This is a genomic window from Candidatus Pelagibacter communis (assembly GCF_001180205.1).
Classification (GTDB): domain Bacteria; phylum Pseudomonadota; class Alphaproteobacteria; order Pelagibacterales; family Pelagibacteraceae; genus Pelagibacter; species Pelagibacter ubique_O.
Genome location: NZ_CVSU01000045.1, coordinates 1 through 45,645, shown reverse-complemented (window position 1 = coordinate 45,645; position 45,645 = coordinate 1). Strand labels below are relative to the sequence as shown.

The window sequence follows — 45,645 nt, the reverse complement described above, 5'->3', positions numbered from 1 at the left end:
ACAATCGAGGAAGCGATTGAAGCATCCACTGCATTTCCACCTATTTTGAGTATTTTTAATGCTTCCTCTGTAGCTAAAGGATGTGAAGTTGCAGCCATTGCATTTGAAGAGCGTGCATCTTTATCTTTTGTTGACTGATTATTCATAGTACAGATTAATTCTCAAAAATTTATAAATGATTACTAAAGTAAATAAAAGCATTATCATATTTTGTGTTTTCGCTTTTGGATTTTTACTATCTAATCTGGTTAGATCTATAACTGCAACTTTAACTCCTGTTCTAACCTCCGAGTTTGATCTAACTGCAGGAAATTTGGGATTATTGGCAGGGGGCTACTTTATTGGTTTTTCGATAATGCAAATACCTGTAGGGCTTTTATTAGATAAAATTGGTCCAAAAAAGGTAATTGGTTGTTTTTTAATGATAGCATTGATTGGAACAATATCATTTGCACTCGCAAAAAGTTTTACTGGATTATTTATATCCAGAGTATTTATTGGTGTAGGGGTTAGTGCTTGCATGATGGGACCCCTTACTGGATATAGAGTATGGTTTGCAGAGAAATACCAACAGAGAGCAAATTCTTGGATGTTGATGGTAGCAAATATTGGATTTGTGTCGTCAACTTTACCGGTTCAAATACTATTACCGTATATTGGATGGAGATGGATCTTTATTTTAATAGCTATACTCATTTTATTAAGCATAATATTAATTTTTTTGTTTATTCCTAATTGGGACCGAAAAGAAAATACCCCAATAAAATCTGAGAAAGAGTCATTAAGACAAATATGGAAAAATAAATTTTTTATAAGCATGATTCCTCTGGCATTTATTAATTATGGAGGTATTCAAGCAATTCAAACTTTATGGGCTGGTCCATGGATGTTAAATATTTCAGGTTACACACCCCTTCAAAGTGCTACTGGTTTATTTTGGATAAATATTACTATGTTAATTTCATATTTTATTTGGGGATATATTTTACCAAAAATTTCAGAATACGGTATTAGCAGTATTAAAATAATTAAATTGGGCCTGCCAATTAGTTACTTTTCGTTATTCCTTATTATTTATCTTGGTAATAATGCAGGAGCATTTTTATTTACTTTATACATAATGACATCAATTGTTATTTCTTTAACTCAGCCAGCAATTGCGCTAAACTTTTCAAAAAATCTAGCCGGCAAATCTCTTACTTCATTCAATGTATTTCTTTTTTCTGGAACTTTTTTTGTTCAGTGGGGCATAGGATTAGTTATTGATTTATGTAATAATAAAGGATTTGATATCTTAAGTAGTTATAGAATTTCATTTTCACTTTTTTTGTTTCTATGTGTATTAAGTTATATTTTCTTTATCTATTTAAATAAAAATGAAAATTAATACAAAAATGACATTAACCAATATATTTTTATTTATATTTGCAATATATAATTTAATTTGTATTTTTCTTTTCTTTTATCAAAGAAATTTAATGTACCATCCTGATGAGAATAATTATTTCGGAGATAATTTAGAGGTTAAAATTGAAAAAGTAAGTATACAAACAACAGACAATATTAATCTTTTAGGCTGGTTTCATAATAAAAATTTAAAAAGTTATAAAACAATAGTTTATTTTCATGGAAATGCAGGGACACTTGAAAACAGAATCCATAAATTAAATCATTTTAAAGACATGGATGTTAATTTTTTAATTATTGCATGGAGGGGGTTTAGTGGAAATAAAGGAAAACCAAGTGAGGAAGGTCTTTATATAGATGGTGCTAGTGCAATAAACTGGCTAAAAGAAAAAGGTCTGAAAGAAGAAGATATAATTATTTATGGAGAGTCATTAGGAACTGGAATTGCTACTGAAATTACTCAGAATAAAAATTTTGCAGGATTAATCTTAGAAACGCCCTTCACATCAATGATTGAGGCTGCAAAAAATTTTTATCCATATATTCCAGTAGGTTTAATTTTAAAAGATAAGTATGAAAATAATGAAAAAATTAAAAATATTAATATTCCAGTATTAGTAATGCATGGCGAGGCTGACCAAATAGTTCCATTTTGGATGGGTAAAAAAATTTTTAATTTAGCAAGTGAACCTAAATATTCATATTTTACAAAATATGACGATCATATGATGGAATATGATGATAAACTTGTATTAGCTCTCAAATCGTTTATTGATAGTTTAAATTAAGCCATAATCTAAACAAAGATAATTCAAATTTTTTTTTTAAGTTAATTTATGAAAAATTTTTTCTTATTTTTTATTGTTCTTTTTTCTTTAAATAATTTATCAAATGCCAAAGAAAATTTAGCATCTGTAGACAGCCTTTTTCATATTGATCAAATGAATTCACACGATGAAAATTTTGCATTATATTTTAAAACCCGTGAAAAAGCTGTATTAGCTCGAGGAGAAAATTCAAATTATATTAATGATTTTCCAAAAGATCTTTATATTTATAACTATAAAACGAAAGAGTCCTTGCCATTGATTTCTTATGAATGGTTTCCCAAAACTGCAAAATATTATTTACAGGAATATGATTTTCCAGTTTTTCCAGATGACTTTGCATATTATCTTTTAAAAGATAATAAAACTTTAGTGATGATTAGTGCTGTAAAAAGTTTAAAAGCTAATTTTAAATTTGATATAATTGAGAAAAAACTAGAGCTTTATCCTGTAAATGGAAAATTTGATTTTATTATTTCTTCGATAGCAAAAAATTGTGGACATTATGAATTTAAAGAACACTACAAATGTAGTTTTTATAAACCTTTAATTTCAAGTACCTTAATTAATTAATTTGAGTAAATGCCTCTGCGAATTTTTCGGCCTCAAAAATTTGTAAATCATCTTCTTTTTCACCTAATCCAAGTGCAATAATTGGTAGTTTATATTTTTTAGCAACAGCTAAAAGAATACCTCCTTTTGCTGTGCCATCTAATTTTGTCATAATAAGACCAGTTATCGGAATAATTTTGTTAAATTCTTCAACTTGATTAATTACATTTTGGCCAGAAGTTGCATCCAAAACTAAAATAACATCATGTGGAGCATCAGGATCAATTTTTTTAGCAACGTTTGCAATTTTTTTATATTCTTCCATCAAATTTTTTTTATTTTGTAGTCTTCCAGCTGTATCAATTAAAACTTGGTTAAAATTATTGTTTAATGCTTCTTCAACAGCCTTATAAGCGACTGATGCAGGATCAGAACCTTGAGATGATTTTGTAATTTGAACATCAACTTTGTTTGCCCAATTTTCTAGTTGTTCTATAGCTGCTGCTCTAAAAGTATCTGATGCAGCTAGCATTACCTTGTTTCCATTACCCTTTAATATTTTGCTTATTTTTCCAATAGTAGTTGTCTTTCCAACACCATTGACACCTGAAATTAATGTTGCATTTAATTTTTCTTTTTTTTTGAAGAATTCAATATTTTCTAAAGGTTTCATAATTGAAATAATATAATTTTTTAAAATATTATTTATTTCGTCGGTTAAATCTTTATTGGGATCAATTTTTGTTTGAGAAATTATTTCTCTTATTTCTGAAGCCGAAACAATACCAACATCTGATTGAATTAAGTAATCTTCAATTTTGTCTAGTGTTTTGTCATCAATCTCTTTTTTTACAACTATATCTCTTAAACCTGTTGTAAAAGCTGAGGCACTTTTTTTAAAACCTGATTTAAATTTTTCAAAAATTCCCATTAAATTTTAAAATTTATCTCCTCAATATCTGAAACTGGTCCTTTCATATGAATACTATTGTTTTCATCAATTGAAATTGTCAATCTACCTGTAGAAAATTCAATATCCACTTTATCATTTACCAGTCCGTTTTGTTTTGCAGCAAAAGCTGTTGCGCAAGCTGCAGTTCCACAAGCTTTGGTAAGTCCAGCTCCTCTTTCCCACACTCTAACTTTTATCAATTCTTTATTAACAACAGTTGCTAAAGTAACATTACATTTTTCTGGAAATAGTGAGTGGGTTTCAATCTTTGGTCCAATTTTTTCAATTTCAAAATTTTCGTTACTATCAACAAAAAAAACTACATGTGGGTTTCCAACATTTACAGCAGTTCCACCAGAAAATTCGTTATTATTTTTGTCATTAATTTTAATTCCTAAATTATTCGTATTTAATTCTTTAGACAACGGAATCTCATCCCATTTTGTTTTTGCAACACCTATTTCTGTAGAAACCATTTTTTCTCCAACAATATTTGATTTTAATTTGCCAGATAAAGTTGTTAGGACAATTTCTTTTTTGTTATTTTCCTTGCCTAATAAATCAGCAATACATCGTGTACCATTTCCGCACGCACCAGACATTCCTCCATCTGAATTATAAAATTCTAGTGAAGCATCTGAAATATCATTTTTTTTAACCAATATTAGTTGGTCACAACCAATAAATTTTCTGTCACAAATCTTTATTATTTGCTCTTTCGTCAGATTTGTAATTGTTTGTCTATTATCTATAATGACAAAATCATTACCTAAACCGTCCATTTTAAAAGCTTTAATATCCATATATAGATATTTAACTTATTTATTGACTTTTTGAACCTCTATTATAGGTTGATGCCGTTTCCGCAAAAACATTAACTTTGCGGTGTCTTTGGAAACAAAGAGATCGACACTAGTCAGCGAGGGTTCGCCCACTAGTGCGTTACTGCTATGCGTAATAAATATGTTTGAAAATTTAACAAATAAATTTGAAGAAATTTTTTCTTCTCTGAAAAAGGCACCTTCGCTTGATGAAGCTCAAGTAGATGAAGGTTTAAGAGGCATTAGGCAAGCCCTACTTGAAGCAGATGTCTCTTTGGATGTTGCAAAAGATTTTATTGAAAAAGTTAAGCCAAAAGCATTAGGCCAAGAGATAATAAGGTCTACCTCTCCTGGGGATATGGTTGTTAAAATTGTTTATGATGAGCTTGTAGACTTACTAGGTGCAACAAATAATGAGATAAACTTAAACGCAGTACCGCCAGTGCCAATGATGTTAGTTGGGTTACAAGGTTCTGGAAAAACAACAACAACAGCAAAATTAGCAAAATTTTTAGAAAATAATAAAAAGAAAAAAGTAATGATGGTCAGTCTAGATATCTACAGACCAGCTGCACAAGAACAACTTAGATTTTTAGGAGAACAAAATAATATTTTAACTTTACCTATTATAGAAGGTCAGCAACCTGCTGATATTTGCAGAAGAGCAATAAGTGCCGCTAATTTAAATGGAGCTGAAATAATCTTATTTGATACAGCTGGTAGAACCCAAATCGATTTACAAATGATGAGTGAGATTAAGCAAATTGAAGCTGTCATTAATCCAACAGAAACTTTCTTAGTTGCAGACTCTTTAACAGGTCAAGTTGCAGCCTCAGTGGCAAAAGAATTTAAAAATACAGTTAATTTATCTGGAATTATTTTAACTAGGGCTGATGGTGATGCAAGAGGTGGTGCCGCAGTGAGTATGAAATATGTTTCAAACGTTCCAATTAAATTTTTAGGGATAGGAGAAAAAATAGATAATCTTGAAGTATTCCATCCAGATAGAATTGCAAACAGAATACTAGGTATGGGGGATATTGTATCCCTTGTAGAAAAGGCGGCCCAAGATTTAGGAGAAGAAAATCTTAAAAAAGCAGAGGAAAATTTAAAAAAAGGTCAATTCTCTATGGAAGATTATTTATCTCAATTAAGACAAATGAAAAAAATGGGTGGCATTGAGGGAATTATGTCTTTTATGCCTGGAGTTTCTAAAATTAAATCTCAAATGGACTCAGCGGGAATTGATGAAAGTATAATTACTAAAAATGAAGCTGTTATTTTATCAATGACAAAAAAAGAAAGAGAGAACCCAAAAATAATTGATGGTTCTAGAAAAAAAAGAATTGCTAATGGCTCTGGCACCGATCCGGCCACTATCAATAAATTGCTTAAGCAATTTAAAATGATGTCTGAAATGATGAAAAAGATGTCAAAAGGAAATCTGAAAGGTATGTCTGATAAAGGTATACCGCCAGAGCTATTTAACCAATTAAAGTAAAAAAGGAGAAGAAATGTTAAAATTAAGATTATCAAGAGGTGGAACAAGAAAACGTCCTGTTTATAAGGTTGTTGTTGCCGACAGTCGTTTTGCAAGAGATGGAAGATTTATAGAAAAGGTTGGTTTTTTTAATCCTCTATTACCAAAAGAGAAAAAAGAAAGGGTGGGCCTAGAAGCTGAGAGAATTAAATATTGGCTTGGTCAAGGAGCTCAACCAACAACTAGAGTAGCAAGAATTTTAGGTGAGAACGAACTAATGCCTATGCCTGCAAATGGAAATAATCCAAATAAAGCAGTGCCAAAAAAAGAGAGAAATAAAAAAGAAGAGGATAATAAAGAAGCTCCAAAAGCAGAAGCAGCTCCAAAAGCAGAAGCAGCTCCAGCAGAGGAAGCTACTAAAGAAGAAGCTCCAAAAGCAGAAGCAGCTCCAGCAGAGGAAAAAAAATAATTTAAAGATTATTTATGTGGCAAGCTCAAGTGTTTACACTTTATCCAGAGGTTTTTCCTGGTCCTTTATCTAAAGGACTTTATGGAAAAGCTTTATCAAATAATTTATGGAAACTTAAAGTTGTAAATATAAGAGATGCAGCTGATGATAAACATAAAACAGTAGATGATACACCTTATGGGGGTGGTTCAGGGATGTTGTTAAAAGCAGATGTTCTTGCAAAATCTTTAGATGAAAACAAAAATGAGAGTGAGAGAATTTTATATTTATCACCAAAAGGAAAAAAATTTGATCAAAATTTAGCAAAAGAGCTTGCTAATGAAAAATCTCTGTCTTTAATTTGTGGTCATTTTGAAGGTGTGGACGAAAGAATACTTTCAACAAGAAATATTGAGGAAATTAGTATTGGAGATTATGTTTTGTCAGGCGGAGAGTCAGCTGCATATGTAGTTATAGATAGTATTTTAAGATTGCTGCCAGGTGTATTAGGAAATGAAAACTCTAAATTAGATGAAACCTTTGAAAATGGACTTCTAGAGTACCCTCAGTATACAAAACCTCAAATTTGGGAGGAAAAAGCTGTGCCAGACGTGTTATTATCAGGTGATCATAATAAAATTAAACACTGGCGTTTATCTCAATCTGAGGCTATAACACGCGTCCGAAGACCAGATTTATGGGAAAAATATAAGAAGAATTAACTTGATAAATATTAACATGAAAACAATTGAAGAAATAAACCAGCATAACGTTAACAAAATTCTTTCAGAGAAAAAAATTCCAGTATTTTATCCTGGAGATGTTGTTAAAGTTGGTGTGAGAATTACCGAGGGTAAAAAAGAAAGAATTCAATATTTTGAGGGAGTATGTATTGCTAAAAAAAGCAGAGACCTAAACTCATCTTTTACAATAAGAAAAATTTCTTTTGGAGAGGGTGTTGAGAGAACTTTCCCATTATTTGGAACTTTAATTGACTCAATTAAGGTTATTAGATCTGGTAAAGTAAGAAGAGCAAAACTTTATTATCTAAGAGACAGAACTGGTAAATCAGCAAGGATTGCAGAAAAAATTAGAAAAAAAATTGGTATTGATATCGAGGCAAAACCAGAAACAGTTACTGAGGAAAATGTAGCTCCTGCAGTTGAAGCAACTAAAGAAGAAGCTTCTAAAGCAGAAGTAGCGCCAGTAGTAGAGGCTCCTAAAGCAGAAGCGGCACCTAAAGAAGAGGCAGCTCCAGCAGCAGAGGCACCTAAAGAAGAACAAAAATCAGAAAGCTCTACAGAAAAAAAATAATTTTTTTTTCAATGTCTACAACATTATACGATAAAATTTGGAACGATCATCTAGTTGACCAACAAGATGATGGCACATCTTTACTTTTTGTAGATAGACATTTAATTCATGAGGTGACAAGCCCCCAAGCTTTTGAAGGATTAAGAAATTCTAACAGAAAAGTTAGACATCCAAATTTAACTTTAGCAGTTGCAGATCATAATGTCCCAACAACTGACAGATCAAAAGGTATTTCAGATGAAGAGTCAAAAATTCAAGTAGATACTTTAGAGGCAAATTGTAAAGAATTCGGTGTTCAGTTATTTGGTATGGATGATAAGAGGCAAGGTATCGTTCATATTATAGGACCTGAACAAGGTTTTACTCAACCAGGTACAGTTATTGTTTGTGGAGATAGTCATACTGCAACGCATGGAGCATTTGGTGCTTTAGCATTTGGAATAGGAACTTCAGAAGTTGAACATGTTTTAGCAACTCAAACACTAGTTCAGAAGAAAGCTAAAAATTTTAGAATTAATGTTAACGGTGAACTTCCTATAGGAGTTACTTCTAAAGATGTAATACTTCAAATAATTGGAAAAATAGGTACAGCAGGTGGAACAGGATCTGTTGTGGAATATGCTGGAGATTTAATAAGATCTTTAAGTGTTGAGCAAAGAATGACTATTTGCAATATGACAATTGAAGGTGGTGCAAGAGCAGGATTAATTGCACCAGATGAAAAAATTTTTGAATATTTAAAAGGAAAACCAATGTCACCAAAAAGTGAAAATTGGGATAAAGCTTTGAACTATTGGGAAACTTTAAAAACAGACTCTGATGCTAGTTTTGATAAAGAAATTAGCCTTAATGCAAATGAAATTTTACCTATGATTACATGGGGTACGTCACCACAAGATGTAATAACAATTGATGGAAAAGTTCCAAATCCAAATAATGAGACTGATGAAGATAAAAAAAATTCAATTGAAAGAGCTTTAAAGTATATGGGTTTAAAACCTGACATGGCAGCCACAGATATAAAAATAGATAAAGTATTTATTGGTAGTTGTACTAATGGTAGAATAGAAGATTTGAGAGAAGCAGCAAAAATCGTAAAAGATAAAAAAGTATCATCGCATGTTAATGCTATAGTAGTTCCAGGCTCAGGCTTAGTTAAAGAACAAGCAGAGCAAGAAGGACTAGATAAAATTTTTGTTAGCTCAGGGTTTGAATGGAGAGAACCAGGTTGCTCTATGTGTTTAGCGATGAATGCCGATAAATTAAAACCAGAAGAAAGATGCGCCTCTACATCAAATAGAAATTTTGAGGGAAGACAAGGTAGAGGTGGTAGAACCCATCTAGTTAGTCCAGGAATGGCTGCAGCAGCTGCAATTTCAGGTAATTTAGATGATGTCAGAAAGTATCAAAATTAAATGCAAAAATTTAATAAATTAAAAAGTATCCCAGCTTATTTACCAATTGTAAATATTGATACAGATATGATAATTCCAAAGCAGTTTTTAAAAACAATCAAAAGAACTGGTCTAGGAAAAAATTTATTTTTTGAAATGAGATATGATGATCAAGGTAAAGAAATAAATGATTTTGTGTTAAACAAAGATCCATTTAATCAATCTAAAATTTTAATTGCTGGGAAAAATTTTGGATGTGGTTCATCAAGAGAACATGCTCCTTGGGCTTTATTAGATTTTGGAATTACTTGTGTGATAAGTTCAAGTTATGCAGATATTTTTTTTAGTAATTGTTTTAAAAATGGAATTTTGCCTATAATCCTTGAAGAAGAAAAAATAAAAGAGCTATCTGAATACGCAAATAGACAAGAAGAAATTTCTATTGATTTGCAAGAGGAAAAAATAGTTTACGGAAATAATGAGCTAAAATTTGAAGTTGATCCATTTAAGAAAAAATGTTTGTTAGAAGGGCTTGATGATATCGCTTTATCACTAAAAAAATCAGAAAAAATAGAAAAGTTTGAAACAAATTTAAAAAACGAAAAGCCTTGGGTATTTAATGATTAAAGTAAAAAAAAGAAAAATACTTTTACTTCCTGGTGATGGTATTGGTCCGGAGGTAATAACCGAGGTAAAAAAAATCATTAACTGGTTTAATGATAAAAAATCTTTAGATTTTGAAATTGATCAGGAGCTAGTTGGTGGTTGTTCTTATGATAAACATGGCACCCCAATCACTGATGAGGTTTTTTATAAAGCACTAGAAAGTGAAGTAATTATGCTTGGAGCAGTTGGTGGTCCTACATGGGATAACCTAGAATTTTCCAAAAAACCAGAAAGAGCATTATTAAAACTTAGGAAAGAATTAAAGCTTTTTGCAAACTTAAGGCCTGCAATTTGTTTTAAACAATTAGTCGATGCTTCAACCCTTAAGCCAGAGGTAGTTTCAGGACTAGATATAATGATAGTAAGAGAGTTAACGGGAGGAATATATTTTGGTGAACCTAGAGGAATAAAGCCAATTGAAAATGGTGAAAGAAAAGGAATTAATACTCATACATATACAACTAGTGAAATTACAAGAGTAGCTAGAGTTGCTTTTGATTTAGCAAGAAAAAGATCAAACAAAGTTACATCATGTGAAAAGTCAAATGTAATGGAAGCCGGACAATTGTGGAAAGAAGAAGTTAAAGAACTTCATGAAAAAGAATACAAAGATGTAGAGTTAAGCCATATGTTAGCAGATAACTGCGCAATGCAACTTTTAAGAAACCCAAAGCAATTTGATGTAATTGTAACCGATAATTTATTTGGGGATATGCTGTCTGATCAAGCTTCGATGTTAACTGGATCTTTAGGTCTTTTGCCGTCAGCGTCTTTGGGTGCAAAAAATAAAGATGGTGAGATGAGAGCAATGTATGAGCCAATACATGGATCGGCTCCTGATATAGCTGGACAAGGTATTGCAAATCCAATAGCTTCTATTTTAAGTTTTGCTATGGCTTTAAGATACTCTTTAGATCTTGATAAAGAAGCAGATGTTTTAGAAAAGGCAGTTCAAGATGTTCTAAATGATGGATTAAGAACAAAAGACATAATGTCAGAAGGCATGAAAGAAACGTCTACTTCAGCAATGGGTGATGCGATAATTTCAAAATTGCAATAAAACTAGAATTATTTTAAGGTTTAAATATGCCAAGTTATACAGCTCCAGTAAAAGACATGATGTTTCTCTTTGAAAAATTAAGAGACAACAAAAATTATAATGAACTTGAAAAATATAATGAAGTTAGTTCAGATTTAGTGAAAGATATTCTAGAGGAAGCAGCCAAGATAAATCAAAATTTAATTTTACCTCTTGCTAAATCAGGAGATGAAAATCCAGCAGTTTTAGAAAATGGTGTTGTAAGAACACCCCCAGGCTACAAAGAAGCGTATCAAAAGTATATTGAGGATGGTTGGACTTCATTGTCTTGTGATCCAAAATATGGAGGTCAAGGAATGCCAAAAACAGTAAGTGCATTTTTTGATGAAATGCTATCTTCAGCAAGCTTATCATTTAAATTATATAGTGAACTAAGTATTGGTGCTTATAATTGTATCAATCATCATGCATCTGATGAAATTAAAAATAAATATTTACCAAAGATTGTAGAAGGTAAGTGGAGTGGTACAATGTGTTTAACAGAACCAGTCTGTGGTACCGACCTTGGCTTGTTAAAAACTAAAGCAATTAAACAATCAGATAATACTTATAAAATCAGTGGTCAAAAAATATTCATAACTTCAGGAGACCATGATTTAACCGAAAATATTATTCACTTAGTTTTGGCAAGATCACCAGACTCTCCATCTGGTACTAAGGGAATTAGTTTATTTTTAGTTCCAAAATATATTGTGAACCAGGATGGTAGTATTGGTCCAAGAAATGGAATTTCAACTGGATCAATTGAGAGTAAGATGGGTATTAAAGGTTCAGCAACTTGTGTTTTAAATTTTGATGATGCAACTGGTTACATGATTGGTAACAAAGATAAAGGTCTTAGTGCAATGTTCACAATGATGAATTTAGAGCGAATAGTTGTAGGCATTCAAGGTTTAGGTATTTCTGAAATTGCTTATCAAAATTCACTTTCTTACGCAAAAGAAAGAAAGCAAGGAAAAACAAATAATTCTAAATCTAATAATGGTGCAGATTTTATAATTGATCATGCAGACATTAGAAGAACTTTACTTAATATGAAATCAATAATTGAGGGTGAAAGAGCATTATGTTTTTGGCTTTCCCAACAAACAGAAGTAAGTCTTTATCATCCAGACGAAAAAATTAAACAAGCTGCTTTAGATTACGTTTCATTAATGACGCCTGTGGTTAAATCACTTTTTACAGATTTAGCTATGGAAATTACTAGCGATGCAATGCAGATACATGGAGGATACGGATATACTAAAGACCAAGGTATTGAGCAATTATATCGAGATAATCGTATTACCCCAATTTATGAAGGAACAAATTCCGTACAGGCTGCAGATTTAGTATTTAGAAAATTATCTAACAAAAAAGGCGATGTTATAAATAAGTTTTTAGAAATGATTAAATCTGAATGTGAGAGCAAAAATGAAAAAGTAAAAACATTTTCTAAAGAATTAAACCATTATTTAGATATTTTATCCAAATTCACAGATTGGATAAATGATAAAAATAAAATTGAAAAGGATGATGTTAGTGCTGCAGCAAATGATTATTTAAAAAGCTTAGGTTATGTTTCAATTGCTTATGCTTGGATTAAAATTTTAGAGGTTAGTTTTAATGATTTTAATACAAATAAAGAATTTTATAGTGATAAAATAAATACAGCTAAATTTTATTTTGATAAGGTATTACCTCGGGCTGAGTATCATTACAAATCTGCAATCTCAGGAAGCTCAAATATAATGAATTTTAAGTTTAATTAATGAGCCATTACGATACAAATTTAGATAAAAACAAAGCAAATCACGTACCCCTCACTCCCTTAACTTTTTTAAAAAGAGCAAAAGAAATTTACCCAAATTATGAGGCTATAATTTATGAAGAAAGAAATTATACCTGGGCTGAAGTTTATAAAAGAGTTGTAAAATTTGCTAGTGCATTGACAAAAATAGGTATTAAAAAAGGTGACACGGTTTCATTCTTAGCTTTCAATACGCCAGAGATTTTTGAAGCACACTACTCTGTACCTATGACTGGTGCAGTTCTTAATACTATAAATATAAGATTAGATGCCAAAACAATTTCCTATATTTTAGATCATAGCGAAGCAAAAGTCTTAGTTGTGGATAGACAACTTCATGGAGAAGTAAAAAAAGCATTAAAAAATCTTAATAAAAAAATAATTATCATTGATATAAACGATAAATATGCTGACCAATCAAAATTGGAAAAAATTGGTGATTTAGAATATGAAAGTTTTTTAAATACAGGTGACGAAAATTACCAATGGCAAATGCCCGAAGATGAGTGGCAAGCTATATCACTAAGTTATACATCAGGTACTACAGGAAATCCCAAAGGTGTTGTCTATCATCATAGGGGAGCATATTTAATGTCTACAGGAAGCTCAGTTGCTTGGAATATGCCAAATAGATTAAATTTTTTAACAGTTGTTCCAATGTTCCATTGCAATGGCTGGTGTTATCCATGGACTGTGCCGATGCTAAACGGAAGAACAATATGTTTAAGAAATATAGATATTAAAAAAATTTTTGAACTTATTGATAAATATGAAATCACTCATTTTGGTGGCGCTCCAATAGTATTGAATATGATTACTGGAGCCCCAGAAAGTGATAAGAAAAAATTAAAACAAAAAGTTTATGTTTTAACTGCTGGTGCTCCTCCACCAAGTATAATTTTTAAAAAAATGAGAGCTCTCGGATTTGAAGTAATGCATGTATATGGTTTAACAGAAACCTATGGGCATGTAACTCAGTGTGCTTGGAATGATGAGTGGAATAATTTTGATGAAGAAAAACAAAACGAGATTAAAGCAAGACAAGGTGTAAAGTATCCTAATACGGAAGGTGTCGTTGTTTTAGACCCTGAGACAATGAAAGAAGTTCCTAGAGACGGAAAGACAATCGGTGAAATTATGATTAGAGGAAATGTCGTAATGAAGGGATATTTCAAAGATAAAGAGGCTACCGAAAAAGCCATGAAAGATGGTTGGTTTCACAGTGGTGATTTAGCTGTGATGCATTCTGATGGCTATATTAAAATACAAGATAGATCAAAAGATATAATTATTTCTGGAGGAGAAAATATTTCTTCAATTGAAATCGAAAATACTTTATCCAAACACCCATCTGTTTCGATTGCTGCGGTTGTTGCAAAACCAGACGAAAAATGGGGTGAAGTGCCATGTGCATTTATCGAAGCGGTTAAAGACAAACCAGTTAGCGAAAAAGAACTAATTGATTTTTGTAAAGAAACTTTAGCAGGCTTTAAAGTTCCAAAAAAGGTTGTTTTTTGTGAGTTACCAAAAACCTCAACAGGTAAAATACAAAAATTTGAACTGAGAAAACAAGTTTAGGTAACTTTTGATTTTTCAAATAGAAAATAAAAATATTCATGTATCAGATGCTGGACAGGGAATAGATTTAAATAAAGAAACAATTGTATTTCTTCATGGAAGTGGTCTTTCACATATAGTTTGGTCATTAACTGAACAATTTTTTTCTAACAAAAATTTTAATGTATTATCTATTGATTTACCTGGGCATGGTAATTCAGATGGACCCTGCTTAGATAGTATTGAAAAAATTGCTGATTGGTTAGAGCAAGTATTTGTAAAATTAAATTTAAAACAACTATTTATTGTTGGGCACTCTCAAGGATGTTTAGAGATACTTGAATATGCATCTAAATACAAAAAAAGATTAAAAAAATTAGTTTTTATTGGTGGTTCAAATAGAATGCCAGTTCATCCAGATCTAATCGATTTAGCAAAAAATGGAGATACTGATGCTGTTAAATTGATGATGAAGTGGGGTTATGAAGGTTCAAAAAAATTTATAGGAGGTAATCCAGTGGAAAGAATAATACAGTCACCAAGAGATATTAGAGAAATATTAGCAGTCGATTTAATTGCATGTAATAATTATACCAATGGTTCTGATGCTGCTAGATTAATAGACTGTCCCTCTTTGTTGATATTTGGATCATTAGACAAAATGGTAAATCTAGAGTCAGGTAAAAAGTTTTCTAGTTTCATTAAAAATTCAACAACACATATAATTGAGGGTTGTGGTCATATGATTATGATTGAAAAGGCGTTCGAAATGAGAGACAAGGTTTTAGAATTTTTAAAAAAATGAAAAGTTTTTCAATTGCAAAATCAAGAAGACTGAGAGGAACTCCTTATACCTCTAGAATAGAAAAACAAGGGGTTACGGCTTATACAATATATAATCATATGTTGCTTCCCGCAGCGTTTGGTTCAATTGAGGACTCATACCATCACTTAAAACAGTATGTTCAAATTTGGGATGTAGCTGCTGAAAGACAGGTGGAAATTTCTGGTAAAGACTCAGCGAAATTAGTTCAGTTGATGACTTGTAGAGATTTATCTAAATCGAAAGATGGAAGATGTTATTATTGTCCAATAATTGATGATAACGCAGGCCTGATTAATGATCCAGTTGTACTTAGATTGAATGAAAATAAATGGTGGGTTTCTCTTGCTGACTCAGATGTAATATTATTTGCAAAAGGGTTAGCTATTGGAAATAAATTTGACGTAAAGATTTTTGAACCTGATGTTGATATAATGGCTATACAAGGTCCAAAGTCATTTGAATTAATGGAAAAAGTTTTTGGAGATAAGATAGTTAATTTAAAATTCTTTGGTTTTGATTATTTCGAATTTGGTGGTGATAAACATTTAATTGCAAGATCTGGTTGGTCTAAACAAGGTGGTTACGAAATTTATGTTGAGCATACTGTTTCTGGATTAAAATTATATGATCATCTTTTTGAAATTGGAAAAGAATTTAATATCAAACCAGGTTGTCCAAATTTAATAGAACGTATTGAAAGTGGATTATTATCGTATGGAAATGATATCGATAATGGAGACAATCCATATGAATGTGGATTTGATAAATATATTAATATAGACAGCGAAGTTAATTTTTTAGGCAAAGAGAAATTAAAAAAAATTAAATCTGAAGGAATTGAAAAAAAATTAATGGGAGTAATGCTTGATATAGATAAAATAAGTATTACAGGATCATTAGACTTAAGTGATCAAGACAATAATATAATTGGAGAATTGAGATCAGCTTGCTATTCACCACATTTTAAAAAAGTAATCGGTATTGCTATGATGAAAAAATCGCATTGGAATATAGACCAGAACGTAAAAGCAAGCATAAATGGTGATATTTGCAGTGGTAAAGTTTGCGATTTACCTTTTATTTAGTATAACAACTTTAAAATGAACATAGCTATAGTAGGTGCAACAGGAAATGTTGGGAGGAAAACTCTTGAAGTATTTGATAAAAAAAACTTCAAGTTTGATAATCTATATTTAGTTGCCTCAGAAAAAAGTGCAGGAAAAAAAATCTCTTTTAGAGATAAAGAGTATGTTATTGAAAATTTAGAGACATATGATTTTTCAAAAGCAGATATAACTTTTTTTGCAGCAGGAGGAACAATTGCTGAAAAATTTGCAGAAAAGGCTGCCAAGCACACAATTGTAATAGATAATTCAAGTTTTTTTAGGATGGATCCAGATGTTCCATTGATCGTTCCACAAGTGAATGCATCCGAAATTAAAAATATGAAAAAAAATATTATTGCCAATCCAAATTGTTCTACAGCACAACTTGTTATAGCACTTAAACCACTACATAATTTATTTAAAATTAAAAGAGTTGTAGTTTCAACTTACCAATCTGTTTCAGGTGGTGGCAAAAGTCCAATGGACGAATTAATTGATCAAACTAAACAATATTTAGATGGAAAAAAAATAGAGTCAAAAAATTTTACTAAACAAATCGCTTTTAATGTTATTCCACATATCGATGTTTTTGCTGATGATGGATATACAAAAGAAGAGTTAAAAATGACAAATGAAACAAAAAAAATCTTAGATGATTCAATTGAACTTACAGCTACATGTGTGAGAATTCCTGTTTTAGTATCTCATTCGGAGTCTGTAAATATAGAATTTGAAAAACCATATACTTTAGAAAAAGTGAGAGATGTTTTAAGTAAAGCAGATGGTTGTGAGGTTATCGATAGAAGAGAAAATGGAGGTTATAGCACACCATTTGAAGCAGCAGGAAGTGATGAGACATTTATATCTAGAATTAGGGAAGACAAAACAAAAAAAAATTCATTAAATTTGTGGATTGTGTCAGACAACCTATTGAGAGGTGCTGCGCTTAATTCAGTTGAAATTGCTGAAACAGTTATTAATTCAAAATAATATATGGAAAACAGACCTTTATCACCACACATACAGATATATAAATGGCATATTTCTTCATTAGTATCTATTTCACATAGAATTACAGGAATAATTAATTTTTTTGCAATTACATTAATTTGTATTTGGTTTGCATTAATGCTTCTAGGAGAAAGTAATTATCAAATTATAAAAATTTTTTTAGAAACTTTTTTAGGTAAATTTATTTTAATTGGAATAACCTGGTCATTTAGTTTTCAAATGTTAAGTGAAATAAGACACTTAATTATGGATTTGGGCTATGGATTTGAATTACAAACAACAAGAATTACAGGTTTGCTAGTTATTTTTGGCTCGATTATTTTAACTATCCTAATTTATATAATTGGCAGAGGATTAATATAATGCTGCCAGTAACAAAAAAATGGTTATTCTTAAAAATTAGTTCTGCAATCTTATTACCTTTAATGCTTTGGTTTATTATAAACTTAGTGAATATTTATGATAAAAGTTATTTGGAAATAGTGAATTTTTTAACAACACAACCATCTAAATTCTTAATTGGGTTATTTTTAGTTATTGCTTATTTTTTTTCAGCTTTAACTATAAGTGAGGTTTTTGAAGACTATATTAACGATAAAAAAATCAAAAATGCCGCAAACAAAGTCCTAAATTTTTTTGCTATAACAATCCCAGTAATTACAATAATTGTAATTTTAAACTTAAATACATGAAAGCATATAATATTATAGACCATGAGTACGATGTTGTTGTACTTGGTGCAGGTGGATCAGGTTTGAGAGCGGCAGTAGGGCTTAGTGAGGCTGGCTTAAAAACAGCATGTATCTCAAAAGTATTTCCTACCAGAAGTCATACATCAGCTGCACAAGGTGGAATATCAGCAGCACTAGGAAACATGGGGGAAGATGATTGGAGATGGCACATGTATGACACTGTCAAAGGTGCAGATTGGTTAGGTGATCAAGATAGTATTGAATATCTGTGTAAAGAAGCACCTAAAGCAGTTTTAGAATTGGAGAAATATGGAGTTCCATTTAGTAGAACTGAAGAGGGAAAAATTTATCAAAGACCATTTGGTGGAATGACGAAAAATTATGGGAACGGAATAGTTCAAAGAACTTGTGCAGCAGCCGATAGAACAGGACATGCTATTTTACACACATTATATGGACAAGCGTTAAAGCATAATACAGAATTTTTTATAGAATATTTTGCATTAGATTTGTTGATGAAGAATGGAGAATGCAAAGGTCTAATTGCTTGGAATTTGAATGATGGAACAATTCATAGATTTAGAGCACATTCAGTAATTATTGCTACAGGTGGTTATGGAAAAGTTTATTATTCAGCAACATCAGCACACACTTGCACTGGTGATGGTAATGCAATGGTTTTAAGAGCTGGATTGCCGCTTCAGGATATGGAGTTTGTTCAATTTCACCCAACAGGAATTTATGGCCACGGTACCTTAATAACAGAAGGTGCGCGAGGAGAAGGGGGTTATCTTACAAATTCTAAAGGTGAAAGATTTATGGAAAGGTATGCTCCAAATGCAAAAGATTTAGCATCAAGAGATGTTGTTAGCAGATCAATGTCTATAGAGATTAATGAGGGAAGAGGTGTTGGAAAAGATCAAGATCATGTTCATTTGAACCTAAGTCACTTAGATAAAGATATTATTGAAAGCAGGCTTCCTGGAATTACCGATGCAGCAAGATTATTTGCAAATGTAGATGTAACTAAAGAACCAATCCCTGTTGTACCAACAGTTCATTATAATATGGGCGGCATTCCAACAAACTATAAAGCAGAAGTATTAACTGTAAATGGCTCAGAAAAAACTGTTCCAGGTCTAATGGCTATAGGAGAAGCGGCATGTGTCTCTGTTCACGGAGCAAATAGACTTGGTTCTAATTCTTTAATTGATTTAGTGGTATTTGGAAGAGCAGCAGCAAAAAGAGCAGCTGAATTAGTTAAGCCAGGAACACCTCATGAGGAAATTCCTGAGTCAGAAACACAAAAATGTTTAGATAGATTTGATAAACTTAGAAATGCACAAGGAAATAATAGTACTGCTGAACTTAGACTTTCAATGCAAAAAACGATGCAGTCGAAATGTGCAGTTTTTAGAACAGAAAAAAATCTTAAAGAAGGTGTTGATGAGATTAAAAAAACTTATGATGGCATGGACTCAATTTCAGTTAAAGATAGATCTTTAGTATTTAATACTGATTTAGTTGAAACATTAGAATTTGATAATTTAATAAGACAAGCAGTAACTACTGTAGAGTCTGCATATCATAGAAAAGAGAGCAGAGGTGCTCACGCGAGAGATGACTATCCAAAAAGAGATGACGAAAACTTTATGCAACATACTCTTGCTTGGTGTGATGGGAAAAATACAAAGATAAGTTACAGAGAAGTACACAAATCAACTTTAACAAACGAAGTTCAATATTTTCCACCACAAGAGCGAGTATATTAATGGCTCAGCTAAGCTTACCTAAAAATTCAGAGGTTAAAAAAGGCAAATATTTTAAAGACAAAACTGGATCTAAAAATTTAAGAAAAGTAAATATTTATAGATGGGATCCATCGACAGATGAAAATCCTAGAATTGATACATACGAAGTTGATATGGATAATTGCCCATCTAAGGTACTGGATATTCTAAATAAAATTAAAAACGAAATTGATCCGACATTGGCCTATAGAAGGTCTTGTGCTCATGGTGTTTGTGGCTCTTGTGCTATGAATATGGGAGGAAAAAATGGCTTGGCTTGTACAACTCCACATGCAGAGATAGATGGTGACATCGATATTTATCCTCTACCTCATTTAAAAGTTAAAAGAGATTTGATCGGCGATTTAGATGGCTTATATAAACAATATCAATCTATTGAACCTTGGTTAAAAAATAACTCAACAAAACAGTCAACAGAAATTTATCAGTCTAAAGAAGATAGAGCAAAACTTGATGGTGCTTATGAATGCATTATGTGTGCCTGTTGTTCTACATCTTGCCCAAGTTATTGGTGGAATGGAGATAAATATTTAGGTCCTGCAGTTCTGCTACAGGCCTATAGATGGATTATTGATAGTAGAGATGAAGAGAGAAAAGCTAGATTAAAAAAAGTTTCTGATGAATTAAAATTATATAGATGCCATACAATATTAAATTGTACAAATGCATGTCCTAAGGGCTTGAATCCAGCAAAAGCTATAGCTGAAATAAAAAAAATGTTAGCAACAGCTAATGTTTAAATAGACTATTCGATATTTTTGATCTAAAACACCGTATTCATGAAATTAATAGAACACTTCGTAAACGGTAAAATAATTCCGGGATCTTCAGATAAAAAAGGAAAAGTTTTTAATCCAGCAACTGGCGAACAAGAGTCAGAGGTAAGATTTGCTTCAAAATCTGATCTAGACAGTGCTGTTGAGGTAGCAAAAAAAGCATTTGAAAGTTGGTCTTTAAAACCTGCTCTACAAAGAGCTAGAATAATATTTAAATTTAAAGAATTAATTGAAAAAAATTCTGATGAATTAACGAAGTTAATAGTTTCAGAACATGGAAAAGTTTATGAAGATGCAAGAGGCTCTTTAACTAGAGGACTTGAGGTGGTAGAATTTGCTTGTGGAATACCACATTTATTAAAAGGTGAGTTTTCAGAAAATGTTGGAACCAATGTTGATAGTTGGTCAATCAGACAACCATTAGGAGTTGTTGCAGGTATTACACCTTTTAATTTTCCTGCTATGGTACCAATGTGGATGTTTCCAATAGCAATAGCTTGTGGAAACACTTTTATTCTTAAACCATCAGAAAAAGACCCTTCTTGCGCAATAAGATTAGCAGAATTACTTTCTGAGGCGGGTCTTCCAGAGGGAGTATTTAACGTAATAAATGGAGATAAAGAAGCTGTTGATGCAATTTTGGAAAACAAAGATATCAAAGCTGTTAGTTTCGTAGGATCTACTCCTATTGCAAAATATATTTATGAAAATTCAGCTAAAAATGAAAAAAGAGTTCAAGCTTTGGGTGGAGCAAAAAACCATTTAGTTGTTATGCCAGATTGTGATTTAGATGGTGCAGTAAATGGTTTAATGGGTGCTGCTTATGGTTCAGCTGGAGAAAGATGTATGGCTCAATCAGTTGCGGTTGCGGTTGGAGATATTGGTGACGAACTTGTATCAAGATTATCAAAAAAAGCTGAAGCTTTAAAAGTTGGTCCTGGAATGGATAAAGCATCAGAAATGGGACCTTTAGTTACAAAAGAACATTTAGAAAAAGTTACAAGTTACGTTGATTTAGGTGTCAAGGAAGGCGCAAAGCTAGTGGTTGATGGAAGAGGTTTAAAACTTCAAGGTTATGAAAATGGTTTCTATATAGGTGGATGCTTGTTTGATCATGTAAATAAAGATATGAGAATTTACAAAGAGGAAATATTTGGTCCAGTCTTATCAGTTGTTCGAGTAAAAACTTTTGAAGAAGCTGCAAAATTAATTAACGACCATGAATACGGAAATGGAGTTAGTATTTATACAAGAGACGGTGATGCAGGTAGAACTTTTGCAAGTAAAATTCAAGTAGGTATGGTTGGTATTAATGTGCCGATCCCAGTTCCAATGGCATTTCATAGTTTTGGTGGTTGGAAAAGATCATTATTTGGAGATAGTGGAATGCATGGTATGGAAGGAATAAAATTTTATACTAAACTTAAAACAGTAACATCCAGATGGCCTTCAGGTGTCCGATCAAATGCGGAATTTGTTATGCCAACAATGAAATAAAGGAAATAAATGACAAAAATATCTTTAATTGGTGCAGGCCAAATAGGTGGAACTCTTGCACATTTAATAGGAACAAAAGAATTAGTAAATGAAGTGGTTTTATTTGATGTAGCTAGTGGTATTGCAAAAGGAAAAGCATTAGATATTGCACAATCTTCATCTGTAGATGGTTTCAATGTTAGGTTTTCAGGAACTGATAACTATGAGGATATAAGAGATTCAGATGTAATTATAATTACAGCAGGTGTTCCAAGAAAACCTGGAATGAGCCGAGACGATCTTCTTGGAATTAATTTAAAAATTATTAAACAAGTTGCTGAGGGGGTAAAGAAAAATGCTCCTAACGCTTTTGTGATCTGTATTACCAATCCTTTAGACGTTATGGTTATGGCATTTCAAAAATTTTCAGGTTTGCCATCAAATAAAGTTGTTGGTATGGCAGGTATTTTAGATAGTTCGAGATTTAAATTATTTTTATCATTAGAACTTAATGTGCCAGTAAGAGAAATTGAGGCAATGGTTATGGGTGGTCATGGTGACACCATGGTTCCTATGCCAAGATTTACAAAAATTTCAGGTAAACCGTTGTTGGATCTTGTAAAGGATGGAAAGATTTCTTCAGAAAGAGTTGAGGAAATTAATCAAAGAACACGAGATGGTGGTGCGGAAATAGTTAAGTATTTAGAAAAAGGATCAGCCTTTTATGCGCCAGCAGCTTCAGGTGTTCAAATGGCAGAAGCATATTTAAATGATCAGAAAAAATTATTACCCTGCGCTGTACAATTAAATGGAGAATATGGTGTGAAAAATGTTTATGCAGGTGTTCCTGTTGTCATTGGAAAAGATGGTGTAGAAAAAATTGAAGAGATTGATTTAGATGAAAAAGAAAAAAAAGAATTTATGCATTCAATAGATGCTGTAAAAGCTTTATGGGAAGCTGCATATAAAATAGATCCTGATTTATCTAAATAATAATGAATATTCACGAGCATCAAGCTAAACAAATATTAAAAAAATATGGAGCTGTAGTTCCAGAAGGAGTATTTGCGCTTAATGTTGATGAACTTATTCAAAAAGCAAAAGCACTCAAAACTGAGAAATATGTGCTTAAAGCACAAATCCATGCTGGAGGTAGAGGAAAAGCTGGTGGTGTAAAAATTTTAAACTCTATTGAGGAACTAACAGTAGCAGCTAAAGAATTACTTGGAAAAACACTAGTTACTCATCAAACTGGCCCTGAAGGTAGAGCGGTAAAAAGATTATACGTAGAAGAATCATCAAATATAGATAAAGAATTTTACTTATCGTGCCTGGTTGATAGGGCAAGTTCTAAAATTGCATTTATATCAAGTGACCAAGGAGGGATGGACATTGAAGAAGTTGCAAGCAGTTCACCTGAAAAAATTATAACTACAAAAGTTGATATGGGTGATGAAATTTCTGATTCAGATTGTGAAAAAATAATTAATATTTTTAATTTAAATGAAGACGTAAAAAAACAAGCAATAACATTAATTAAATCAATATATAAAATGTTTGTAGGTACTGACGCAAACATGGTTGAAGTAAATCCATTAATTTTGACAAAAGAGGAAAAAATTGTTTGTTTAGATGCAAAAGTTAATTTTGACTCTAACGCTTTATTCAGGCATCCAGAAATTGTTGAATTAAGAGATTTAAACGAGGAAGATCCTACCGAGATAGAAGCTAGTAAGCATGATCTTGCATATATCAAGCTAGATGGAAGTATTGGCTGTATGGTAAATGGAGCAGGATTAGCAATGGCAACTATGGATATAATTAAATTGTATGGTAAAGAGCCAGCAAATTTTTTAGATGTAGGCGGTGGCGCATCCAAAGAAAAAGTATCTGCTGCATTAAAAATAATTCTCTCAGATAGAAATGTTAAAGGTATTTTGATTAATATTTTTGGAGGAATAATGAGATGTGATGTCCTTGCCCAAGGAGTAGTTGATGCAGCTAAAGAAATTAATATTAGTGTACCTTTGGTTGTAAGATTAGCAGGTACAAATTTCAAGGAGGGAAAAGAAATTCTTGATAATTCTGGATTAAAATTAATTTCTGCAGAAAATTTAGATGATGCTGCTAAGAAAATTGTTGAGGCGATAAAATAAAATGTCGGTTTTGGTAAATAAAAATACTAAAGTAATTTGTCAGGGATTTACTGGCTCACACGGAACATTTCATTCAGAGCAGGCTATAAAATATGGAACCAATCTTGTTGGTGGAGTTACGCCAAAGAAAGGTGGACAAAAACATTTAGACAGACCAGTTTTTAATAGCGTTTTAGAGGCAAAAAATGAAGTAGGAGCGGATGCAACTATGATTTATGTACCTGCTAAATTTGCAGCAGCAGCAATCATTGAAGCTATTGATGCATCAGTTGAACTAATTGTTTGTATAACAGAGGGTATTCCAATTCAGGATATGCTTAAGGTCAGACAAAAATTAAGTGGATCTAGTAGCAGATTAATTGGACCTAATTGTCCAGGAATAATCACACCAGATGAATGTAAAATTGGGATTATGCCGGGAAGTATTCACAAAAGAGGAAGTGTTGGAATTGTATCAAGGTCAGGAACATTGACATATGAAGCAGTAGCCCAAACAACTGAAAATGGACTTGGTCAATCAACTTGTATTGGTATTGGTGGTGATCCTATTAATGGAACAAATTTTATAGATTGTTTAGATTTATTTTTAAATGACTCTGAAACAGAATCTATTTTAATGATAGGTGAAATTGGTGGAACAGCTGAAGAAGAAGCGGCTGAATTTATAAAAAATCATAAGATCAAAAAACCAATTGTTGGATTTATTGCTGGAATTACTGCTCCTCCAGGAAGGAGAATGGGGCATGCTGGTGCCATTATATCAGGTGGCAAGGGTGGAGCTGAAGATAAAATAAAAAAAATGGAAGAATGTGGTATTACAGTTGCCAAATCACCATCAATTATTGGAAAAACTTTATTTGATAAACTGTCTAATTGAAAAAAAATATTAGAGGGATATATTTAATAAAAAGATGTCTTCATCAAAAAATCTTGATTTCGAAAAAACTTCATTTTTAAACAAATCTAATAGTGCATTTATAGAAGAAATGTATTTAAAGTTTGTAAATAAAGATGCTGATCTTCCAGAAAGTTGGGCAAATTATTTTGAGGGAATTGGTGAAGAATTAAATGTTATAGCAAAAGAAATTAATGGGCCATCATGGGGACCTACTAAAAAAAAGATTGATATTGATGAATTACAAAAAAAAATAGAAGAACAAGATAAAAATGATTTTGATAATGTCAAATTAGACACTTCAGAAAAATTTAATTTTCAATTACTTGCTGACTCAAACAAAGATTCTATTAGTGCTGTAGCATTAATTAGAGCATATAGACTAAGAGGACATTTATTAGCAGATCTTGATCCTTTAGAAATGAGAGAGTCCGAATATCTAGATGAGCTTCATCCAGATTTTTATGGTTTTAAAAAAGAAAATTATGATAAGAAAATTTTTCTAAACGGGGTAATCAATCGTAAATATGCAAATATAAAAGAAATACTTAAGTTTATGAAGAAAACCTACTGTGGAAAAATAGGTTATGAGTTCATGCATATTTCAAACCCAGATGAAAGAAAGTGGTTTAGGGACAGGATAGAGCAAGATAAAAATGCACTTCAATTTACAAAAAATGGTAAAGAGGCAATTTTAAATAAATTGGTACAGGCAGAAGGATTTGAAAAATTTTTAGCTACAAAGTATGTGGGAACAAAAAGATTTGGTTTAGATGGTGGCGAAAGTTTAATACCTGCTCTTGAACAGATAATAAAAATTGGTGGTCAAAATAATATAAAAGAAGTTAAAATAGGTATGTCTCATAGAGGTAGGCTTAACGTTTTAGCAAACGTTTTGCAAAAATCTTACAAAAAAATTTTTAATGAGTTTGCTGGTGAGTTTAGTGCTGACTCTGAAGATAGTGCTGGAGATGTAAAATATCATCTTGGAGCGTCGTCTGATAGAGAATTTGATGGAAATTCAGTACATGTCAGTTTGACAGATAATCCCTCTCATTTAGAAGCTGTTAACCCAGTTGTTTTAGGTCAAACAAGAGCCAAACAATTTTTTCATAAAGACCGTGAAAGAAATAAAGTTATACCTATTCTCATTCATGGGGATGCAGCCTTTGCTGGTCAAGGAGTTGTAGCAGAATGTTTTGCAATGTCTGGACTACCAGGGCATAACACTGGAGGAACAATTCATATTATTGTTAATAACCAGATAGGATTTACTACTAGTCCAAGATTTGCGAGGTCTTCACCTTATCCATCTGATGTTGCAAAAATGGTAGAGGCTCCAATTCTTCATGTTAATGGTGATGATCCAGAAGCAGTTGTTTATGCAACTAGAATAGCAACAGAATTTCGATTAAAATTTAATAGAGACGTTGTAGTAGATTTAATTTGTTATAGAAGATTTGGACATAATGAGGGTGATGAACCTTCATTTACTCAACCTTTAATGTATAAAAAAATTAGATCTCATCCCAGTGTTTACAAAATTTATGGAAATAAATTAGTAAACGAAAAATCTATAACTGAAGAATTATTGAATCATAACGTTAAATCATTTAAAGATTTACTTGATGAACAATACAAAAGTGCAAAAGATTATAAACCTAAAATAGAATGGTTTGAGGGAACATGGTCAAGATATAAACCTGAAAGAGGCAAAGATAAGAGGGGTATAACAGGTTTTGATGAAAATAAATTAAAAATAATCTCAGGTAAAATAAATAGCATTCCTGAGGAAAAAAATATTCACAAGACTATCTCTAAAATATTTAATGCCAGAAAAGAAAGTGTCGAAAAAGGTACTGGAATCGATTGGTCTTCAGCTGAGTCTTTAGCTTTTGGATCTTTGCTTGAAGAGGGATATCCAGTTAGGCTTGTAGGGCAAGACTCTGGAAGAGGAACATTCAGTCAACGACATTCTGTTTTAAGAAATCAAATAGATAATTCTAGGTATATTCCTCTTAATAATATTTCTAAAAATCAAAAGCAATTTGAAGTAGTAGATAGTTTTTTATCTGAACTTGCAGTTTTAGGTTTTGAATATGGTTATAGTCTAGTAGAGCCAAACACACTTACTCTTTGGGAAGCACAATTCGGTGACTTTGCTAATGGAGCTCAAGTAGTAATTGATCAATTTATTGCATCTGGTGAGAGAAAATGGAATAGAGCATCTGGCATAGTAATGTTGTTACCTCACGGATATGAAGGACAAGGACCAGAACATTCTTCAGCAAGATTAGAAAGATTTTTACAACTATGCTCAAACGATAATATGCAAGTAATGAACTGCACAACCCCAGCAAATTATTTTCATGCTTTAAGAAGACAAATGCATAGGAGTTTCAGAAAGCCACTAATCATAATGACACCAAAATCATTATTAAGAAATAAGTATTGTGTTTCAAATTTAGAAGATTTTAACAAAAAAAATACTTTCCATAGAGTATTGTGGGATCATGCTATAGATCCTAAGTCTAAAGGATTTATTAAACTAAAAGAAAGTTCTAAAATAAGAAAAGTAATCCTTTGTTCTGGAAAAGTATATTTTGATTTGTTAGACGCCAGAGAAAAGCTTAAAAGAGATGATGTAGTGATGTATAGAATTGAACAATTGTATCCATTTCCAGCAAAAGCTTTGGTTAAGGAGTTAAAACCATACTCTAAAAATGCCGAATTCTTTTGGTGTCAAGAAGAACCAAAAAATATGGGTGCTTGGTTTTCAGTTAGAGATTATATCCAATGGACATTAGACACTTTAAAGGCTAATAATAATAAAATTTCTTATATAGGAAGAAGCCCAGACGCAACTCCTGCAACAGGATATGCCAAAAGGCATAATTCTCAACAACAAGAAATAATTAAAAAGGTATTTGATTAATTTTAATGAGTAAAAAAATAGTAGTCCCAGTTCTTGGTGAAAGTATAACGGAAGCGACTGTTGCAAAATGGTTAAAAAACGCAGGTGATACAGTCGAAGCAGATGAGCCTATTGTAGAACTTGAGACAGACAAAGTAAACTTAGAAGTACCATCTCCAATTGCTGGTGTGTTAACAGAGATAAATTCACAAGATGGATCAGTCGTTGAAGTAGGAGCATTATTAGGTTCTGTATCAGCTGAAGGTGGAACAGTGGTTAAATCTGCGCCGAAAATTAGTGAAGAAATTAAGAAAGAGGAAATTGTTCCTGCAGAGAGCAATGTAATAAAATTAGATACAAATAAAAAAGAACCAAAAGTATTTGAAGAAAAACCCAAAGAGAAACCTTTGGTTTTAACTGAGGAAGTTAAACCAGATGTTGCTCCACAAAGAAGTGTTAATACAACCTTGTCTCCAGCAGTGAGAAAAATAGTAACTGAAAATAATATCGATATTAATTCAATTCAAGGTTCAGGAAAAGATGGGAGAGTTTTAAAAGGAGATTTAATAAGTTTGATGGGTGCAAATCCAAAACCATCCGAAAGAAAAATTCAATATGGTGAAGAAGAACGAATTAAGATGACTAGGTTGAGACAAACTATTGCAAAAAGATTAAAGCAAGCTCAAGAGAATGCAGCTCTTTTAACAACATTTAACGAGGTTGATATGAGCAGTGTGATGGAAATGAGGAAAGAAAATCAAGAGGATTTCCAATCTCGTTATGGGATAAAATTAGGATTTATGTCTTTCTTTGTAAAAGCATGTGTAGTTGCTTTAAAAAATTTCCCTGCGGTGAATGCTGAAATAGACGGAGATGAGATTATCTATAAAAACTATTACAATATTAGCTTTGCTGTCGGAACAGATAAGGGTTTGGTTGTTCCAGTTTTGAGAAATGCAGATGAATTATCCTTTGCTGACATTGAAAAAAATATTAAAGAAATTTCAGAAAAAGCGCGCGATGGAAAGCTAACGATTGAAGATCTTCAGGGAGGAACATTTACAATAAGTAATGGAGGTGTGTATGGGTCTATGCTTTCAACCCCAATACTAAACTTACCTCAATCTGGAGTGTTGGGCATGCATAATATAGTGGAAAGACCTGTTGTTGTAGATGGTGAAATCAAAATAAGACCAATTATGTATTTAGCATTATCATATGATCACAGAATTATTGATGGAAAGGAATCTGTATCTTTCCTTAAAATGATTAAAGAAAACTTAGAAGACCCTAGAAGGTTGTTTTTAGATATTTAAATGTCAGAAAAATTTCAAGCTGTAGTTATTGGAGGTGGACCGGGTGGTTATGTGTGCGCAATCAGACTTGCTCAATTAGGATTAAAAACTGCATGTATAGAGTCTAGAGGGTCTTTGGGAGGTACTTGTTTAAATATTGGTTGTATCCCATCAAAAAGCTTACTTAATCTGTCTGAAGAATTTCACAAAGTAAAAAGTTTAGCAAACAAAGGTATTGAAGTTGGTGAAGTAAAATTAAATTTAGACAAAATGATGAAAAGCAAAGATAAAGCTGTAACCGTTCTTACAAAAGGTGTTGAGTTTCTTTTGAAAAAAAACAAAGTTACTTACTTTAAAGGACACGGAAGTTTTAAATCTAAAAATGAAATTTTAATAAAAGATGATAAAAATAAAGAAACCATCATCCAAACAGAAAAAACAGTTATTGCAACAGGATCAGTTCCAGTTTCATTACCGGGAATAGAAATAGATGAGAAAACAATTGTCTCATCAACAGGTGCTTTAAAGTTAGAAAAGGTGCCTAAGAAAATGGTTGTAGTAGGAGGAGGCTATATAGGATTGGAGATGGGATCTGTATGGTCAAGACTTGGAGCAGAGGTGGAAGTTGTTGAATTTCTAGATCATATTACGCCTGGAATGGATAAAGAAATCTCTTCAGAATTTATGAAAATTTTAAAAAAACAGGGTATGAAATTTAATATGCAAAATAAAGTTGAAACAATTAAAAAAAATGCAGCAGGTGTAGTGGTTTCAACAGTAGATAAAGATGGTAATAAAAATAATTTTGAGTGTGATGTTGTTTTAATCTCTGTTGGCAGAAAACCTAATACAGATGGTTTAAATTTAGAGTCTGTAGGAGTAGATCTTGACGAAAGAAATAGAATTAAAACTGATAAAATTTTTAAGACTAACGTTGAAAATATTTATGCAATAGGCGATGTAATTGTTGGTCCAATGCTTGCACATAAAGCGGAGGACGAAGGTATAGCAGTTGCAGAAAACATAGTTGGTCAATCTGGACATGTAAATTACGATACAATTCCAGGAGTAGTTTATACAACACCAGAAGTAGCATCAATCGGAAAAACTGAGGAACAATTAAAAGAATTAAATAAAAAATATAAAGTAGGGAAATTTTCGTTTATGGCTAATTCAAGAGCTAAGGCCATAGATGATGCAGAAGGTTTTGTTAAGATTTTAGCTGATGAGCAAACAGATAAAGTATTAGGTGCACATATAATTGGGCCTCATGCAGGAGAATTAATTGCAGAGATCGGTGTTGCAATGGAATTTGGTGCAAGCGCAGAAGACATAGCCCGAACCTGTCATGCTCATCCAACTTTTTCAGAAGCAGTTAAAGAAGCCGCTTTATCAGTAGATAAAAGAGCAATACACTCTTAAACTATAGGATTTTATAGGAAAATCCTAAATTATCCTTTTCCATCAATAAGAATAATCAAATTTTTCAAATTAAATTAATCATTTTAGATTTGTTGTGATTAATATCTTTTTTAAAATATTAATTCGTATTTCTTGGCATATTCTTGGCACAGCGCTGAAAATTCTCTTGGCACAATCTTGGCACGGGTATGTATTTGACTCTCAGTTAGACTCCTAACTTAAGATTTGTTAGTCTTAATAAATGAACAAAAAAGGCTTCACCTTAATAGAACTTCTAGTCGTAGTAGCAATCATTGGTATCTTAGCTGCAGTAGGTGTAGTTGCTTATAGTGGGTATACAGCTAGTGCAAAAGCTACAGTTGCAAAGACAAATCATAATCGTGTTGTTAAACAAGTTAGACTAATAATTGCAAATTGTGAATTGGAAGGTAGCGTTCAATTAATGAGCACGTTGAATAGCAAAAAGTATTATACACATAAGTGTTTTGGAAATGTTCAGGCATTTTTTCCTGAGCATTTTAAAAACCATATTAATAATCAATTAGAGTGGATTAACAAATCTTCACTCACTGGTTGGAATGGAAAAAATTTGTATGTATTACAAGAAGGTAGTATGTATAATTATCATGCAGGATTTGTATTTTTGAGAGTACCATCAAATTCAAACAAGCAAGTATGGGTAAATCTAGGTACTTGTATTAAACAACCATGTAGCGACACGAAAAATCAATTAGAAACACAAATTTCTTTTGATCAATGGTAAAAATGAAAAATAAAGGCTTCACCCTAATAGAACTCTTAGTCGTAGTAGCAATTATCGGTATTCTAGCTGCTGTAGGAGTTGTTGCTTATAGTGGTTATACAAGTGGGGCTAAGAAAACAAGTTGTAACCAAACACATAAGGCTGTTGTTAAAACTATGAATGAGGGACTTGCAATTTGTAGTACCGGGGTTATGCCATTAAAATTGTATAAAATTTCAGGAAGTAAATGGAGCCAATATACAAATTTTTGTGAATTTGATGGAAACAATAATCCAACAACCGGATGGGAATTTGGGGAAGGAGAACATATAGCTCGACACTTTCAATATCAAAATTACAGAAATGCTTATGATAACACTTTGAATGCTGTTCAGTCTGGAAGAAGATGCAATGGAATGAAGTGCTCTTTAGTTGATGTTGGGGAAACAGCGTATCAAGTACTTAGGGATGGAGGAAAGCTATATTACTTAGTCTATTCAAGATGCTCTGATAATGATGAGACAGCAACAAGAATAGATTTGAAATGCGCATACGGAGACTCAATAAAAACTTGTTATTAAATTATGAATAAAAAAGGCTTCACCCTAATAGAACTCTTAGTCGTAGTAGCAATCATAGGTATTCTAGCTGCAGTAGGAGTAGTTGCTTATAGTGGTTATACTGAGGGTGCAAAAATTTCAGCCACTAAATCTAATCATTCGACTATAACGAAAATGGTAGGAGCAAAGTCAGCATTGTGTAGTGTCGGAGAGCCAATAACATATACAGATATTAATGGAAACGAAAAGTCTGTTAACTGTCCATTAAATATAGACTCATTTATAAATTATATGAACCAAACAGTTTATGGAATGAACTGGACTAGTCCTTTTTATGGAGGTAATCCACCTTATGGATCTTGGTGTAAACTCAACGTTACTAATTGTAGTCCTCCTGGCTATATGACAGCCTGTCCATCTCATGCACAACAAGGAGGTTATTTATCTATTTTTAAGGTAAATGCTAACACAATTAAAATCTGTTCAAATCTTGGAAATAGTTCTGGACAAACAAAATATATTGAAAATACAATTTCATATGAATAAAAAAGGTTTCACATTAATAGAACTTTTAGTCGTTGTAGCTATCATAGGAATATTAGCTGCAGTAGGAGTAGTTGCTTATAGTGGTTATACGAGTGGTGCTAAAGTAAGTGCAACAAAAGCAAAATTTGAAACAATCAAAAAATATATTTCAGCTGAAGTTTTAAAATGTGATTTAGGTGAAACCAATATTATGAAAAGATCAAATGGTAGTAGTATAGCTTGCTCAGGTATGACATATGGAAAAATTATTCCACACTTACAACAATTATTTAATACTGATCAAAACGCAACCAGCGTCTATACTAATTTAACTTATGTTAGAAATACTGGTCCATCAACAAATTCAAGTAGTATTGGATCAATTCATTTAAATGGTATTTCACACGATAGTAAATTTAATCCAGGATTAAGTCCTTCTCTTAAAAATAATGATATAAGGTTAAGTACATGTTTCAAAGAACCATGTAGCTCTTCTGATAATAACTTATATTATGTGGTAGAGATAAATTGATATAATTCTTTTATTAAACAAAAAGACCTCACTCTAATATAACTCTTAGTCTTAGTAGCAAATAAAACATAACTTGTGTCAAGATTCTATTTGGAATAAGATCTTGAAAAAGGTTAAGAATGATAAAAATTATTCGTGAAATATTCGTATTTATTGGCACATTCTTGGCACAGAAAGAAGGAAGTTAAATTGTCTCTAAAAGTATTTTGTATCAACAGTTTTGGCTATATGAAAAAAAGTCAAATACACTCTTAATTTTTTTTCATATTATAAAAATATGAAATTTCCGATTCTTGTACCAAATATTTTTAATCATCCGTTTACTTATGAAAGTAATTTAAATCTTAAAGTTGGTGATTATGTACTTGTACCTTTTGGAAAATCCAAAATTACTGGTGTTGTGTGGGACGAATTTGAAAAAAATAACAATAGAAATTTTAAGACTAAAAATGTAATAAAGAAATTAGACGTTACTCCATTAAAAAAAAATACAATAAACTTTTTAAATTGGTTTGCAGAATATAATCTTATCCCAAAGGGTATGGCATTAAAGTTAGTGCTCTTAAGCAGTAAGGCAATAGAGAATAAAGAAACTCAACTTTATCAAATATTCGATAGCAAAATTAAACAAAACTTAATCAAGCTATCTGGTGATCAAAATAAAACTCTAAAAAAAATGAATATTTCAAATAAAAAATTTAGAGTTCATGTTTTGCAAGGCACCACTGGATCAGGTAAAACTTTAGTTTATTTTGAAGCGTTAAAACCACTGATAGAGAAGGGTTTTCAAGGATTAATTTTATTACCAGAAATTGGTTTAACCAGCCAGTTTGAACAAAAATTTTTAGAATATTTTGGTTTTAAACCTGCAGTTTGGCATTCTGGCATTTCAAAAAAAAAGAAAGAATTAATTTGGAGTGGCGTTTCTAACGGTAAAATAAAAATAATTATTGGAGCAAGGTCTTCACTATTTTTACCATTTAAAAAATTAGGAATGATAATTGTTGATGAAGAACATGATCAATCATTTAAACAAGACGAAGGTATAACCTATAATGCTCGTGATATGGCAATTTCCAGAGCATCTTTTGAAAATATTCCAATCAATTTGATTACCGCTGTCCCGTCTATAGAAACTTTTGAAAATATTAAAAAAGGGAAATACGAAGTTTCTAGATTAAATGAAAGATATCAAAACGCAGCATTACCCAATTATGAAATTATTAATTTGAATAATACAAAACTTGAAAAACAATCATGGTTATCAAATAAAATTGTTGAAAAAGTTAATTTACATTTGAAAAAAAAAGATCAAGTTTTGTTTTTTTTAAACAGAAGAGGTTTTTCTCCAAATGCTTTATGTAATAAGTGTTTTACAAGTTTTACATGTCCAAATTGTAGTATCAATTTAGTTTATCATAAAAATAAAAATAACCTATTGTGCCATTATTGTGGATATAAATCTGATCTTGAAAGGAACTGTACAAAAGAAGGCGATTGTGAATTTATTTTTAGTGGTCCTGGTGTTGAGAGAATTTCAGAAGAAGTAAAAAGAAAATTTCCTGGTAAAAAAATAGAGATCTTTTCAAGTGATACAATGAATAAAAAAGATTCTAAAGAAAAAATAGATAAAATTATTAATAATGAAACGCATATTTTAGTTGGAACTCAATTAATTTCAAAAGGTTTTCATTTTCCAAGCTTAAATTGCATTGTGGTTGTTGATATTGATCTTACATCTCAAGGACATGATTTAAGAGGTGCAGAAAAAAATTTACAGCTTTATCATCAACTTTCAGGACGTGCAGGAAGAACAGGAAAGCCAGCAACTGTATATTTTCAAACCTACGAAAATAATACTAAGATGATTTCAGAAATTACAAGTAAAAATCCAGATATTTTTTTAGAAAGAGAACTGGAGATAAGGAAAAAAAATAAACTACCACCATTTCAAAGATTTATTTCTTTAATATTAACTGGAGACAATGAAATTAAATTAGAAAAAGAAGCTATTAATTTTAAAAATTTTATTGAAAATAAAATAGAAGGAAAAATATTAGGGCCAGTGAATGCTCCATTGTTTAGATTAAAGAGAAAATTTAGAATTAGATTTTTAATTAGAGGCTTAAAATCTATGAAACTACAAAGTTCTCTTGCAAAAATTATTCCAAAATATAAATTTTCTTCTGGAATAAAACTTTCAGTTGATGTTGACCCAATTAACTTCAATTAACCGCAAAAAAGATGCCTTTTTTACGAATCCGCTACTTGAAGACATAAGGGTCATATGCTATTTAGGGCGTGATTTTTAAATAATCTTCAACATTATAGAGGAACCAAGTTGAGTAAAGACACCGGATTTTCAATAACTTCAGCTGAAAGGTACTCTCTTGCGCTTTTTGAACTTTCAGAGGAAAACAATCTTTTAAGTCAGATCGAAGATCATTCTTCATCTATTCTTAATTTAATTGATCAAAGTGAAGATTTTTCTAATTTGATTAAAGATCCAACTACAAGCCGACAAGATTTACTGAAAGTAATCAATACAATCTCTGAAAATAATAAATTTGAGTCTTTATTTAAAAATTTTTTATGTTTTTTAATCCAAAAAAGACGTTTCTTTTTTATCGAGCGTATTCTTAAAAGTTTTATTGAAATTTGTTCAAAAAAAAGAGGTGAACTTAAGGCAGAATTAAAATCAGCAAAAGAATTATCTAATGAAGAAATTGAAAAAATTACAGAGGATTTAACAAAAAATTTTAGCTCAAAAATAAAATTAAACTACAAACATGATAAAAGTTTAATAGGAGGTCTGATAGTACAAGTTGGAAGTACTATGGTCGATACCTCAATTAAAAATAAATTACAACAAATCGAAAATAGAATGATAGAGGCATAAATGGAAATAAATCCTTCAGAAGTTACAAAAATATTAAAAGAACAAATTAAAAATTTTGGTGATAAAGCAGAAGTCACTGAAGTTGGTCAAGTTTTATCAGTTGGAGATGGTATTGCTAGGATTTATGGTTTGGATAATGTTCAAGCTGGTGAAATGGTAGAGTTTGCAGATGGTTCAAAAGGTATGGCTCTAAACTTAGAAAGTGAAAACGTTGGTGTCGTAATTTTTGGTGATGACAGAAACGTTAAAGAAGGGGATGTGGTAAAAAGAACTGGTAATATTGTTGATACTCCAGTTGGAAAAGAATTATTAGGAAGAGTAGTGGATGGTTTAGGAAATCCTATTGATGGAAAAGGACCATTAGACAAAGGAATTAAAAAAAGCAGGGTTGAAGTAAAAGCTCCTGGTATTATTCCACGACAATCAGTAAGTGAACCAATGCAAACTGGTCTTAAATCAATTGATAGTCTAGTTCCGATTGGAAGAGGGCAAAGGGAATTAATTATTGGTGATAGACAAACTGGTAAAACAGCTGTTGCAGTAGATGCAATCATTAATCAAAAAAAAATCAATGAATCTGGAGATGAAAAACAAAAACTCTATTGTATATACGTTGCAGTTGGACAAAAAAGATCAACAGTAAGACAAATTCAAAAAACACTAGAAGAAGCTGGAGCTATGGAGTACACAACAATCGTTGCTGCTACTGCATCTGACTCTGCTCCTTTACAATTCTTAGCACCATACACAGGTTGTGCTATGGGTGAGTATTTTAGAGATAATGGAATGCATGCGTTAATAATTTATGATGATTTGTCTAAACAAGCTGTTGCTTATAGACAAATGTCATTGTTATTAAGAAGGCCCCCAGGACGTGAGGCTTATCCTGGAGATGTATTTTATCTTCATAGTAGATTGCTTGAAAGAGCAGCAAAATTAAGCGATGAACATGGTGGAGGGTCACTTACTGCACTGCCAATTATTGAAACACAAGGTGGAGACGTATCCGCGTTTATTCCAACTAACGTTATTTCAATTACAGATGGACAAATTTTCCTTGAAACAGAACTATTTAACCAAGGTATAAGACCTGCAATTAACGTAGGATTATCAGTATCTAGGGTTGGTTCATCAGCTCAAACAAAAGCGATGAAAAAAGTTTCTGGTTCAATGAAACTAGAGTTAGCACAATACAGAGAAATGGCAGCTTTTGCTCAATTCGGATCTGATTTAGATGCATCCACTCAGCAACTCTTGAATAGAGGCTCTAAACTAACTGAACTTTTAAAACAAAAACAATATTCACCAATGACTGTTGCGGAACAAGTTATTTCAGTATTTTGTGGAGTGAAAGGTTATCTTGATGATATTGATTTAAAAGACGTTGCTGAATTTGAGAGCAAGATTATTGAAAAATGTAAATCAGATAAGCCTGAAATTATCGAGTCAATTTTAACTTCAGGAAAACTTGAGGAAGATAAAGAAAAATTACTTGTTGAGGTAATCACTCAACTAAAAGGAAATTTTAAATCTTAATAATTTATGGCAAGTTTAGACGACCTAAAAAAAAGAATAGCTAGTGTAAAGTCTACACAAAAAATTACTAAAGCTATGAAAATGGTTGCAGCAGCTAAATTAAGAAGAGCTCAAGAAAGCGCTGAGAAGGGAAGACCTTATTCTGAAAAAATGAATAATGTTATTTTAAATTTATCAAATGGTATATCTGATAAAGAAAATGCACCAAAGTTATTGTCAGGGACTGGTCAAGAAAAAACTCATCTCTGTGTGGTGATGACTTCTGATAGAGGTTTATGCGGCGGATTTAATTCTAATATTATTAAAAAAGCTAAAAGTTATTTTGCAAAAATTATAGATGAAGGTAAAGAACTTAAAATTATTACAGTAGGCTCAAAAGGAAACGACCAATTAAAAAGAGTTTATGGTGATAAAATAATTGAAAATATTTCTTTCAAAGAGTCTAAAAATGCAAATTATTTTGATGCTGACAAAGTTGGGAAAATGATAATTGAAAAATTTGAGGCAGGTGAATTTGATGTTTGTACAATTTTTTATAACCAATTTAAAAATGTAATTACTCAAATTCCTCAAGCACAGCAAATTATCCCTTTAAATAATGAGGGAGAAGAAAATAATTCAGAAGAAAGTTACGAATTTGAACCAGATGAAGATGAAATTTTAAGCAATTTATTGCCAAAGAATATTTCTACGCAAATATTTAAAGCAATGTTAGAGAATTCAGCTAGCGAACAAGGGTCTAGAATGAGTGCAATGGATAATGCAACCCGAAACGCAGGTGAAATGGTTGACAAACTTACTATCGAATATAATAGAAGTCGTCAGGCAGCAATTACAAAAGAACTAATAGAAATCATATCAGGAGCAGAAAGTTTATAATTATGAGCAAAGGAATAATCACACAAGTTATTGGAGCGGTAGTAGACGTAAAATTTGATGGTGAACTACCAGAAATTTTAACAGCATTGGAATGTAAAAATGGTGATAACAGACTAGTTTTAGAAGTAGCACAACACTTAGGTGAAACCACTGTTAGAACAATTGCTATGGATGCTACTGAAGGACTAAAAAGAGGTGATGAAGTTACCAACACAAATGCTCCTATTCAAGTTCCGGTTGGGCCTGAAACACTTGGAAGAATTATAAATGTAATTGGGGAACCAATTGACGAAAGAGGTGAAGTTAAAACCAAAGAAAGTTGGCCAATTCATAGAGCTGCACCCGAATTTAATGATCAATCAACAGAAACTGAAATCCTTGTAACAGGTATCAAAGTAATTGATTTGCTTGCACCTTATGCAAAAGGTGGAAAGATTGGATTATTTGGTGGAGCAGGAGTAGGAAAAACAGTTTTAATTATGGAATTAATTAATAACGTTGCAAAAGCTCATGGTGGTTTTTCAGTTTTTGCGGGAGTTGGAGAGAGAACTAGAGAAGGAAACGACCTTTATCATGAAATGATTGAGTCTGGAGTAATTAAAAAAGAAGGAGCTGGTTCAAAAGCTGCTTTAGTTTATGGACAGATGAATGAACCTCCTGGAGCAAGAGCAAGAGTTGCACTTACAGGGTTAACTGTAGCTGAATACTTTAGAGATCAGGAAGGTCAGGACGTACTTTTCTTTGTAGATAACATTTTTAGATTTACTCAGGCAGGATCAGAGGTTTCAGCTTTGTTGGGAAGAATTCCATCTGCTGTTGGATATCAACCGACATTAGCTACTGACATGGGTAACCTACAAGAAAGAATTACGACTACAAACAAAGGGTCAATCACATCTGTACAAGCAATTTATGTACCTGCTGATGATTTAACAGACCCCGCTCCAGCAACATCGTTTGCTCACTTGGATGCAACGACTGTACTTTCAAGACAAATTGCAGAAATTGGTATTTATCCTGCTGTAGATCCACTTGATTCTACATCAAGAATTTTAGATCCAAGAATTGTTGGAGATGAACATTATAGAGTAGCAAGAGATGTTCAACGAATTCTACAATCATATAAATCACTACAAGATATTATAGCTATTCTTGGTATGGATGAGTTATCAGAAGAAGATAAATTAGTTGTAGCAAGAGCAAGAAAAATCCAGAGATTTTTATCTCAACCATTCTTTGTTGCAGAAGTATTCACTGGTTCTCCAGGAAAACTAGTTGATCTTGACTCAACCATCAAAGGTTTTGATGCAATCTGTAAAGGTGAGTATGACCACTTACCTGAAGCTGCTTTTTATATGGTTGGAACAATTGAAGAAGCTATAGAAAAAGCTAAGAAAATGGAACAAGAAGCTGCTGCTTAATGAGCGAAGAGTTTAAAGTTGAAATAGTAAATCCTGAAAAATCTTTTTTAGTAAAAGATGATGTTTCAGAAGTCGTTGTCCCTGCTTTTGAAGGAGAGATGGGAATATTGAAGGATCATATTTCTATTATTTCCTTTTTAAAACCTGGGATAATTAAGATTTTATCAAAATCAGGTGATGAAAATTACTATGTTGAAGATGGTATTGTTGAGTTTAAAAATAATAATCTATCTATTTTGACAAGTACAATTTTTAATCTCACTGATTTGGATAAATCAAAGCAACAAGATTTACTTAAACAGGCAGAAGAAGAGGCTAATAAAACTGATATTAATGATCAATCAAAATATTTAGCAGATCAAAAAGTTCAAGTTTTAAAAACTCTAAATTAATTTTTTTACTTTTTCTTTAAGTTCTTTGTAAACATGATGTTTAAAATCAACAACAACATCAGTAATTAAATCTAAGTCAATCCACTTCCAATCTAAAAATTCTGGATTAGATGTATTAATATTTATTTCATTATCATTTCCAATAAATCGCATTAAAAACCATTTTTGCTTCTGACCTTTGTACTTACCTTTCCAAATAATACCTAGTAATCTATCAGGTAAGTCATAGGTTAATGTACCATCTAATTCTTTTATAAGTTCTACGCTTTTGATACTTGTTTCTTCTTCTAGTTCTCTAAATGCAGCTTTTAAATTATCCTCTCCCTCATCAACACCACCCTGAGGCATTTGCCAAAAATTTTTAGGATTATCAATTCTTTTTGCTACGAATACTTTATTTTCTTTGTTCAATAACACAATTCCGACCCCACTTCTTAGTGGTAAATCTTTAAAATTTTTATTCATATTATCCGTTAAGTAACTTGATAGCGTAGTTTAATTGATTATCAGTATCAGTTTTTATTCTAAAATCATCACCTTCTTCATTTACTTCAATATCTGGTCTAACACCTACTTCAGAAATAGATTTTCCAGAAGGAAGATAATATTTTGCGACAGTTAATCTGATAGCACCACGATTTTTTAAAGGAATAATTGATTGCACAGAACCTTTACCAAAGCTATTTTCGCCAACGATGATTGCTCTTTTGTGATCCTTTAAAGCTCCAGCAACAATTTCAGAAGCAGATGCTGAACCATAGTTGATTAAAACCAATAGTGTTTTTCCATCAGTAATATCTCCTTTTTTTGCAAACCATTTTCTATTTTCAGATTTTTTTCTGCTTTTTGTTGAAACTATCTCTCCATTTTCTAGAAAAAAATCTGATATCTTTATTGCTTGAGATAAAAGACCTCCAGGATTATTTCTTAAATCTAAAATAAATGAATTTAAGTTTTTATCTTTTTTAAGTTTTTTAATTTGTTTTTCTATTTGATCACTACTGTTATCGTTAAATGAAGTAAGTCTGATGTATCCTATACTTTCATCTATTATTTCAGATTTAACAGATTGAACCTGAATAACTTCTCTTATTATATTAAATGTTAATGCTTTTTTTTCACCTCTTCGTCTTACTGTTAACTCTATTCCAGAACCTACAGGTCCTCTCATTAAATCAACAGCTTCACTTAATGATTTTCCTTGAACCTGAACATCATTTATTTTTACTATGTAATCACCAGCTTTTAATCCAGCCCTAGATGCAGGTGTATCATCTATTGGTGAAATTACTTTTACCACACCAGCCTCCATGCTAACTTCAATTCCTAGTCCACCAAATTCACCACTGGTTTCTGTTTGCATTTCATCAAAAATTTTAGGAGACATGTAGGATGAATAAGGATCTAAGGATTGTAAAAGTCCATTGATAGCAGAGTCCATACTCTCAGATTGATTGAACTCATCAACATATTCTTTATTAATTTTTTCTAGAACCTCACCGAATAGATCAATTTTTTTATAGATATCAATTTCAGCTGAAATAACTGTTTTATTTAAATAAAAAACGGAAAAAAAAAATAATAATAAAAATTTAATTTTTTTCATATCATCACTTTTTCTTTTGGAATTAGCTCTGACCAAATTTTTTCTAATTCATAAAATTTTCTTTTTTCTGGATGAAAAATATGAACAATCAAATCAATCCCATCAACAAGTTTCCATTCTCCACTTTCTTTACCCTCAATTTTTGAGTCTTTTACACCGTTATTCTTAAGTTTTTCTAAAACTTGTTCTGATAAAGATTGAATATGTCTAGATGAGGTTCCACTTGCTATGATCATGTAATCAGCCATAGAACTTTTGTCTTTAAGATCAATAGTTACAATGTCTTGAGCTTTATTGAGATCTAGAGTGTTGATTACAATTTCTTTTAAGTCTGAAATTTTGTCCATTAATTGAATTTAGATTATCAAATTTTTCTTAATTGAGAAGATGAAATGTTGACTTTATTAAACTCAATAAATTCTAGATTGGTCTTTCTAAGTTGCTTAAATGTCTTTGATTTTAAAGAATTTTTTTTATACCCATGTCTATCAAAAACTAGGATGTTACATTTTTTTGAAATTAATTTAGATTTATGCCATTTATGAAAATTAATAAGGTTGTCGGCACCCATTAAAAAATAAATTTCAATGCTTTTATCTTTTTTTAAATAATTGATTAAATTAATAGTTTTATTTGATTTAATAATTTTTTCATAAAATTTAACCTTAATAAATGAATTTGTACTAATAATTTTTTTACAATATTTAATTCTGTTAGCAACAGATGTCTTGCTCTCTATTTTATACGGATTTTTTTTTGTAATTGCCCAAATAACTTTTTTGAGTTTAAATCTTTTTTTTGCCTCCTTTGAAATTGCTAAGTGTCCTTTGTGAGCAGGATCAAACGATCCACCTAATACACCAATTTTTATTTTTGTGTTATTCAATTTAATTTCTTATTTTACCATTACTAGTTATTTCATATTTATATGAAATCAATTGATTTAAACCCACAGGACCTCTTGGTGGCAGTGTATTAGTAGAAATTCCAACTTCTCCACCAAATCCAAATTCACCACCATCAGCAAATTGAGTCGAAGTATTATGCATTGCAATTGAGCTTTTAACATTTTTTAGGAAATATTTTGCTGTCTTTTTATTTTTTGTAATGATGGAGTCAGTGTGCATAGTTCCGTATTTGTTAATATGCTTAATTGCCTCTTCAGAATTTTTGACAACTTTAACAGATACAATTGATGATAAATATTCAGTTGACCAATCTTTTTCTTTTGCAGGATATATTTGACCATTGTAATAACTTTTCAAAACCTTTTCGCCAATTATTTTACAACCACTATTTTCAAGTTCCTGTAAAATAGGATTGCTAAATTTTTTAACTATATTTTTATGAATAAGAATAGTTTCAGTCGCGCCACAAATACTTGTATTTCTTAATTTAGCGTTATAGACAACTTCTTTAGCCATTTTTAATTCTGCATCTTTATCTATATAAGTATGACAAATTCCCTCTAAATGCCCAATTATAGGTACTTTGGATAATTCCAAAACTTTTTTAACTAAATTTTTTCCACCACGAGGTATGACGACATCGATATATTTTTTCATTTTAGAAAGCATTATATCTACTAGTTTTCTTTGTTTTGAGTCGATAAATTGAATAAAGTTTTCATCAACTTTATTTTTTTTAAGTGCTTTTCTAAACAACTTAGCTAAGGCTTTATTAGAATTTATAGCCTCAGAGCCTCCTTTCAAAATCACTACGTTTCCAGATTTAAAACAAAGACTAGCAACATCTGAAGTTACATTTGGTCTACTTTCATAAATAACACCAATAACTCCAATTGGTATTGATACTCTTTTTATGTTCAAACCATTTGGTCTTTTCCATTTTTCTAAAGTGTTGTCTATAGGGTCCCTTAATTTAGATATTTTTAAAATAGAATTTATAATTCCATTCAATTTATTTTCATTTAAATGAAGTCTTTTGATTAAGTTCTCTTTTAAACCTCTTTTTCTTGCGTAATTAATATCTTTTGAATTTTGATTAATAATAAATTTTTTTTCATTCTTAATTAATTTTGCGTAATCATTTAAGACTTTATTTTTTATTTCAGTTTTAACTTTATACTCACTAGCTTTTCGAGCTTTTATTCCAATTAAATTCATATATTTAATCATTTAAATTTCCACCATATCATCTTTATGAATAACTTCTGATTTTGCAACATAGCCTAATAATTTTTCAATTTCATTCGAGTGATGACCCATAATTTTAGTCACCTCATCAGAGGTAAAGGAACTTAAACCTCTAGCACATTCGTTATTTTTTTTATCTAATACTTTAATATGATCACCTTTGTTAAATCTTCCCGAAACTTTTTTAATGCCTGCTGCTAACAAACTTTTTCCAGATTTTAATGCTTTTTTAGCACCATCATCAATTATTAAAGCCCCTTTAGGTGCTATAGAACTTATTATCCATTTTTTTCTGGCATCTAACTTTGAAACTTTTGGACTAAACCAGGTGCAGTTATTTTTTTCAATTATTTTTGAGATAGGATTTGAATATAGTCCATTTGCAATAACCATACTAGTACCAGCAAGCTGACATATTTTTGCTGCTTCAATTTTTGTATGCATACCACCACTTCCATATTCATTTACGCCTTTAATATAAATTTTTTTTAGATTTTTTTTTAGGTCATCAATTTTCTTTATTAGTTTAGCATCCTTAAAAATTTTAGGATTTTTTGTATACAAACCATCAACATCAGATAATAAAATTAAGGTATCTGCGTTTGTAATTTGTGCAACTCTAGATGCCAATCTATCATTATCTCCATATTTTATTTCACTCGTTGCAATAGTGTCATTTTCATTTACTACAGGAATAAAACCAAGTTCAAAAAGATTATCAAAAGTTCGTTTTGCATTGAGAGATCTTCTTCTTTCCTCGGTATCTTCTAATGTAAGCAAAATCTGAGAAATATTTAATTTATATTTTGCAAAAGTTTGTGAAAATAAATTCATCAGCTCTATTTGACCAATAGAAGCGATAGCTTGACTTTTATCTAATTTAATATTTTTTTTATTATAATTCATTTTCTTGCAACCTAAGGCTATAGCACCAGAACTAACGATAACTACTTTTTGATTTGTATCTCTTAATTTTTTAATATCTTTTGCAAAACTAGATAACCATTTTCTCCTAATTTTTTTATTTTGATCAACTAGAAGAGATGATCCAATTTTGACAACAATTATTTTGGAGTTTTTAAGATACATAAGACAAAAGTTTTGCTTTAATTTTTGATACAGATTTTTTTTCCAGAGTTGTCATTGTCATAATCTCACAATTTTTACCTTTTGAAAAATGATCTATAACTTCATTTGCTGTTTCTTCATCAATCAAATCAATTTTATTAAGCACAATTAGTTCTTTTTTTTCTAATAACTTTGCACTGTAGCTTTTTAATTCATTTTTCACCTGATTATAAGACACATTCAGATCTAAGTTGGTGACATCTATTAAGTGCAGTAAAGACTTACATCTCTCTATATGTTTTAAAAACTGTATACCTAAACCTATACCTTCGTGAGCTCCTTCAACTAATCCTGGAATATCTGCAATGGTAATTTCTTTATCATCGTAAGAAGCAACACCAAGGTTTGGATTAATAGTTGTAAATTTGTAATTTGCAATTTTTGGATTTGCGTTTGTTAAAGCTGCTAACAAACTTGATTTTCCTGCATTAGGCAATCCAATAATACCGATATCAGCAATTGTTTTTAATTGAAGCCATATTGTAAATTCTTCTCCGATAGTGCCTTTAGTAAATTTTCTTGGAGCTTTAAAGGATCACAAAAGAGCAATCATCGTTGGCGAAAATAGCTTTGGTAAAGGTTC

General features: G+C 31.3%; 44 protein-coding genes and 1 pseudogene. 36 read left to right on the top strand and 9 right to left on the bottom strand.

What is annotated here, in order from left to right; all coding sequences use genetic code 11:
- The first annotated feature begins 175 nt into the window (after positions 1-175).
- From AMO08_RS02180 to AMO08_RS02170, 3 genes are read left to right on the top strand one after another with little or no spacing between them, the layout of a single operon-like run.
- Positions 176-1,387 carry an MFS transporter gene (locus tag AMO08_RS02180; RefSeq protein WP_075484729.1) on the top strand — a complete coding sequence of 404 codons (1,212 nt, stop codon included), beginning with the start codon at positions 176-178 and terminating at the stop codon, positions 1,385-1,387.
- Positions 1,377-2,195: an alpha/beta hydrolase gene (locus tag AMO08_RS02175; RefSeq protein WP_256997637.1), complete on the top strand. Its 819-nt coding sequence runs from the start codon at positions 1,377-1,379 to the stop codon at positions 2,193-2,195. The genes AMO08_RS02180 and AMO08_RS02175 overlap by 11 nt, the downstream gene beginning before the upstream one ends.
- Positions 2,196-2,243: 48 nt before the next feature.
- The gene (locus AMO08_RS02170; RefSeq protein ID WP_075484728.1) at positions 2,244-2,807 is read left to right on the top strand and encodes a hypothetical protein; all 564 of its coding nucleotides are present in this window, start codon (positions 2,244-2,246) and stop codon (positions 2,805-2,807) included.
- On the opposite strand, the gene ftsY is transcribed toward AMO08_RS02170, so the two are convergent.
- A complete protein-coding gene (gene ftsY / locus AMO08_RS02165; RefSeq protein ID WP_075484726.1) occupies positions 2,800-3,717 on the bottom strand; it encodes a signal recognition particle-docking protein FtsY in 918 nt (305 codons plus the stop codon). The genes AMO08_RS02170 and ftsY overlap by 8 nt on opposite strands.
- Positions 3,717-4,541 (bottom strand): diaminopimelate epimerase, encoded by an 825-nt coding sequence (dapF, locus tag AMO08_RS02160; RefSeq protein WP_075484724.1) that lies wholly within the window; start codon positions 4,539-4,541, stop codon positions 3,717-3,719. The genes ftsY and dapF overlap by 1 nt, the downstream gene beginning before the upstream one ends.
- Before the next feature lie 160 nt (positions 4,542-4,701).
- Between dapF and ffh the strand changes: the two genes are divergently transcribed.
- From ffh to atpC, 33 genes are all read left to right on the top strand, one after another.
- Complete coding sequence (gene ffh, locus AMO08_RS02155; protein ID WP_075484722.1) at positions 4,702-6,060, top strand: signal recognition particle protein; 1,359 nt, start codon at positions 4,702-4,704, stop codon at positions 6,058-6,060.
- A gap of 13 nt (positions 6,061-6,073) precedes the next feature.
- A complete protein-coding gene (rpsP, locus tag AMO08_RS05965; protein ID WP_075484720.1) occupies positions 6,074-6,508 on the top strand; it encodes a 30S ribosomal protein S16 in 435 nt (144 codons plus the stop codon).
- A gap of 14 nt (positions 6,509-6,522) precedes the next feature.
- On the top strand, positions 6,523-7,209 hold the full coding sequence (gene trmD, locus AMO08_RS02145; RefSeq protein WP_023854633.1) for a tRNA (guanosine(37)-N1)-methyltransferase TrmD: 687 nt from the start codon (positions 6,523-6,525) through the stop codon (positions 7,207-7,209).
- 16 nt (positions 7,210-7,225) lie between these two features.
- Positions 7,226-7,801, top strand: coding sequence for a 50S ribosomal protein L19 (gene rplS, locus AMO08_RS05985; protein WP_075484718.1), 576 nt, complete (start codon positions 7,226-7,228; stop codon positions 7,799-7,801).
- Positions 7,802-7,812: 11 nt separating this feature from the next.
- On the top strand, positions 7,813-9,216 hold the full coding sequence (gene leuC / locus AMO08_RS02135; RefSeq protein WP_075484716.1) for a 3-isopropylmalate dehydratase large subunit: 1,404 nt from the start codon (positions 7,813-7,815) through the stop codon (positions 9,214-9,216).
- Positions 9,217-9,822: a 3-isopropylmalate dehydratase small subunit gene (gene leuD / locus AMO08_RS02130; protein ID WP_023854636.1), complete on the top strand. Its 606-nt coding sequence runs from the start codon at positions 9,217-9,219 to the stop codon at positions 9,820-9,822.
- Positions 9,815-10,921 (top strand): 3-isopropylmalate dehydrogenase, encoded by a 1,107-nt coding sequence (leuB, locus tag AMO08_RS02125; protein WP_075484714.1) that lies wholly within the window; start codon positions 9,815-9,817, stop codon positions 10,919-10,921. The genes leuD and leuB overlap by 8 nt, the downstream gene beginning before the upstream one ends.
- A gap of 26 nt (positions 10,922-10,947) precedes the next feature.
- Positions 10,948-12,711: an acyl-CoA dehydrogenase family protein gene (locus AMO08_RS02120; protein WP_075484712.1), complete on the top strand. Its 1,764-nt coding sequence runs from the start codon at positions 10,948-10,950 to the stop codon at positions 12,709-12,711.
- Complete coding sequence (locus tag AMO08_RS02115; protein WP_075484710.1) at positions 12,711-14,327, top strand: long-chain-fatty-acid--CoA ligase; 1,617 nt, start codon at positions 12,711-12,713, stop codon at positions 14,325-14,327. Before AMO08_RS02120 ends, AMO08_RS02115 begins: the two co-directional genes overlap by 1 nt.
- 7 nt (positions 14,328-14,334) lie before the next feature.
- The gene (locus AMO08_RS02110; protein ID WP_075484708.1) at positions 14,335-15,111 is read left to right on the top strand and encodes an alpha/beta fold hydrolase; all 777 of its coding nucleotides are present in this window, start codon (positions 14,335-14,337) and stop codon (positions 15,109-15,111) included.
- Positions 15,108-16,217 (top strand): dimethylsulfoniopropionate demethylase, encoded by a 1,110-nt coding sequence (locus tag AMO08_RS02105; protein ID WP_075484706.1) that lies wholly within the window; start codon positions 15,108-15,110, stop codon positions 16,215-16,217. Before AMO08_RS02110 ends, AMO08_RS02105 begins: the two co-directional genes overlap by 4 nt.
- A 15-nt stretch (positions 16,218-16,232) precedes the next feature.
- The gene (locus AMO08_RS02100; RefSeq protein WP_075484704.1) at positions 16,233-17,228 is read left to right on the top strand and encodes an aspartate-semialdehyde dehydrogenase; all 996 of its coding nucleotides are present in this window, start codon (positions 16,233-16,235) and stop codon (positions 17,226-17,228) included.
- 3 nt (positions 17,229-17,231) lie between these two features.
- Positions 17,232-17,612 (top strand): succinate dehydrogenase, cytochrome b556 subunit, encoded by a 381-nt coding sequence (gene sdhC, locus AMO08_RS02095; protein ID WP_075484702.1) that lies wholly within the window; start codon positions 17,232-17,234, stop codon positions 17,610-17,612.
- The gene (gene sdhD, locus AMO08_RS02090; protein WP_075484699.1) at positions 17,612-17,941 is read left to right on the top strand and encodes a succinate dehydrogenase, hydrophobic membrane anchor protein; all 330 of its coding nucleotides are present in this window, start codon (positions 17,612-17,614) and stop codon (positions 17,939-17,941) included. The genes sdhC and sdhD overlap by 1 nt, the downstream gene beginning before the upstream one ends.
- The gene (gene sdhA / locus AMO08_RS02085; RefSeq protein ID WP_075484696.1) at positions 17,938-19,713 is read left to right on the top strand and encodes a succinate dehydrogenase flavoprotein subunit; all 1,776 of its coding nucleotides are present in this window, start codon (positions 17,938-17,940) and stop codon (positions 19,711-19,713) included. The genes sdhD and sdhA overlap by 4 nt, the downstream gene beginning before the upstream one ends.
- Positions 19,713-20,492 carry a succinate dehydrogenase iron-sulfur subunit gene (locus tag AMO08_RS02080; RefSeq protein WP_075484694.1) on the top strand — a complete coding sequence of 260 codons (780 nt, stop codon included), beginning with the start codon at positions 19,713-19,715 and terminating at the stop codon, positions 20,490-20,492. Before sdhA ends, AMO08_RS02080 begins: the two co-directional genes overlap by 1 nt.
- Positions 20,493-20,531: 39 nt before the next feature.
- The gene (locus AMO08_RS02075; protein WP_075484692.1) at positions 20,532-22,025 is read left to right on the top strand and encodes a CoA-acylating methylmalonate-semialdehyde dehydrogenase; all 1,494 of its coding nucleotides are present in this window, start codon (positions 20,532-20,534) and stop codon (positions 22,023-22,025) included.
- 9 nt (positions 22,026-22,034) lie between these two features.
- Positions 22,035-22,997 (top strand): malate dehydrogenase, encoded by a 963-nt coding sequence (mdh, locus tag AMO08_RS02070; protein ID WP_075484690.1) that lies wholly within the window; start codon positions 22,035-22,037, stop codon positions 22,995-22,997.
- Between the two features lie 2 nt (positions 22,998-22,999).
- Entirely contained in the window at positions 23,000-24,160 is a 1,161-nt protein-coding gene (gene sucC / locus AMO08_RS02065; RefSeq protein ID WP_075484688.1) for an ADP-forming succinate--CoA ligase subunit beta, read from the top strand.
- Between the two features lies 1 nt (position 24,161).
- Positions 24,162-25,037 carry a succinate--CoA ligase subunit alpha gene (gene sucD / locus AMO08_RS02060; RefSeq protein WP_075484687.1) on the top strand — a complete coding sequence of 292 codons (876 nt, stop codon included), beginning with the start codon at positions 24,162-24,164 and terminating at the stop codon, positions 25,035-25,037.
- A gap of 34 nt (positions 25,038-25,071) precedes the next feature.
- The gene (locus AMO08_RS02055; protein WP_075484685.1) at positions 25,072-27,990 is read left to right on the top strand and encodes a 2-oxoglutarate dehydrogenase E1 component; all 2,919 of its coding nucleotides are present in this window, start codon (positions 25,072-25,074) and stop codon (positions 27,988-27,990) included.
- Positions 27,991-27,995: 5 nt separating this feature from the next.
- Positions 27,996-29,285 (top strand): 2-oxoglutarate dehydrogenase complex dihydrolipoyllysine-residue succinyltransferase, encoded by a 1,290-nt coding sequence (gene odhB, locus AMO08_RS02050; RefSeq protein ID WP_075484683.1) that lies wholly within the window; start codon positions 27,996-27,998, stop codon positions 29,283-29,285.
- A complete protein-coding gene (lpdA, locus tag AMO08_RS02045; RefSeq protein WP_075484681.1) occupies positions 29,286-30,686 on the top strand; it encodes a dihydrolipoyl dehydrogenase in 1,401 nt (466 codons plus the stop codon).
- Between the two features lie 241 nt (positions 30,687-30,927).
- Positions 30,928-31,449 (top strand): type IV pilin protein, encoded by a 522-nt coding sequence (locus AMO08_RS05960; RefSeq protein ID WP_306452495.1) that lies wholly within the window; start codon positions 30,928-30,930, stop codon positions 31,447-31,449.
- A complete protein-coding gene (locus tag AMO08_RS05955) occupies positions 31,443-32,009 on the top strand; it encodes a pilin (RefSeq protein WP_425304629.1) in 567 nt (188 codons plus the stop codon). The genes AMO08_RS05960 and AMO08_RS05955 overlap by 7 nt, the downstream gene beginning before the upstream one ends.
- Before the next feature lie 3 nt (positions 32,010-32,012).
- Positions 32,013-32,534, top strand: a complete 522-nt coding sequence (locus tag AMO08_RS05950) for a type IV pilin protein (protein ID WP_179850731.1) — start codon at positions 32,013-32,015, stop codon at positions 32,532-32,534.
- A complete protein-coding gene (locus tag AMO08_RS05945; RefSeq protein WP_075484679.1) occupies positions 32,527-33,045 on the top strand; it encodes a pilin in 519 nt (172 codons plus the stop codon). The genes AMO08_RS05950 and AMO08_RS05945 overlap by 8 nt, the downstream gene beginning before the upstream one ends.
- Before the next feature lie 277 nt (positions 33,046-33,322).
- Positions 33,323-35,278: a replication restart helicase PriA gene (priA, locus tag AMO08_RS02020; RefSeq protein ID WP_075484677.1), complete on the top strand. Its 1,956-nt coding sequence runs from the start codon at positions 33,323-33,325 to the stop codon at positions 35,276-35,278.
- Positions 35,279-35,386: 108 nt separating this feature from the next.
- Positions 35,387-35,944, top strand: coding sequence for an ATP synthase F1 subunit delta (atpH, locus tag AMO08_RS02015; protein ID WP_075484675.1), 558 nt, complete (start codon positions 35,387-35,389; stop codon positions 35,942-35,944).
- Complete coding sequence (gene atpA, locus AMO08_RS02010) at positions 35,945-37,480, top strand: F0F1 ATP synthase subunit alpha (RefSeq protein WP_023854659.1); 1,536 nt, start codon at positions 35,945-35,947, stop codon at positions 37,478-37,480.
- A 6-nt stretch (positions 37,481-37,486) separates the two neighbouring features.
- Entirely contained in the window at positions 37,487-38,359 is an 873-nt protein-coding gene (locus AMO08_RS02005; protein WP_075484673.1) for a F0F1 ATP synthase subunit gamma, read from the top strand.
- A gap of 2 nt (positions 38,360-38,361) precedes the next feature.
- Entirely contained in the window at positions 38,362-39,780 is a 1,419-nt protein-coding gene (atpD, locus tag AMO08_RS02000; RefSeq protein ID WP_023854661.1) for a F0F1 ATP synthase subunit beta, read from the top strand.
- Positions 39,780-40,172, top strand: coding sequence for an ATP synthase F1 subunit epsilon (gene atpC / locus AMO08_RS01995; protein WP_075484671.1), 393 nt, complete (start codon positions 39,780-39,782; stop codon positions 40,170-40,172). The genes atpD and atpC overlap by 1 nt, the downstream gene beginning before the upstream one ends.
- Here atpC and AMO08_RS01990 read toward each other — a convergent pair.
- The 7 genes and pseudogenes from AMO08_RS01990 to AMO08_RS01960 all read right to left on the bottom strand — a co-directional run.
- A complete protein-coding gene (locus AMO08_RS01990) occupies positions 40,164-40,637 on the bottom strand; it encodes an RNA pyrophosphohydrolase (protein ID WP_075484669.1) in 474 nt (157 codons plus the stop codon). The two genes, atpC and AMO08_RS01990, sit on opposite strands and share 9 nt — an antisense overlap.
- A 1-nt stretch (position 40,638) precedes the next feature.
- A complete protein-coding gene (locus AMO08_RS01985) occupies positions 40,639-41,778 on the bottom strand; it encodes a S41 family peptidase (RefSeq protein WP_075484665.1) in 1,140 nt (379 codons plus the stop codon).
- A complete protein-coding gene (gene rsfS / locus AMO08_RS01980; protein WP_075484663.1) occupies positions 41,775-42,125 on the bottom strand; it encodes a ribosome silencing factor in 351 nt (116 codons plus the stop codon). The genes AMO08_RS01985 and rsfS overlap by 4 nt, the downstream gene beginning before the upstream one ends.
- A 17-nt stretch (positions 42,126-42,142) precedes the next feature.
- Positions 42,143-42,670: a nicotinate (nicotinamide) nucleotide adenylyltransferase gene (gene nadD, locus AMO08_RS01975; protein ID WP_256997638.1), complete on the bottom strand. Its 528-nt coding sequence runs from the start codon at positions 42,668-42,670 to the stop codon at positions 42,143-42,145.
- Positions 42,666-43,916 (bottom strand): glutamate-5-semialdehyde dehydrogenase, encoded by a 1,251-nt coding sequence (locus AMO08_RS01970; RefSeq protein WP_075484652.1) that lies wholly within the window; start codon positions 43,914-43,916, stop codon positions 42,666-42,668. The genes nadD and AMO08_RS01970 overlap by 5 nt, the downstream gene beginning before the upstream one ends.
- Complete coding sequence (proB, locus tag AMO08_RS01965) at positions 43,917-45,023, bottom strand: glutamate 5-kinase (RefSeq protein WP_075484650.1); 1,107 nt, start codon at positions 45,021-45,023, stop codon at positions 43,917-43,919.
- Positions 45,013-45,591, bottom strand: a pseudogene (locus tag AMO08_RS01960) (GTPase); the annotation flags it as partial. The pseudogene AMO08_RS01960 and the gene proB, both read right to left, overlap by 11 nt.
- Between the last annotated feature and the right edge of the window lie 54 nt (positions 45,592-45,645).

What these genes read in the sequence shown, in the direction of transcription:
- AMO08_RS05950 (WP_179850731.1), top strand. Translation starts at nt 32,013, where the DNA reads ATGAATAAAAAAGGCTTCACCCTAATAGAACTCTTAGTCGTAGTAGCA.
- sdhD (WP_075484699.1), top strand. Translation starts at nt 17,612, where the DNA reads ATGCTGCCAGTAACAAAAAAATGGTTATTCTTAAAAATTAGTTCTGCA.
- leuD (WP_023854636.1), top strand. Translation starts at nt 9,217, where the DNA reads ATGCAAAAATTTAATAAATTAAAAAGTATCCCAGCTTATTTACCAATT.
- rsfS (WP_075484663.1), bottom strand. Translation starts at nt 42,125, where the DNA reads ATGGACAAAATTTCAGACTTAAAAGAAATTGTAATCAACACTCTAGAT.
- ffh (WP_075484722.1), top strand. Translation starts at nt 4,702, where the DNA reads ATGTTTGAAAATTTAACAAATAAATTTGAAGAAATTTTTTCTTCTCTG.
- sucD (WP_075484687.1), top strand. Translation starts at nt 24,162, where the DNA reads ATGTCGGTTTTGGTAAATAAAAATACTAAAGTAATTTGTCAGGGATTT.
- leuC (WP_075484716.1), top strand. Translation starts at nt 7,813, where the DNA reads ATGTCTACAACATTATACGATAAAATTTGGAACGATCATCTAGTTGAC.
- AMO08_RS02100 (WP_075484704.1), top strand. Translation starts at nt 16,233, where the DNA reads ATGAACATAGCTATAGTAGGTGCAACAGGAAATGTTGGGAGGAAAACT.
- odhB (WP_075484683.1), top strand. Translation starts at nt 27,996, where the DNA reads ATGAGTAAAAAAATAGTAGTCCCAGTTCTTGGTGAAAGTATAACGGAA.
- priA (WP_075484677.1), top strand. Translation starts at nt 33,323, where the DNA reads ATGAAATTTCCGATTCTTGTACCAAATATTTTTAATCATCCGTTTACT.
- AMO08_RS01970 (WP_075484652.1), bottom strand. Translation starts at nt 43,916, where the DNA reads ATGATTAAATATATGAATTTAATTGGAATAAAAGCTCGAAAAGCTAGT.
- AMO08_RS02075 (WP_075484692.1), top strand. Translation starts at nt 20,532, where the DNA reads ATGAAATTAATAGAACACTTCGTAAACGGTAAAATAATTCCGGGATCT.
- dapF (WP_075484724.1), bottom strand. Translation starts at nt 4,541, where the DNA reads ATGGATATTAAAGCTTTTAAAATGGACGGTTTAGGTAATGATTTTGTC.
- AMO08_RS02180 (WP_075484729.1), top strand. Translation starts at nt 176, where the DNA reads ATGATTACTAAAGTAAATAAAAGCATTATCATATTTTGTGTTTTCGCT.
- AMO08_RS02175 (WP_256997637.1), top strand. Translation starts at nt 1,377, where the DNA reads ATGAAAATTAATACAAAAATGACATTAACCAATATATTTTTATTTATA.
- atpD (WP_023854661.1), top strand. Translation starts at nt 38,362, where the DNA reads ATGAGCAAAGGAATAATCACACAAGTTATTGGAGCGGTAGTAGACGTA.
- rpsP (WP_075484720.1), top strand. Translation starts at nt 6,074, where the DNA reads ATGTTAAAATTAAGATTATCAAGAGGTGGAACAAGAAAACGTCCTGTT.
- AMO08_RS01985 (WP_075484665.1), bottom strand. Translation starts at nt 41,778, where the DNA reads ATGAAAAAAATTAAATTTTTATTATTATTTTTTTTTTCCGTTTTTTAT.
- AMO08_RS05945 (WP_075484679.1), top strand. Translation starts at nt 32,527, where the DNA reads ATGAATAAAAAAGGTTTCACATTAATAGAACTTTTAGTCGTTGTAGCT.
- sucC (WP_075484688.1), top strand. Translation starts at nt 23,000, where the DNA reads ATGAATATTCACGAGCATCAAGCTAAACAAATATTAAAAAAATATGGA.
- trmD (WP_023854633.1), top strand. Translation starts at nt 6,523, where the DNA reads ATGTGGCAAGCTCAAGTGTTTACACTTTATCCAGAGGTTTTTCCTGGT.
- rplS (WP_075484718.1), top strand. Translation starts at nt 7,226, where the DNA reads ATGAAAACAATTGAAGAAATAAACCAGCATAACGTTAACAAAATTCTT.
- AMO08_RS02170 (WP_075484728.1), top strand. Translation starts at nt 2,244, where the DNA reads ATGAAAAATTTTTTCTTATTTTTTATTGTTCTTTTTTCTTTAAATAAT.
- ftsY (WP_075484726.1), bottom strand. Translation starts at nt 3,717, where the DNA reads ATGGGAATTTTTGAAAAATTTAAATCAGGTTTTAAAAAAAGTGCCTCA.
- atpA (WP_023854659.1), top strand. Translation starts at nt 35,945, where the DNA reads ATGGAAATAAATCCTTCAGAAGTTACAAAAATATTAAAAGAACAAATT.
- AMO08_RS05955 (WP_425304629.1), top strand. Translation starts at nt 31,443, where the DNA reads ATGGTAAAAATGAAAAATAAAGGCTTCACCCTAATAGAACTCTTAGTC.
- AMO08_RS05960 (WP_306452495.1), top strand. Translation starts at nt 30,928, where the DNA reads ATGAACAAAAAAGGCTTCACCTTAATAGAACTTCTAGTCGTAGTAGCA.
- AMO08_RS01990 (WP_075484669.1), bottom strand. Translation starts at nt 40,637, where the DNA reads ATGAATAAAAATTTTAAAGATTTACCACTAAGAAGTGGGGTCGGAATT.
- sdhC (WP_075484702.1), top strand. Translation starts at nt 17,232, where the DNA reads ATGGAAAACAGACCTTTATCACCACACATACAGATATATAAATGGCAT.
- mdh (WP_075484690.1), top strand. Translation starts at nt 22,035, where the DNA reads ATGACAAAAATATCTTTAATTGGTGCAGGCCAAATAGGTGGAACTCTT.
- leuB (WP_075484714.1), top strand. Translation starts at nt 9,815, where the DNA reads ATGATTAAAGTAAAAAAAAGAAAAATACTTTTACTTCCTGGTGATGGT.
- AMO08_RS02120 (WP_075484712.1), top strand. Translation starts at nt 10,948, where the DNA reads ATGCCAAGTTATACAGCTCCAGTAAAAGACATGATGTTTCTCTTTGAA.
- AMO08_RS02115 (WP_075484710.1), top strand. Translation starts at nt 12,711, where the DNA reads ATGAGCCATTACGATACAAATTTAGATAAAAACAAAGCAAATCACGTA.
- AMO08_RS02105 (WP_075484706.1), top strand. Translation starts at nt 15,108, where the DNA reads ATGAAAAGTTTTTCAATTGCAAAATCAAGAAGACTGAGAGGAACTCCT.
- AMO08_RS02080 (WP_075484694.1), top strand. Translation starts at nt 19,713, where the DNA reads ATGGCTCAGCTAAGCTTACCTAAAAATTCAGAGGTTAAAAAAGGCAAA.
- atpC (WP_075484671.1), top strand. Translation starts at nt 39,780, where the DNA reads ATGAGCGAAGAGTTTAAAGTTGAAATAGTAAATCCTGAAAAATCTTTT.
- AMO08_RS02055 (WP_075484685.1), top strand. Translation starts at nt 25,072, where the DNA reads ATGTCTTCATCAAAAAATCTTGATTTCGAAAAAACTTCATTTTTAAAC.
- sdhA (WP_075484696.1), top strand. Translation starts at nt 17,938, where the DNA reads ATGAAAGCATATAATATTATAGACCATGAGTACGATGTTGTTGTACTT.
- proB (WP_075484650.1), bottom strand. Translation starts at nt 45,023, where the DNA reads ATGTATCTTAAAAACTCCAAAATAATTGTTGTCAAAATTGGATCATCT.
- lpdA (WP_075484681.1), top strand. Translation starts at nt 29,286, where the DNA reads ATGTCAGAAAAATTTCAAGCTGTAGTTATTGGAGGTGGACCGGGTGGT.
- AMO08_RS02005 (WP_075484673.1), top strand. Translation starts at nt 37,487, where the DNA reads ATGGCAAGTTTAGACGACCTAAAAAAAAGAATAGCTAGTGTAAAGTCT.